General features: G+C 69.3%; 52 protein-coding genes and 2 tRNA genes (1 of these 54 cut by a window edge). 26 read left to right on the top strand and 28 right to left on the bottom strand.

The features are described from left to right. Positions 1-303: 303 nt before the first annotated feature. Both G3T37_RS10180 and G3T37_RS10175 read left to right on the top strand, forming a co-directional pair. Positions 304-903, top strand: a complete 600-nt coding sequence (locus G3T37_RS10180) for a vitamin K epoxide reductase family protein (protein ID WP_163473616.1) — start codon at positions 304-306, stop codon at positions 901-903. Between the two features lie 124 nt (positions 904-1,027). Beyond that, positions 1,028-1,900 carry a DsbA family protein gene (locus tag G3T37_RS10175; RefSeq protein WP_163473614.1) on the top strand — a complete coding sequence of 291 codons (873 nt, stop codon included), beginning with the start codon at positions 1,028-1,030 and terminating at the stop codon, positions 1,898-1,900. On the opposite strand, the gene G3T37_RS10170 is transcribed toward G3T37_RS10175, so the two are convergent. Beyond that, positions 1,897-4,833 carry a glycosyltransferase gene (locus G3T37_RS10170; protein ID WP_163473612.1) on the bottom strand — a complete coding sequence of 979 codons (2,937 nt, stop codon included), beginning with the start codon at positions 4,831-4,833 and terminating at the stop codon, positions 1,897-1,899. The two genes, G3T37_RS10175 and G3T37_RS10170, sit on opposite strands and share 4 nt — an antisense overlap. A 91-nt stretch (positions 4,834-4,924) precedes the next feature. After that, the gene (locus G3T37_RS10165) at positions 4,925-5,320 is read right to left on the bottom strand and encodes a hypothetical protein (RefSeq protein WP_163473611.1); all 396 of its coding nucleotides are present in this window, start codon (positions 5,318-5,320) and stop codon (positions 4,925-4,927) included. 270 nt (positions 5,321-5,590) lie between these two features. On the opposite strand from G3T37_RS10165, the gene G3T37_RS10160 reads away from it, so the two are divergent. Next, the gene (locus G3T37_RS10160; protein WP_163473609.1) at positions 5,591-6,409 is read left to right on the top strand and encodes an ABC transporter permease; all 819 of its coding nucleotides are present in this window, start codon (positions 5,591-5,593) and stop codon (positions 6,407-6,409) included. Continuing rightward, positions 6,406-7,149 carry an ATP-binding cassette domain-containing protein gene (locus G3T37_RS10155; RefSeq protein ID WP_163473607.1) on the top strand — a complete coding sequence of 248 codons (744 nt, stop codon included), beginning with the start codon at positions 6,406-6,408 and terminating at the stop codon, positions 7,147-7,149. Before G3T37_RS10160 ends, G3T37_RS10155 begins: the two co-directional genes overlap by 4 nt. A gap of 2 nt (positions 7,150-7,151) precedes the next feature. Here the strand turns inward: G3T37_RS10155 and G3T37_RS10150 are convergent, their stop codons facing one another. From G3T37_RS10150 to ileS, 6 genes are all read right to left on the bottom strand, one after another. Continuing rightward, on the bottom strand, positions 7,152-10,319 hold the full coding sequence (locus G3T37_RS10150; protein WP_163473605.1) for a glycosyltransferase: 3,168 nt from the start codon (positions 10,317-10,319) through the stop codon (positions 7,152-7,154). A gap of 128 nt (positions 10,320-10,447) precedes the next feature. Next, on the bottom strand, positions 10,448-11,653 hold the full coding sequence (locus G3T37_RS10145; protein ID WP_163473603.1) for an acyltransferase family protein: 1,206 nt from the start codon (positions 11,651-11,653) through the stop codon (positions 10,448-10,450). An 11-nt stretch (positions 11,654-11,664) separates the two neighbouring features. Beyond that, complete coding sequence (ndk, locus tag G3T37_RS10140; protein WP_163473601.1) at positions 11,665-12,081, bottom strand: nucleoside-diphosphate kinase; 417 nt, start codon at positions 12,079-12,081, stop codon at positions 11,665-11,667. Continuing rightward, positions 12,078-12,482: a DUF4233 domain-containing protein gene (locus G3T37_RS10135; RefSeq protein ID WP_163473599.1), complete on the bottom strand. Its 405-nt coding sequence runs from the start codon at positions 12,480-12,482 to the stop codon at positions 12,078-12,080. Before G3T37_RS10135 ends, ndk begins: the two co-directional genes overlap by 4 nt. Next, positions 12,479-13,879: a bifunctional folylpolyglutamate synthase/dihydrofolate synthase gene (locus G3T37_RS10130; protein ID WP_163473597.1), complete on the bottom strand. Its 1,401-nt coding sequence runs from the start codon at positions 13,877-13,879 to the stop codon at positions 12,479-12,481. The genes G3T37_RS10135 and G3T37_RS10130 overlap by 4 nt, the downstream gene beginning before the upstream one ends. Then, complete coding sequence (gene ileS / locus G3T37_RS10125) at positions 13,872-17,159, bottom strand: isoleucine--tRNA ligase (protein WP_163473773.1); 3,288 nt, start codon at positions 17,157-17,159, stop codon at positions 13,872-13,874. Before ileS ends, G3T37_RS10130 begins: the two co-directional genes overlap by 8 nt. 227 nt (positions 17,160-17,386) lie before the next feature. Here ileS and G3T37_RS10120 point away from each other — a divergent pair, with 227 nt between their 5' ends. From G3T37_RS10120 to G3T37_RS10110, 3 genes are all read left to right on the top strand, one after another. Beyond that, positions 17,387-18,328: a cation diffusion facilitator family transporter gene (locus tag G3T37_RS10120; RefSeq protein WP_163473596.1), complete on the top strand. Its 942-nt coding sequence runs from the start codon at positions 17,387-17,389 to the stop codon at positions 18,326-18,328. Positions 18,329-18,379: 51 nt separating this feature from the next. Further along, the gene (locus tag G3T37_RS10115; RefSeq protein WP_163473594.1) at positions 18,380-18,901 is read left to right on the top strand and encodes a hypothetical protein; all 522 of its coding nucleotides are present in this window, start codon (positions 18,380-18,382) and stop codon (positions 18,899-18,901) included. Positions 18,902-19,014: 113 nt separating this feature from the next. Then, positions 19,015-19,488 carry a hypothetical protein gene (locus G3T37_RS10110; protein WP_163473593.1) on the top strand — a complete coding sequence of 158 codons (474 nt, stop codon included), beginning with the start codon at positions 19,015-19,017 and terminating at the stop codon, positions 19,486-19,488. 81 nt (positions 19,489-19,569) lie between these two features. Here the strand turns inward: G3T37_RS10110 and G3T37_RS10105 are convergent, their stop codons facing one another. Beyond that, positions 19,570-20,226: a response regulator transcription factor gene (locus G3T37_RS10105; protein ID WP_163473591.1), complete on the bottom strand. Its 657-nt coding sequence runs from the start codon at positions 20,224-20,226 to the stop codon at positions 19,570-19,572. Next, positions 20,211-22,121 (bottom strand): sensor histidine kinase, encoded by a 1,911-nt coding sequence (locus G3T37_RS10100; RefSeq protein ID WP_163473589.1) that lies wholly within the window; start codon positions 22,119-22,121, stop codon positions 20,211-20,213. Before G3T37_RS10100 ends, G3T37_RS10105 begins: the two co-directional genes overlap by 16 nt. A gap of 429 nt (positions 22,122-22,550) precedes the next feature. On the opposite strand from G3T37_RS10100, the gene valS reads away from it, so the two are divergent. Together valS and G3T37_RS10090 are read left to right on the top strand one after the other, a co-directional pair. Further along, entirely contained in the window at positions 22,551-25,103 is a 2,553-nt protein-coding gene (valS, locus tag G3T37_RS10095; RefSeq protein ID WP_163473587.1) for a valine--tRNA ligase, read from the top strand. A 51-nt stretch (positions 25,104-25,154) separates the two neighbouring features. Then, positions 25,155-25,382 (top strand): hypothetical protein, encoded by a 228-nt coding sequence (locus tag G3T37_RS10090; RefSeq protein ID WP_163473586.1) that lies wholly within the window; start codon positions 25,155-25,157, stop codon positions 25,380-25,382. Between the two features lie 77 nt (positions 25,383-25,459). On the opposite strand, the gene G3T37_RS10085 is transcribed toward G3T37_RS10090, so the two are convergent. Continuing rightward, positions 25,460-25,669, bottom strand: coding sequence for a hypothetical protein (locus G3T37_RS10085; protein ID WP_163473584.1), 210 nt, complete (start codon positions 25,667-25,669; stop codon positions 25,460-25,462). Between the two features lie 86 nt (positions 25,670-25,755). Continuing rightward, positions 25,756-26,385 carry an ArsR/SmtB family transcription factor gene (locus G3T37_RS10080; RefSeq protein WP_163473582.1) on the bottom strand — a complete coding sequence of 210 codons (630 nt, stop codon included), beginning with the start codon at positions 26,383-26,385 and terminating at the stop codon, positions 25,756-25,758. 88 nt (positions 26,386-26,473) lie between these two features. Between G3T37_RS10080 and G3T37_RS10075 the strand changes: the two genes are divergently transcribed. Continuing rightward, the gene (locus G3T37_RS10075) at positions 26,474-28,501 is read left to right on the top strand and encodes a M3 family metallopeptidase (RefSeq protein WP_163473580.1); all 2,028 of its coding nucleotides are present in this window, start codon (positions 26,474-26,476) and stop codon (positions 28,499-28,501) included. Here G3T37_RS10075 and G3T37_RS10070 read toward each other — a convergent pair. The 3 genes from G3T37_RS10070 to clpX form a co-directional block, all read right to left on the bottom strand. Beyond that, entirely contained in the window at positions 28,494-29,504 is a 1,011-nt protein-coding gene (locus G3T37_RS10070) for an MsnO8 family LLM class oxidoreductase (protein WP_163473578.1), read from the bottom strand. The genes G3T37_RS10075 and G3T37_RS10070 overlap by 8 nt on opposite strands. 93 nt (positions 29,505-29,597) lie before the next feature. Then, positions 29,598-30,746 carry a benzoate/H(+) symporter BenE family transporter gene (locus G3T37_RS10065; RefSeq protein ID WP_338401238.1) on the bottom strand — a complete coding sequence of 383 codons (1,149 nt, stop codon included), beginning with the start codon at positions 30,744-30,746 and terminating at the stop codon, positions 29,598-29,600. Between the two features lie 20 nt (positions 30,747-30,766). After that, on the bottom strand, positions 30,767-32,047 hold the full coding sequence (gene clpX, locus G3T37_RS10060; RefSeq protein WP_163473576.1) for an ATP-dependent Clp protease ATP-binding subunit ClpX: 1,281 nt from the start codon (positions 32,045-32,047) through the stop codon (positions 30,767-30,769). Positions 32,048-32,277: 230 nt separating this feature from the next. Between clpX and G3T37_RS10055 the strand changes: the two genes are divergently transcribed. After that, entirely contained in the window at positions 32,278-32,898 is a 621-nt protein-coding gene (locus G3T37_RS10055) for a copper resistance CopC family protein (protein ID WP_163473574.1), read from the top strand. A 119-nt stretch (positions 32,899-33,017) separates the two neighbouring features. Here the strand turns inward: G3T37_RS10055 and G3T37_RS10050 are convergent, their stop codons facing one another. Beyond that, positions 33,018-33,680, bottom strand: coding sequence for an ATP-dependent Clp protease proteolytic subunit (locus G3T37_RS10050; RefSeq protein ID WP_163473572.1), 663 nt, complete (start codon positions 33,678-33,680; stop codon positions 33,018-33,020). A gap of 5 nt (positions 33,681-33,685) precedes the next feature. Further along, positions 33,686-34,306 carry an ATP-dependent Clp protease proteolytic subunit gene (locus G3T37_RS10045; protein WP_163473570.1) on the bottom strand — a complete coding sequence of 207 codons (621 nt, stop codon included), beginning with the start codon at positions 34,304-34,306 and terminating at the stop codon, positions 33,686-33,688. Positions 34,307-34,448: 142 nt separating this feature from the next. Between G3T37_RS10045 and G3T37_RS10040 the strand changes: the two genes are divergently transcribed. Further along, positions 34,449-34,997, top strand: coding sequence for a hypothetical protein (locus G3T37_RS10040; protein ID WP_163473568.1), 549 nt, complete (start codon positions 34,449-34,451; stop codon positions 34,995-34,997). Between the two features lie 45 nt (positions 34,998-35,042). Here the strand turns inward: G3T37_RS10040 and G3T37_RS10035 are convergent, their stop codons facing one another. The 3 genes from G3T37_RS10035 to G3T37_RS10025 all read right to left on the bottom strand — a co-directional run bounded on the left by G3T37_RS10035 (position 35,043) and on the right by G3T37_RS10025 (position 37,545). Next, a complete protein-coding gene (locus G3T37_RS10035) occupies positions 35,043-35,918 on the bottom strand; it encodes a hypothetical protein (RefSeq protein WP_163473566.1) in 876 nt (291 codons plus the stop codon). A gap of 116 nt (positions 35,919-36,034) precedes the next feature. Continuing rightward, positions 36,035-37,417 (bottom strand): trigger factor, encoded by a 1,383-nt coding sequence (gene tig / locus G3T37_RS10030; protein ID WP_163473564.1) that lies wholly within the window; start codon positions 37,415-37,417, stop codon positions 36,035-36,037. A 54-nt stretch (positions 37,418-37,471) separates the two neighbouring features. Then, positions 37,472-37,545: transfer RNA gene (locus G3T37_RS10025), tRNA-Pro, on the bottom strand. A 164-nt stretch (positions 37,546-37,709) separates the two neighbouring features. Between G3T37_RS10025 and G3T37_RS10020 the strand changes: the two genes are divergently transcribed. Together G3T37_RS10020 and G3T37_RS10015 are read left to right on the top strand one after the other, a co-directional pair. Beyond that, positions 37,710-37,910 (top strand): DUF2510 domain-containing protein, encoded by a 201-nt coding sequence (locus G3T37_RS10020; protein ID WP_163473562.1) that lies wholly within the window; start codon positions 37,710-37,712, stop codon positions 37,908-37,910. A gap of 116 nt (positions 37,911-38,026) precedes the next feature. Further along, positions 38,027-38,100 (top strand) — tRNA-Gly (locus G3T37_RS10015). Between the two features lie 17 nt (positions 38,101-38,117). Here G3T37_RS10015 and G3T37_RS10010 read toward each other — a convergent pair. After that, positions 38,118-38,519: a VOC family protein gene (locus tag G3T37_RS10010; protein WP_163473560.1), complete on the bottom strand. Its 402-nt coding sequence runs from the start codon at positions 38,517-38,519 to the stop codon at positions 38,118-38,120. Positions 38,520-38,828: 309 nt separating this feature from the next. Here G3T37_RS10010 and G3T37_RS10005 point away from each other — a divergent pair, with 309 nt between their 5' ends. The 5 genes from G3T37_RS10005 to G3T37_RS09985 all read left to right on the top strand — a co-directional run bounded on the left by G3T37_RS10005 (position 38,829) and on the right by G3T37_RS09985 (position 43,345). Next, entirely contained in the window at positions 38,829-39,164 is a 336-nt protein-coding gene (locus G3T37_RS10005; RefSeq protein WP_163473558.1) for a hypothetical protein, read from the top strand. A 128-nt stretch (positions 39,165-39,292) separates the two neighbouring features. Beyond that, entirely contained in the window at positions 39,293-41,191 is a 1,899-nt protein-coding gene (locus G3T37_RS10000) for a heavy metal translocating P-type ATPase (RefSeq protein WP_163473556.1), read from the top strand. Positions 41,192-41,221: 30 nt separating this feature from the next. Continuing rightward, entirely contained in the window at positions 41,222-42,655 is a 1,434-nt protein-coding gene (locus G3T37_RS09995) for an MBL fold metallo-hydrolase RNA specificity domain-containing protein (protein WP_163473555.1), read from the top strand. Between the two features lie 186 nt (positions 42,656-42,841). Next, a complete protein-coding gene (locus G3T37_RS09990; RefSeq protein WP_163473553.1) occupies positions 42,842-43,027 on the top strand; it encodes a DUF2510 domain-containing protein in 186 nt (61 codons plus the stop codon). 141 nt (positions 43,028-43,168) lie between these two features. Further along, positions 43,169-43,345, top strand: a complete 177-nt coding sequence (locus G3T37_RS09985) for a DUF2510 domain-containing protein (RefSeq protein WP_163473551.1) — start codon at positions 43,169-43,171, stop codon at positions 43,343-43,345. A gap of 105 nt (positions 43,346-43,450) precedes the next feature. On the opposite strand, the gene G3T37_RS09980 is transcribed toward G3T37_RS09985, so the two are convergent. Genes G3T37_RS09980 through G3T37_RS09960 form a run of 5 tightly spaced genes read right to left on the bottom strand, consistent with a single transcriptional unit; the run spans position 43,451 to position 48,306 of the window. Further along, complete coding sequence (locus G3T37_RS09980; RefSeq protein ID WP_163473549.1) at positions 43,451-44,875, bottom strand: amidohydrolase; 1,425 nt, start codon at positions 44,873-44,875, stop codon at positions 43,451-43,453. Next, complete coding sequence (locus G3T37_RS09975; RefSeq protein ID WP_163473547.1) at positions 44,862-45,482, bottom strand: FMN-binding negative transcriptional regulator; 621 nt, start codon at positions 45,480-45,482, stop codon at positions 44,862-44,864. The genes G3T37_RS09980 and G3T37_RS09975 overlap by 14 nt, the downstream gene beginning before the upstream one ends. A gap of 3 nt (positions 45,483-45,485) precedes the next feature. Next, a complete protein-coding gene (locus tag G3T37_RS09970) occupies positions 45,486-46,376 on the bottom strand; it encodes a DNA-formamidopyrimidine glycosylase family protein (RefSeq protein ID WP_163473545.1) in 891 nt (296 codons plus the stop codon). A 2-nt stretch (positions 46,377-46,378) separates the two neighbouring features. Next, a complete protein-coding gene (locus G3T37_RS09965; RefSeq protein WP_163473544.1) occupies positions 46,379-46,864 on the bottom strand; it encodes a ribose-5-phosphate isomerase in 486 nt (161 codons plus the stop codon). A gap of 26 nt (positions 46,865-46,890) precedes the next feature. After that, the gene (locus G3T37_RS09960; protein ID WP_163473542.1) at positions 46,891-48,306 is read right to left on the bottom strand and encodes an NAD(P)/FAD-dependent oxidoreductase; all 1,416 of its coding nucleotides are present in this window, start codon (positions 48,304-48,306) and stop codon (positions 46,891-46,893) included. A gap of 100 nt (positions 48,307-48,406) precedes the next feature. On the opposite strand from G3T37_RS09960, the gene G3T37_RS09955 reads away from it, so the two are divergent. The 4 genes from G3T37_RS09955 to G3T37_RS15150 all read left to right on the top strand — a co-directional run bounded on the left by G3T37_RS09955 (position 48,407) and on the right by G3T37_RS15150 (position 53,262). Further along, a complete protein-coding gene (locus tag G3T37_RS09955; RefSeq protein WP_163473540.1) occupies positions 48,407-49,081 on the top strand; it encodes a hypothetical protein in 675 nt (224 codons plus the stop codon). A gap of 75 nt (positions 49,082-49,156) precedes the next feature. Continuing rightward, entirely contained in the window at positions 49,157-51,694 is a 2,538-nt protein-coding gene (gene pepN, locus G3T37_RS09950; RefSeq protein ID WP_163473538.1) for an aminopeptidase N, read from the top strand. 6 nt (positions 51,695-51,700) lie between these two features. Further along, positions 51,701-52,744 (top strand): mechanosensitive ion channel family protein, encoded by a 1,044-nt coding sequence (locus G3T37_RS09945; RefSeq protein WP_163473536.1) that lies wholly within the window; start codon positions 51,701-51,703, stop codon positions 52,742-52,744. Between the two features lie 161 nt (positions 52,745-52,905). Continuing rightward, positions 52,906-53,262: a globin gene (locus G3T37_RS15150; RefSeq protein ID WP_422110979.1), complete on the top strand. Its 357-nt coding sequence runs from the start codon at positions 52,906-52,908 to the stop codon at positions 53,260-53,262. Positions 53,263-53,301: 39 nt separating this feature from the next. Here G3T37_RS15150 and G3T37_RS09935 read toward each other — a convergent pair whose 3' ends face one another. Further along, a complete protein-coding gene (locus G3T37_RS09935) occupies positions 53,302-54,159 on the bottom strand; it encodes an SDR family oxidoreductase (protein WP_163473532.1) in 858 nt (285 codons plus the stop codon). A 93-nt stretch (positions 54,160-54,252) separates the two neighbouring features. Between G3T37_RS09935 and G3T37_RS09930 the strand changes: the two genes are divergently transcribed. The 3 genes from G3T37_RS09930 to G3T37_RS09920 are packed head-to-tail and all read left to right on the top strand — an operon-like array spanning position 54,253 to position 56,799. Continuing rightward, the gene (locus G3T37_RS09930) at positions 54,253-54,621 is read left to right on the top strand and encodes a winged helix-turn-helix transcriptional regulator (RefSeq protein WP_422110977.1); all 369 of its coding nucleotides are present in this window, start codon (positions 54,253-54,255) and stop codon (positions 54,619-54,621) included. A gap of 57 nt (positions 54,622-54,678) precedes the next feature. Continuing rightward, on the top strand, positions 54,679-56,325 hold the full coding sequence (locus tag G3T37_RS09925; RefSeq protein ID WP_163473528.1) for an FAD-binding dehydrogenase: 1,647 nt from the start codon (positions 54,679-54,681) through the stop codon (positions 56,323-56,325). A gap of 42 nt (positions 56,326-56,367) precedes the next feature. Further along, positions 56,368-56,799, top strand: coding sequence for a nitroreductase family deazaflavin-dependent oxidoreductase (locus tag G3T37_RS09920; RefSeq protein ID WP_163473527.1), 432 nt, complete (start codon positions 56,368-56,370; stop codon positions 56,797-56,799). A 24-nt stretch (positions 56,800-56,823) separates the two neighbouring features. On the opposite strand, the gene G3T37_RS09915 is transcribed toward G3T37_RS09920, so the two are convergent. Next, positions 56,824-57,004 carry the final stretch of a DUF8185 domain-containing protein gene (locus G3T37_RS09915; protein ID WP_163473525.1) on the bottom strand. It continues 503 nt past the right edge of the window, so 181 of the gene's 684 nt are visible here — the last part of the coding sequence; the start codon falls outside the window, past its right edge; it ends in the stop codon at positions 56,824-56,826.

Genomic DNA, 57,004 nt, shown 5'->3' with positions numbered 1-57,004 from the left:
GCGCTGCTAATCCTTCATGTCTGCAATCCGTGTTCCCCCGCTCGTCGGGAGCGGAGGCATTCGGTGCCCATGTATGTTTCTCGGTTCGGAACTGGCTATCCGACATCCCAGCGGTCCCGGTGTCTCTCAACACCCTGTGTCTTACGACACCCGGTGTCTCTCAACACCCCGCCGGTTCGATGGCCCGGTTTCATGCCCGGGAAGCCTTCTTTGGCGCCAGTGCGAGCGCGGCTCGGCTGACTATGTGAAATTATCGCATGCATTGCCGGGAAGCCGTCATTTCGGCCATGCAATAATCCGAGGGTGACCGACACCCTCCCGCAGAAGCGGCCGCTGGCCCTGGCGATCTTCCTCATCGTGGCCGGTGCGATCGGGTGGATCGCCGCCTTCGCCCTCACGCTCGACAAGTTCCAGACGCTCGAGCACCCGTCGTCGTCGCTCAACTGCAATTTCAGCGTCATCGTGCAGTGCGGCAAGAATCTGGCCTCGGCTCAGGGCTCGGCGTTCGGCTTTCCCAATCCCATCATCGGGCTGGCCGGCTTCATCGCGCCGATCGCCGTCGGTGCGGGTCTTCTCGCCGGTGCCCGCTTCGCCCGCTGGTACTGGATCGCCTTCAATCTCGGCGTGGCCTTCGCCCTCGGCTTCGTGATCTGGCTGATCTCGGTGAGCATCTTCATCCTCGGCACGCTCTGCCCCTGGTGCATGATCGTCTGGACGGTGACGATTCCGATGTTCTTCGCCGTCACCCTGCACAATCTGGGCACCGGCGTGATCCCCAGCCCGCCCCGCGCCCGCGCGTTCTTCGCCGCCGCGCGCAGCTGGGTGCCGCTCATCAGCCTCGGCTGCTACCTCATCGTGGCGATCATCGCGCAGCTCCGGCTGAATCTGCTCTCGTTCCTCTAGGCGGGATGATCGGCGAATCCCTGTCGATTCACAGCCGATCCACACCTCCGCCTTGTCAATCGCTCGGCGCGCTCCCCTACTTTGCCGATCGTTACAATCGAAGCAATCAACCGGATGAGGGCGGATGTCTGTACCTGAGCGCCAGAGCAAGAACCAGCGACGAGAGCACGCACGGGAGCAGGCTCGCCTGCTCCGCGAGAAGGAGAAGGCGCGTCAGCGCCGCAACCGCTTCTTCCTGCAGGGCGGCATCGGCCTGGCGGTGATCGCGATCATCGCGATCGTCGCCGTCGTGATCGTGAACTCGAATCGCCCGCTCGTGACGACCGCGTCCGGTCCCGCGAACATGCTCAGCGATGGCATCCTGCTCACAGGCAGCGCCGGGGCGACGACCGCCGTGACCACGGCCGCGATCAAGCCCAAGGCACAGCCGGTCGCGACCGACGCATCGAAGTACAGCAAGACGGCCAACATCGTCGAGTACATCGACTACCAGTGCCCCTACTGCAACGAGTTCGAGACCACCAACCAGGACCAGATCGCGCAGATGGTCGCGAACGGCACCGCGACGCTCGAGATCCACCCCATCGCGATCCTCGACCAGAGCTCGCAGGGCACGCGCTACTCCTCGCGCGCGGCGAACGCCGCCGCCTGCGTGGCCGCGCTCGACCCGAACGCCTTCCTCGCGGTCAACAAGGCGCTGTTCGCCAATCAACCGGCGGAGGGCACGACGGGCCTCAGCAATCAGAAGATCATCTCGATCATCAACGGCGCGGGGGCGACGGGCGACGCGCTCTCCACCTGCATCAACGACGAGACCTACAAGTCATGGGTGACCGCGGCGACGGCGCGCGCCCTCGCGGGTCCGCTGCCCAACTCCTCGGTCGCCAAGGTGAGCGGAACCCCCACCGTGATCGTCAGCGGCAAGCAATACCCCGGCTCGCTCACGGATGCGGCGACCTTCGCGGCCTTCGTCGCCGCGCAGACACCGAAGAGCTAGCTCCCGGCGCTCCGGGGCGACAGGACGAGCTCGCCCCAGCTCCGAGATGCGGCGCCGAACGCCGCGCTGTGATCTCGCAGCGCGGCGCGCGCGGTCGTCACCATGTCGTGCCGTCTCGACGAATCATCGATCAGGGAGACGATGAGCCGACGGGCGTCGTCGATATCGGTCGACAGACCGAGCGGTGGGGTGGCGAGAGCGGTATCGGCGCCGCCGAGCTGGACAACGGGGAGCCCCGCTGCCGTGGCCGCAAAGAAGTCCACCGGTGTCGACGCCGCGCTCAGGATCGCGGCTGACCAGCGCCTGCGGCGCGACCAGAGGGCGGTCTCCGGCGCGTCATCCTGCACCATCCGATCGAGGATGATCCGCTCTCCGTCGCCGCTGCGGAGCCCATCGAAGACCCGCGCGAGGTACTGGTCCTCGGTGGGGTCGACCGAGGATCCGAGGAGGACGACCCGCGCGCCGCGTCGCTTGCCCGCTCGCTCGCGGCGCGAGGTTGAGGGGAACCGGGCCCACTCGCGGGGATCGATGTCGTCGCCGATGACGACCGCGTCGATTCCCGCAGTCGCGAGCGTGGACGCCTGCTCCGATCCCGAGCTGACCACGACACACCGACGCGCGAGCGACACCGACGCCGTCGACTCGGCCCACCGCGTCTCCGCACCGGCGTCCAGAATGACGGGGATGCCCCGCTCTGCCGCTCGGTCCAGCACAGCGGACAGAATCTCCGTCGTGAGCGCAGCCGGCGGGACGACGATCGAGCGGTAGTCGGTTTTGTCCAACCCGTCCGCGAAGTCCCATCCGCTCACCCGGCGGAAGTGGACCCCCGTGAGTTGCGGGCTGTGCAGACGACGCTGAAGCCGACTCGGGAGCGGCTCGCTCGCGACGAGATAGCCCACGACGGGCTTCGGGATGCGCTCCCGCGTCGAGTCGTAGAGCTGGGAGTAGTCCTCCGCCATCGCGACGATGGAACGCACCGCGTGTCGCGGCACCTCGATCGAGACGCCCTCGCCCTCACGCTGCGCATCGGCCATGGCGAGCAGGAATTCGGCCGCCGCACCCGGGTCGTCGACCGGGAACAGCCGCCCACCGCCGAACTCGGTGATCCGATCGGCGACGGCTCCCAGGTCGGTGGCGACCACGGGCACGCCGAGCCGCCACGCCTCGCTGAGGGTGTGCGAATAGGTCTCCGGCCACACCGAGAAGAGCCCGATGAAGTCTGGATCGATCTCCGCAAGAACATCTCGCAGTTCGGATCGCTCGTAACGCCCGTGATCCACCGCGGCGTCGGCCAGGAAGTGCGAATTGTTGCCGAGCACGTGGAATTCGACTCGCCCACCCGTGAGTTCGACGATCTCTCGGAGGTACTCGGTGCCCTTGGGATACGACCACATCGCCGGACAGGCGACGCGCAGGGGCCCCGGTCGCCGCGCGCCCTCGGCTCGGAGTCGGCTCCAGCCCGCGCCCCAGTCCCGGCCGTGCTCCACCGTGATGAGCCGGTCCGCGTGCCGGGGATAGTTGGCCGCGTAGATCGACGCGGCACTTCGTGTCGTCGCGATCACGTGCGCCGCGCTCTCGAGCACGCTGCTCGACCGCCGCTTCCACTCCTCGATCCACTGGTGTTTGAGGGTGGGCGCACCCTTGAGGAAGTGCATGGGCAGGTCGCACACGCCCTCCCCTGGCGTGCACACTCCGCCGCAGTAGGTGCCGTGGTTGTCGAGCAGGTGAATGGTGGGGCAGATGTAGTAGAAATCGTGCGTCGAGAGAATCATGGGGATGCCCAGGAGGCGGCAGACCTCCGGGATGGTCGTGAGGGGCTGGCGCACGAGGTGGCGCACGTGCACCAGCTCGATCGATTCGTCGACCAGGAATTGGGCGACCACTGCGGCGTAGTCGGACCGCCAGGCGTCGGTCAGCAGGAATCGCCGCTCGGGGCGCCAGTCACTCAGGGCCCGATAGCGACCCGACTCCACCGCATAGAAGGCGACGACCTCCTCGTGCACGAGGAGGACGAACGCGTCCTGCACACCCTCGAGCGCCTGCATCAGATCGTTGTTCGTCTCCGGTGTTCCGCCCGCGCTCGAGTGGACGACGTAGAGACTGCGCGGCACGACCCGCGCGCCCGCGACCTCGTCACGCAGCACGACGCTCTGCGAACGGATGTGCTGGAACTCATCGGACTGCACCCACTCGGAGGCGAGAGCCTGGAAGGACGGGTGGAGCTCGTCGAGCACTCCGCGCGCCACATCGATGAGTCGAGCACGGTCCGCGCCGAACGAGGCGCCCTGCTCGTGCCGAACGAACACCCGTGGAGTCACAAGGTTGACGAAACCCGCTTCGACCGCGCGCATCCCCCAGTCGTTCTCTTCCCCGTACCCACGCGGGAAGGAGAATTCGTCGAAGTCGCCCAACGCGTCGAGCGCCTCGCGGCGGAGGAACATGCAGAATCCATGCGGCGTCGGGGCCTCCAGCGAGAAGACATCCGCTCGCTGGCCCATGAATCGCGCGATGTCCGTCCAGGGCACGTGCTCCGGCCAGTCATTGGGCCGCGAGCGCTCGGGGAGCGAGAGCGCCCCGGCGCTGTTCGAGAACCCGGAGACGGCCGAGACGCCGTTGAGCGAGTACGCGGTCCACCGCAGTCGCTGCAGCCAGAGCGGCCCGACGACCGTGTCGCTGTTCAACAGGACGAGATCGTCGCGGCCGCTGATCTGGATCGCACGATTGACCGTGCGCGTGTATCCCAGATTCTCCGGATTTCGGAGCAGCTCGATCACGCCCTCCCCGGCCAGACGATCGAGCATCGCGCGGGTCGCCGGATCGGTGCTGGCATCGTCGAGTGCGACGATCCGAGCGTCGCGGCTGTGATTCACGACCGACAGCAGGCATCGCTCGACCACGTCGCCGCCATTGAACACCGGGACCACGACGGTCACGCCCGGCGCGTCCCGCAGCCGATCGATCAGCTCTGCGGCGTCGACCTCAGAGCGACTGGCGAACCGGAGTTGAAGGAACCCTGTGCCAGCGCTACGCACGCGGTCCCTTGCGGAGAGCCCTTCGCATGCCGCCCTTGAGCGTCTGATAGGGCTTCTCGATCGGCGTGAGGATGGAGACGACGATCCGCACGGCCTTGCGCTGGGACAGCTTGCGCAGTTGCTCCAACTCCTGCGAGCTCGCGGGAGAACCCAGCATGGTCGTCATCGCGGCGCTCACCGGCGCGGGCGGAAGCGCGGGGCGGGCGGGCGTTGGCTTGGGTGCGCCGGCCTTGGGGGCGGATTTGAGTGCCTTCACGAGCCGGGTGATCTCCTCAGACCGCTCCTTCGCGATCATCCGATACTCCTCGGCGAGCGCCTGGCTCTTGCGAAGTTCATCCCGAAGCGTCTCGACCTCTGCCGCCAACTCTGCCGACTTGATAGATGCCACGATTCACCCATGCCCTTCAGTGCTCTGCCCCCACCGGGTGATGCGCGGGTCGGGAGTGACTCCGGCAGCGGGATCGCAGGTGAAACCAGTATGCCAGCGGGAGCGCCCCCTCCCGCGGACGCGGGGGCGTCGCGCTAGAATTCAGTCTTCTGCCGCTGCACGGCGAACTGCCAGCCCGGCGCGCGCCCGCGGGATAAACTCGACGAGGCTCTATTGCGGCACTCCCGTCTTGCCCCGCCCGATCCATAGTGAGCTTGGAGAACCACGACCGTGACCTATCTACAAGAGCTGTTCGCGTCGCGAGAGCTCCTGAGCAATCTCGTGATGCGGGAGGTGAAGGGCAAGTACCGACGAACGTTTTTCGGTCAGGTGTGGTCGTTGATCAACCCGCTGGCGACCATGTTGATCTACACGATCGTCTTCTCGTTGATCTTCAAGGCACGCATCGAGGTCGGGCACCCGAGCGGCCTCAACATCTATCCGGTGTGGCTCATGTGCGGTCTGCTGCCCTGGCTCTTCTTCACTCGCGTCGTCAATCACGGCCTGTCGTCGATCACCTCGAACGCGAGTTTGGTCAAGAAGGTCTACTTCCCGCGGATGAACCTGCCCTTCGCGGTCACCGGTTCGACCGGCTACACCTGGCTCATCGAGATGGGGCTCTTGTCGTTCATCATCCTGCTGTGCGGCGGCATGGTCCTTCCGTGGCTGCCGCTCATTCTGGTGTTCATGGTGCTCCTGGCCCTCTTCGCCACCGGTATCGCAATGGCGCTCGCCATCTTCACCGTGCACTTCCGCGACACGAGCCACTTCATGAGCATCGCGCTCCAGATGTGGATGTATCTCACCCCGATCGTGTATCCGCTGTCGCTCGTGAAGGACGCCGCCGTCACCCACGGTCAGTGGATCTACAACCTCTTCCGGCTCAACCCGATGGAGCACTTCGTCAACGTGTTCCGGTACCTGATGTACGACAACACCTGGCCCGACATCTACGACGTCTTGTGGTGCATCGGCTGGGCCGTTCTCTCCTTCGTCCTGGGTTTCATCATCTTCCGCCGCGGTGAGAAGAGATTGGTAGTTCTTCTGTGAGTAACGAGCCAGCGGTCGTCGTCGACGATGTCGCTCTCAAATTCCGTCTGTACAGCGAGCGGAACGACTCGCTCAAGGCCGCCTTCATGCGACGCCGAAAGGCGAGATACGAAGACTTCTGGGCTCTGAACGGAATCTCCTTCGAGGTTCCGACGGGGTCGACCTTCGGGCTGGTCGGTCGCAATGGAAGCGGCAAATCGACGCTGCTCAAGGTCCTCTCGCGCATCCTGTACCCCGACCGCGGCAGCATCACGGCGCGCGGCACCGTCGCATCCCTGCTCGAGGTGGGGTCCGGCTTCCACCCGGAGTTGACGGGGCGCGAGAACATCTACCTCAACGGGTCGATCCTCGGCATGTCGAAGAAAGAAGTCACCCGCCGCTTCGACGAGATCGTCGACTTCTCGGGCGTGCGCAAATTCATCGATCAGCCCGTGAAGAACTACTCCTCAGGCATGTACGTGCGTCTCGGATTCTCTGTCGCGATCAACGTCGACCCGGACGTTCTCATCGTCGACGAGGTGCTCGCGGTCGGTGACGCGGCCTTCAAAGCCAAGTGCGCGAACAAGTTCCAGGAATTGAAGAATCAGGGCAAGACCATCGTTCTGGTCACGCACTCGATGGGAACGCTCGAGGAGATGTGCGATCAGGCCGCGTGGATCGACCAAGGCAAGCTCGTGACGATCGGCGACGCGGCGACGGTCATCAGTGATTACGAAGCGGCCATCGCGAGCGAGGCCTGAGCTCAGCCTCCCAGCAACTGCCGGAGCCACACGGTCATGCCGATTCCGGAGGAGAAGGTGCGCTCGCGCACGAGGTAATCGGCCGACTGCTCCAGATGCTCGCGCGCGGTCACGGGATTGTCGACGAGCTCACGAATCGCGGTGCGCCATGCCTCGACGGAGTTCTCGGTGAGCACCGCTCCGTACTGGTCGAGACCCCGATAGGGGCCCACATCAGACGCAATCGTGGGCAATCCGATGGCGGTGTACTCGAGGAATTTGAGGTCGCTCTTGGCGCCATTGAACTCCTCCTCGACGAGCGGCGCGACACCGAGAGTCCAACGCCCGCCGTTCGCACGAAGCCAATCGACGAAGTTCGGGTACTGGGTACTGCCGGCCGGAATGGCGACACGATTCATCCCCTCGACCGTGTCCGTCGTCACTCCGACGAGGTCGAGAACGATCTTTCGGCCGTCTGACGCCTTCAGCCGTTGGAAGACCGGCTCGAGAAGTTTGAGATCGTCGGTGTGGGTCACCGAGCCCATGTACAAGACATGAATCGCCTTGGTCTTGGGCGGTTCGACGGCGCTCACGGGCCGCGAATCCGTCCATAGCGCGTCATCGAGTTCGTTGGGAACGATGACGATCTTGCTCTGGAACTCGGAGAGACGACGGGCGAGTTCCGGCGTGCTCACACTCAGCCCGGAGGCGCTCCTGAGCAGGCGCGTCAAGGCGGCGAGCGCAGCCTCCTCGTACCCCATCTTCACGAGGCGGCGCACGGAGGACTCGGAGATGAGGTCGTCGTCCATCTCGACGAAGTACGGCAGGCCGCGCGCCGCGGTCACCGCGATGAATTCGTCGACGAGCGTGGCGTCCATGGCATCACGTTGAATCACGATCGAGGTGTACTCGGTGGAATCCCGGCCACTCACGAAGTCGGAGGTGTTGATCGCCTTGAAGTGCACGCTGGACGCCTCGGCGCTCAGCACTCGACGGATCATCCGCACGTGCGTCGAGCCCGTGTGTCGACCGCCCGCTCCCTTCACCACGTAGCCGATGACGGGCTTGGTGATCGGTTCGCGAACCCGTTCGAATAGGAGCGCGTAGTCCTCCGCCATCGTGAGGCGTGACTTGATGGAGTGGCGGGGAACGTCGATGTGATCGAGCGGTCCTTCAGTGAGCTTGGCCGCCTCGTCGAGAAGATACGCGGCCACCGACTCCGGGTTCTCCACGTCGAAGAGGATCCCGCCGCCGAAGTCGCGCACACGGTCGGCGACGGCGCCGAGGTCGGTCGCGAGCACCGGGATTCCGAGCGCCCACGCCTCGGTGAGCGTGTGGGAGTAGGTCTCGGGCCAGATCGAGAACAGGCCCATGAAGTCGGGATCGATCGTGTCCATCACGTCGCGGAAGCTTTCGCGATGATAGGTGCCGTGGTCGACCGCCGCCTCACCGAGGAAGTCGGATCCCTGGCCGAGGATGTGCCACTCGACCTGTCCCTGTGTGGCGGCGACGATTCGGGCGATGTACTCGGTGCCCTTGTGCAGCGCCCAGTTCGCCGCGCACGCCACTCGAACGGGGCCGGGTCGCCGCTCGCGGCCCTTCCTGAGGGTCGACCAGTTGCCGGCCAGATCGCGTCCGTGCTCGATCAAGGTCATCTTGTCGGCATATCGCGGATAGTTCGCGTTGTAGATGGAGGCCGCGCTGCGAGTAGTCGCGATGACGCGGGTGGCCGCATCGAGGACGGTCGACGACCGCCTGCGCCACTCGTTGATCCAGTCGTGTTTGAGCGTGGGTGCGCCGCGCACGAACTCCGTGGGGAGGGTGCACGGCCCCTCGCCGGGCGTGCACACCCCACCGCAGAAGTGCGCGTTCTGGTCGAGGAGATGCACGCTCGGACAGATGTAGTAGAAGTCGTGTGTGGAGAGGATCATCGGAACGCCGAGCATCCGGCACACTTCCGGAACCGTCGTGAGTGGCTGATCGATGAGGTGCCGCACGTGCACCACCTCGATCGCGTACTTCACGATGATCTCGGTGACGAGCGCTGCGTAATCGTCGCGCCAGGTGTCCGTGAGGATGAACGGCGACGCGGGCATCCAGCGCGCGATCTCGATCGCGTGCCCGTTGTCCCAGTGCACGAGTCGAATCATGTTGCGCCGCGCCATGAGCAGGAAGCTGTCTTGGAGATGCGCCAACCCGTTCATGAGATCGCGGTTGGTCTCCGGCGTGCCGCCGTTCGCGTCGTGGAGAACGTACAGAGTGCGCGGCCGCACGGGATCGGTACCGAGGATGCTCCGCATCCGGGCACTGTCGGCGCTCACCGTCGCGTACTGCTTCGAGGAGAACCACTGCCCCACGAACGGCGAGTACGAGGGGTGCAACTCGTCGACGATGGCGCGAGCGTTCGCGATCAGTTCGGTGCGGGAGTCGCCGAATGACGCGCCCTGCGCGTGCTGCACGAAGACGTGGGGAGCCCCGACGGTGGTGAATCCGGCCGAGATGGCCCGCATGCTCCACTCGTTCTCTTCGCCGTAGCCGCGCGGGAACGATTCCTCGTCGAACAGGCCGACGGCGTCCAAGGCGGCGCGACGGATGTACATGCAGAAGCCGTGCGCGGTGGGCGCCTCGAGCGCCCAGTTGCGCGACTCCTGCGCGATGAACCGTGCGACATTTGCCCACCCCAGGTGCTCGGGCCAATCGTTCTTGATTCCGCGCTCGGGCAGCGCGAAGCCGCCGGCATAGTCGGAGAACGCCGAAACGGCGGCGACGCCGTTCATCGAGTACGCGGTCCAGCGAAGACGTTCGACCCACAGCGGCCCGACGATGGCGTCACTGTTCACGAGTACGACGTCGGCGGCGGGATCGAGCTGCGTCGCCTTGTTCGCGGTCCGGGTGTAGCCGAGGTTCACCTCGTTGCGGATGACCTCGATCCGGCCCTCGCTCCGAATCCCGTCGAGCATCCCCAGCGTCCACTCGTCGGTCGAGTGGTCGTCGATGACGACGATCCGACGGCGGCCGCTGTGCCGCTCCAGCGCCCGCAGGCAGTCGAGAACGATCTCGCCCCCGTTGTGGACGGGGACGACGATCACGAGGTCTGGCGCGGTCTTCAGCTGATTGACGAGGGTGATCGGGTCGACGGACTCATGGCGTCGGAACCCCCGTCGGAGTTCCCCGGACCGCGGCTCACGCATCGATCGCCACGCAATGGTCACGGGCAGGGGCGTGGTGGAGAGTGCCGGAAAGTCGCATGGTGAACCTCATTATCGCAGGCGGGTCGACGGCGAAGCTGTGGAGCGAGCCGCCGACGCGGGCATCGCGCTCAGCGGGCGAGCGGAGGCGCGCTCGTCGAGCGGCGCACCCACCCCGCCACGCGCCCTCGCCAGTGGTCAAGACCGCGACCAGGTCCCCAGTGCCGCAGCTTCATCGCGTTCTTCTCGACGATGTGCCAACTGAGCCACGCGCATCCCCCGGTGATCGCAAGGCAGGCCAGCAACCACGGAACGAGCCCCCAGGAGTTCCAGCCCAGTGCGACCGTCGTCTGTTGAACGACGAATCCGTAGACGTACACGCCGTAGGAGTAGTCGTTCTTGGCATTGATCGTGCGAAAGACGCCGGGGAGAGCCGCGGAGGTCCACATGAGCGCGTAGGCGAAGGCGGGAATCCCGATGACCAGCCAGCCCCCGCCGAGCAGGGTCGCGATCACGGCGACCCAGGCGAGCACGCCGTACCGGCGCTCGAGGGTCAGTCGGTCGGAGTAGGCGTAGAGCGCGGAGCCGCAGGCGAAGGCGTACGCGAGCTTCACGAACTTGGCGTCCATGAAGGGGAGCAGGTTCGAACTGGACCCCGCCGGAAACGCACCCGACAGCAGAGCGAGTGCCAGAACGGCCGCGATCGCGACGATGGCGATGCGAAGTCGCTTGACCACTCCGAACACGCAGAGAACGGCGAGGAACAGGTAGCACCGCCACTCGTAGACGAGCGTCCACAGCGAGGCGTTCACCGAGTCGACGTGGCTGCGCCCCGCGAAGCCGGGCACACTCGGCGAGAACAGGTGACCGATCTCGGTCTGGCGCATCACCAGGTCGAGATTGTGCGTGATGTATGTGAAGGGGCCCTGCCCGGTCTGAGTGAAGTAGTCCCAGAACGGGAGGATGCCGCGCAGATGCCACACGAACGGCCCGACGACGAGCGCCGAGACGATGAGCACGGTCCAGAATCCTGGAAAGATTCGAAGCACCCGGTGCCACAGGAACTGCAGAATGTCGTTCTGATCGGCGCTCTTCGCGACGAGGTAGCCGCTGATCGTGAAGAAACCGACGACGGCGAGCCCGCCGAAGCTCTCCTGCACCCGTGTCGCGCGACCGATCGGGTCGTCTCCCCATCCCCCCACGATCCAGGCGTGCGAATAGATCACCAGCGCGGCCATGGTGAGCCGCAGGAAGCCGAAGGAATTCGTTCGACCCCGCAGTCCCTCCTTGAGGGTGAGCGGGGCGCCCGTGGTGGACGCGACTGTCGACGACGACACGGGGAGGCCGATCAGTCGAACCAGAGAGCGAGCTCGCGGGCGGCCGACTCGGGCGAGTCGCTGCCGTGCACGAGGTTCTGCTGCACCTTGAGGCCCCAGTCTCGGCCGAGGTCGCCGCGGATCGTGCCCGGCGCCGCGGTCGTCGGGTCGGTCGTGCCGGCCAGGGAGCGGAATCCCTCGATCACGCGATTGCCGGCGACCCGGATCGCGACGATGGGGCCGCTCTCCATGAACTCGACGAGCGGCTCGTAGAAGGGCTTGCCCTCGTGCTCGGCGTAGTGACGGCCGAGCAGCTCGCGGTCGGCCTCGACGAGCTTGATGTCGACGAGCTGGTAGCCCTTGGCCTCGATGCGGGCGAGGATCTCGCCGGTCAGGTTGCGGGCGACGCCGTCGGGCTTCACCAGGACGAGGGTCTCTTCAACGGTCATGATCCTGTGCTTTCGTTCGGTGTGGTCAGGGTTCGGTTGTATCGGTCGATGCGCACGCCGCGCACGATGCAGTAGACCCACATCGCGATGAAGACGACGGCGACGATGTAGAGGGCGGCCAGCACGACACCGGTGGCGAGGATGACCAGCTGCAGGATGCTCCCGAGCCAGATGCCCCACCGATAGCGTGTCACGCGCGTGGCCAGAACGAGAACCACGGCGAGCGCCGCGCCGCCGCCGAACGCCACCTCGGGTGGGACCGCATGGAGGCCGTAGACCGTCAGAGCGATGAAGAACACGAGGATCGCCTCGAGCGTGAGAACGATGGTCGCGAGGGACTCGGTGAGGCTGCGCTCCCGGCGCGGCCTGCGCCGGGTCGCGGCCACGGGGGCCTCGCTCACTGCTTCCACCCCTGGTCGGTCGCGATCGACATGGCCTCGCCCACGAGGGTGATCGACCCCGCGACGACCACGCCGCCCTTCTCCGTGCGGCCGGCGATGTCGCGGGCGGTCTCGAGCGCCCCCTCGAGGGAGGGCTCGACGATCACCCGGTCAGGGCCGAAGATGGGCACCGCGATCGCGGCGAGATCGTCGGCGTCCACCGCGCGATCGGAGGTCGACTGGGTGAGCACGATCTCGTCGACGACACCGTCGAGGGCGCGCAGGATCCCCTGAGCATCCTTGTCGGCGAGCACGCCGAGCACCGCGACGGTGTGGTCGAAGGTGAAGTACTGGCCGAGGGCCTGGGCGAGGGCGACCGCACCGTGCGGGTTGTGTGCGGCATCCACCAGGACGGTCGGCTCGGTGCCCACGACCTGGAGTCGCCCCGGTGAGGTGGCGGTGGCGAAGCCCTCGGCGAGCACGTCGGGGTTCAACGGCACCGTTCCGCCGCCGATGAACGACTCCACGGCGGCGACCGCGAGGGCCGCGTTCTGCGCCTGGTGGTCGCCGAAGAGCGGCAGGAAGAGCTCGGAATAGGTGCCCGCGAGTCCGGTGATGGTCACGACCTGGCCGCCCACGGCGACCGTGTCGCTCACGAGCGCGAAGGCGTCCCCCTCGACCGCGATCGTCGACTCAGTGAGCTCGGCCGCGCGGCTGAGCTCGGCGAGCGCCTCGGGCTGCTGCCGCGCGGTGACGATCGCCGCCGCGGGCTTGATGATGCCCGACTTGGTCTTCGCGATCTCGGCGACCGTTCGGCCGAGTCGCGCCGTGTGGTCGAGTGCGATCGGGGTGAAGACGGCGACCTGCCCGTCGGCCACGTTGGTCGAGTCCCACTCGCCCCCCATGCCGACCTCGAGCACGACGACGTCGACGGGGGCGTCGGCGAAGGCCGCGAAACCCAGCACCGTGAGGGCCTCGAAGTAGCTCAGCGGAGGGTCGCCCGCGGCGACCAGCTCGGCGTCGGTCAGCTCCAGGAACGGCGTGATGTCTCTCCAGTTGCTGACGAGGGCCGTGTTCGAGATCGGTTCGCCGTCGATGACGATGCGCTCGTTGACGCGCTCGAGGTGCGGGCTCGTGAGCATGCCGGTGCGCAGACCGTGGGCGCGGAGGATGCTCTCGATCAGTCGACTCGTCGAGGTCTTGCCGTTCGTCCCCGTGATGTGGATGATCGGGTACGCCCGCTGCGGATCCCCCAGCAGCTCGACCGCGCGCCGCGTGGCCGCCAGTCGCGGCTGCGGTGCCGCCTCCCCGACGCGCTCGAGCAGTTGCTCGTACACCTCGCGCGCGGCGCGCTCCTGCAGCGCGTCGTCGTAGTCGCCCGGCTCGCGGTCGTCGTCGGAGTTCTCGTTCTTAGACATCTATTGCTGCGCACTTCCACACATCGAGAACCAGGTCTCCCCGGTTCGAGTACTTGCCGGCCGCGAGCGTCGTGCGCTGCGACCCGGCCGCGGAGCCGAGAGCCGCCGCGGTCCCGGGGTCCGCGGTGTGCTCGATGGTGACCGTGGTCGCGAGGGTCTCGTCTGCAATCGTCTCACTGAACGCCCTGAGCGCGTCGATATCCGACGCGTCGGCGCCCCGCACGGCGAGCGTGATCCGGTCGCTCACGGCGAGCCCCGCCGCCTTGCGGGTGTCCTGGATGGCGCGGATCGCGTCGCGGGCGAGCCCCTCCGCCTCCAGCTCGGGCGTGAGCTCGGTGTCGAGCAGCACGAAGCCGCCGCCCGCGAGGAACGCGATCGCGGTCGACTCGTCGGCCGCACGGAGCTCAAGCTCGTACTCACCGGGCACGAGCGGCACCCCGCCCGCGACGACGTCGTCGCCGTCGAGCGCCCAGTCCCCCGCCTTGGCCGCCTGGATGACCGCCTGCACCTGCTTCCCGATCCGCGGTCCCGCAGCGCGGGCGTTCACGCTCAGCGTGCGGGTGATCCCGTAGCGCGCGAGGCTGCCCTCGTCGACGCCGGCGAGCTCCACGGCCTTGAGGTTGAGCTCTTCGCGCAGGATCCCGGTGAACGGCTCCAGCGCCGCAGGATCGTCGGTGACGACCGTGAGCGCGGCGAGCGGAAGACGTACCCGCAGACCCCGGGACTTGCGCAGCGCGAGCCCGGCCGAGGCGACCTCGCGCACACGGTCCATCGCGGCCACGAGGGCGTCGTCGGCGGGGAACTCGTCGGCCTCCGGCCAGTCAGTGAGGTGCACCGAGCGGCCGCCCGTGAGCCCCTGCCAGATCTCCTCGGCGACGAGCGGGATCAGCGGGGCGGCGACGCGGGTCACCGTCTCGAGCACCGTGTACAGGGTGTCGAAGGCGTCGCGGTCATCCCCCGACCAGAAGCGGTCGCGACTGCGCCGCACGTACCAGTTGGTGAGCACGTCGGCGAAGTCGCGCAGTCGACTCGTGGCGAGCGGGCTGTCGAGGGCCTCGAGATCGGCGGTCACCTCCTCGATGAGGCGACGCGTCTTGGCGAGCAGGTACCGGTCGAGCACGTTGCCCGAGTCGGTGCGTCGCTGGGCGCGGTAGTCGGCGGCGTTCGCGTACAGGGTGAAGAAGTAGTACGTGCTCCACACCGGCAGCAGGAACTGGCGTACCGATTCCCGGATGCCCTCCTCGGTGACGACGAGGTTGCCACCCCGGATCACCGACGACGACATGAGGAACCAGCGCATCGCATCCGCGCCGTCGCGGTCGAACACCTCGGAGACGTCTGGGTAGTTGCGCAGGCTCTTCGACATCTTCTGACCGTCGGAGCCGAGCACGATGCCGTGACTGATCACGGTCGAGAAGGCGATGCGGTCGAACAGCGCGGTGGAGAGCACGTGCATGACGTAGAACCAGCCGCGCGTCTGCCCGATGTACTCGACGATGAAGTCGGCCGGGTTGTGGCTGTCGAACCACTCGCGGTTCTCGAAGGGGTAGTGCACCTGGGCGAAGGGCATCGATCCCGAGTCGAACCAGACGTCGAACACGTCATCGATGCGCCGCATGGTCGACCGACCGCTCGGGTCGTCGGGGTTGGGACGAGTGAGTTCGTCGATGTAGGGCCGGTGCAGGTCATCCGGGCGCACCCCGAAGTCGGCGGCCAGTTCGTCGAGGGAGCCGTAGACGTCGATGCGCGGATACGCGGGGTCGTCGCTCTTCCAGACCGGGATGGGCGAACCCCAGTAGCGGTTGCGCGAGATCGACCAGTCGCGCGCGTTCGCGACCCACTTGCCGAACTGGCCGTCCTTGACGTTCTCGGGCACCCAGGTGATCTCCTGGTTGAGCTCGCCCATGCGATCGCGGATCTCGGGCACACGGATGAACCAGCTGGAGACGGCCTTGTAGATGAGCGGGTTCTTGCAGCGCCAGCAGTGCGGGTAGCTGTGGTCGTAGCTCGCGACGCGCAGGAGCCGGCCATCCGCCCGCAGTTTCTGGGTGAGAGGCTTGTTGGCCTCGAAGACCTGGAGTCCGGCGACGTCGGAGACGATGGGAAGGAAGCGCCCGCCGTCGTCGATCGAGATGATGACCGGGATGCCCGCCTTGGCCGTCACGATCTGGTCGTCCTCGCCGTAGGCCGGGGCCTGGTGCACGATGCCCGTGCCCTCGCCCGTCGCGACGTACTCGGCGACCAGGATCTGCCAGGCGTTCTGCAGCCCCCAGCGCTCCACCTCGGCGTAGTAGTCCCAGAGCCGGGCGTACTCGACCCCGTCGAGCTCCGCACCGCGGACCCGCCGGGAGATCGCGGCGACGGCCGCCTCCGCCGAGCCGTACCCCAGCTCCTTCGCGTAGCCGCCGACGGTGTCCGCGGCGAGCAGGTAATCCGCCGCGCCCTCGGCCGCGCCGTCACCGGCACCGAGCGGTCCGCTCGGGACGACCGCGTACTCGATCTCGGGGCCCACCGCGAGGGCGAAGTTGGTGGGCAGCGTCCACGGCGTGGTCGTCCACGCGAGCGCGCGCACCGCGGTGAGGCCGAGCGCCTCGGCCTTCGGCCCGTCGAGCGGGAAGGTGACGGTCACCGACTGGTCCTGGCGCGGTTTGTAGACGTCGTCGTCCATGCGGAGCTCGTGATTGGAGAGCGGCGTCTCGTCGTGCCAGCAGTACGGCAGCACGCGGAAACCCTCGTAGGCGAGACCCTTGTCGTACAGCTGCTTGAACGCCCAGATCACCGACTCCATGAAGGTGATGTCGAGGGTCTTGTAGTCGTTCTCGAAGTCCACCCAGCGCGCCATGCGGGTGACGTAGTTCTCCCACTCCTCGGTGTACTCGAGCACCGACTCGCGCGCCTTGCGGTTGAAGACGTCGATTCCCATGTCTTCGATCTCGTGCTTCTCGGTGATGCCCAGCTGGCGCATCGCCTCGAGTTCCGCCGGCAGGCCGTGGGTGTCCCAGCCGAAGCGGCGGTGCACCTGCTTGCCGCGCATCGTCTGGAACCGCGGGAAGAGATCCTTCGCGTAGCCGGTGAGGAGGTGGCCGTAATGCGGCAGACCGTTCGCGAACGGCGGACCGTCGTAGAACACCCACTCGGCGCACCCCTCGCGCTGGTCGATGGAGGCCTGGAAGGTCTTGTCGGCCTTCCAGAAGGCGAGGATGTCCTGCTCGATGCCCGGGAAGTTCGGCGACGCGGGCACGGTCGAGGCGCCGGAGGCGGAGCGGAGCGGGTAGGGCATATGGGTCTCCTGTGTCGTGCGGGTCATGACCTGCACGAGGACGACTCACGCCGCGGTACCACCTCGCTTGCGCCACCCCGCGCCCGGGGTGACACCGCTCATTGCCGGCTGTGACGGGCTCCCCGGTCGGTTCTACTGAGGCGACGGCCGAAGCCGGCGCCCGTTCTTCCGACGACTCCCCGGTGATGGCCGGATCGCTGTCGTTCCCTCCAGTTTACGCTGTCGTCATGCCCACGGTGTCACTGACGGTCGTTCTCGCGTTCTTCGCCAACCTTGCCGTCGCGGTCGCGAAGACGGTCGCCGCAGTCCTCACCGGCTCCGCCTCGATCACGGCGGAAGCCGCTCACTCCTGGGCCGACGCCGGCAACGAGGTGTTCCTGCTGATCGCGGACCGGCGCGGGGCCGCGAAACGGGATGCCGAGCATCCGCTCGGATACGGGCGCGAGACCTACTTCTGGTCGACGATCGCCGCGTTCGGTTTGTTCACGGCGGGCGCGGTCGTGTCGGTTTGGCACGGGATCCAGGAGCTGCTGGTGCCCGAGCGCTCGGGCCAGTTCTGGATCGCCTACCTCGTGCTGGGCATATCGACGATCTTCGAGGGGGTCTCGTTCACGCAGGCCCTGCGCGAGGCGCGCGGAGCGGCGAAAGAACGCGGCACCCCCACGCTGGAGCACGTGCTCCGCACCTCGAACCCGACCCTGCGCGCCGTGTTCGCGGAGGACTCCGCCGCGCTCGCCGGCCTCGCGATCGCCTTCCTCGGCGTCCTCCTGCACCAGCTCACCGGCAACGCCGCCTTCGACGCGATCGGGTCGATCCTCGTCGGCGTGCTCCTCGGCGTCGTCGCCGTCGTGCTGATCGAGCGCAATCGTCGCTTCCTGGTGGGCCAGGAGACGAGCCAGGGCCTCACGGATGCCGTGGTCGCCTCGCTGCTGGAGCACCCCGACATCGAGCGGGTCACCTACCTGCACCTCGAGTTCGTCGGGCCGTCGCGCTTGTTCCTCGTCGCGGCCGTCGATCTGACGGGCGACGACCCCGAGTCGCGGCTCGCCGTGCGGCTGCGGCGGGTGGAGCGGCAGATCGAGTCGCGCGAGGTCATCGAGGAGGCAGTGCTGACGCTCTCGATTCCCGAGGAACCCGCCCTCACGACGGATCGCGCACCGCTGCGATGAGATGTCTCTCACAATGCACCGCGGCGGCGGCGCGCACGCGAAGATAGTGGGGTGAATCGCCGTCTCGCCGTCGCCGCTGTCGCGGGCATCGTCTGCCTGTCGGCGGTGGGCGGGGCGGCCGTCTCCTCCGCGATGGCGCCGGTCGCCCACGGCGAGGCCCTCACGGTCGCGCCGATCCGCATCGGGACGGGCTCCGAGCCGACCGGCCGACCCACCCCCACCCCCACGCCATCCACCGGTGCCGACGACGGCACGGGGTCGACGCCCTCGCCCTCCCCCACGCGCACCGCGACGCCCGACCCCACGACGACGCCCACCCCGACCCCCACGCGCCCGTGGGACGGCAAGACCGGCGCGATCGCGGTCATCCCCGTCGAGCCGCACGAGGTCGGCGACGACAACGGCAAAGGTCACCACAAGCCGCACCCGGGTCACGACGCGGGCACGAGCGGTGGCGGCCAGACGAGTGGATCGACGGGCCCCTCGGGCTCCTCGGGCACGAGCGGTGGCAGCAATGGCAGCCCCGGCGCGGGAAACGGGTCCTCCTCGGGCGACAGCTCCAACGGCGGCTGACCTGCCGGGTGAGACATCTCTCATCTGCTGCTCGCAGTCGTCTCATCGAGACTTCGCAGAGTAGGGGCACGGTTCCACTTCCGGGCCGTTGCTAGACGAATGGATCTCTCTCCATGAAACTGACTCCTCCGCAGATCGCCGGCGTCGTCGGGGCCTCCGTACTCGGGCTCGGCCTCACCTTCGGTGCCGCCTACTCCGCGAGCGCGACCGGCGCCGCCTTCTTCGGCCACAGCTCGGCCGCGAGCGACGTGCAGCCGCTCGTCGTGACTCCCACGTCGACGCCGACGAACGGTGACGACGACGGCACCGAGACCCCGGAGCCGACCCCGACGGGCGTGCCGACCGGCATCCCGACTTGGCTGCACACGCCGGCCTCGGGTGAGGACGAGCAGACCGAGACCGACCACAGCGGTGCCGAGGAGAAGGCCGAGCACGCGCGCGACCACAGCATCGACCCCGCGGCCCCGCACCGCAACAACATCGCGCACCACCACAACGGCGACGGCTACTGGAAGCACGGCGGCGGCTCCACGCCGACCCCGGCTCCCACCACGGTTCCGACCGGCACGCCCACCCCGGCGCAGTAGAGCCTCGCGGACACGTCCGCGACACGATCGAACGGCGGCCCCGCTCAGGGGGGCCGCCGTTCTGTCGTTCAAGGGTGCGGCTCAGCGCAGGCGGTACCCCATGCCGCGCACCGTCTCGATGCGTTCCGGCCCGAACTTGGCGCGCAGATACCGGACGTACACGTCGACCACGTTCGACCCCGGATCGAAGTCGAAGCCCCACACCCGGCTGAGCAGTTGCTCGCGACTCAGCACCTGGTCGGGATTCCGCAGGAACTCCTCCGCGAGAGCGAACTCGCGCGCGGAGAGGTCGACGGTGCGCTCCCCGATGGTGGCGCGGCGGGTGCGCAGGTCGAGCTCGAGCTCACCATGCGACAGGGTGGGCGACGAGCTCTGGCCCGTGTCACGAAGGCGCAAGCGGATGCGCGCGAGCAGTTCATCCACCTTGAAGGGCTTCGGCATGTAGTCGTTGGCGCCCGCGTCGAGCCCCGCGACGGTGTCGCTGACCTGGGTGCGGGCGGTCAGCATGATGATCGGAACGGTGACGTTCTCGGCCCGCAGCTGCCGCAGCACAGAGAAGCCGTCGAGCCCGGGCAGCCCCACGTCGAGGAGCACGAGGTCGATCTCGGGCCGGCGGGCGCCCTCGAGGGCACTCGGCCCGTCGCTCACGACGGTGGTGACGTACCCCGCCGAGGTGAGCCCCTTCTCGACGAAACTCGAGATGCGCTGCTCGTCTTCGGCGATCAGGATGCGAGCCATGGTGTGTCCCCCTGTGGTGCGATCGAATCGGTGGTGCGGGGCACGACGATACCGAAGCGCGATCCATGCCGGCTGGACAGCAGCGACACGCGACCGCCGTGGGCGAGGGCGATCGCCCGCACGATCGGGAGGCCGAGGCCCGACCCCTGAATGCCGCGCCCCGCATCCACCCGACCGAACCGCTCGAAGATGCGCTCGCGCGCCTCCTCAGGGATGCCCGGCCCCCGGTCGGCGACCCAGAACTCGACCCCGTCGCGCACCTCCGACGAGCCGACGACGATCCGCGAGCCGCTCGGCGAGTACTTCGCCGCGTTGTCGGCGAGCTGCAGCCACGCCTGCGTGATCTTGGCCGCATCGACGTCGACCGTGACGAAGACCGAGCCGCCGAAGACCCACTCGTGGTCGGGCAGCACAGAGGCCTTCGCGAAGACGTCATCGGTGAGATCGGCGACATCGGTGGGAGCGGCGACGATCGTCGTCTGCTGCGTGGTGGCGAGCGCCTCGATGTCGTTGATGAGCGCGCTCATGCGGTCGAGCTCGTCGATCGCGAGGGCCCGGGTGGCCTCCACGTCGGCGGGCTTCGAGGCGTCGAGCAGCTCGAGGTGGCCGCGCAGGATGGTCACCGGCGTCTTGAGCTCGTGGCGCACGTCGTCGAGCAGCTGGCGCTGACTCGTCATCGCGGTGTCGAGTCGGCCAAGCATGTCGTTGATCGTGACGGTGAGATCGGAGATGTCGTCGCGGCCGACGACCGGGATCCGCTCGTGGAGGGCGGTGGCGGTCATCCGGGAGGCGGTGACGCGCAGCCGACGGATGGGACGCAGCAGCCGGCCGGCGACCACCCAGCCGACCAGGCCGATCGCGATGAGGGCGATCCCCGCCACGATCGCGTAAGTGACGAAGGCGGCCGCGAGGTCGGAGAGCTCGGCGCCCGTGTCGATGGCGGCGATGTAGACGCCGGAGTCGGCGGTGCCTGCGACGGAGATGGGGGCGGCGATGTAGCGGATGTCGCGCCCGCCGAGCCGCGTCGACCCCAGCCAGACGGAGCCGGAGGAGGTCTCTGACACGACCGTCGCGATGAAGGAGCTGTCGTTCTGAAGGCTGAACGGGGTCTGGATCGCCGGGTAGAAGCGGGCCTTGCCGTTCACGATGCCGAGCGAGGTCTCGTTGCGGTCGGGGATGACCCGCTGAACGACGAGGAAGAGGGCGTCGCTCGTGGTCGTCGGCAGCGGCTTGGTCTGGGTCGTGACCGCCCGCGCCGCGTCGACGCGAGAGATGAGGCGGGCGTCGACCGCCTGCAGGATGCGACTGCGCTGCACGAGGAAGGTGGTGGCCCCGGCCCCGACGACACCGATCGCCGCGACGAGCAGGATCGAGGCCAGGATGCGCGACCGCACCGACCAGCGCGGCCGCGGGAGGCGGAGGGCGGGGCGGTCGGTGGGGGCGGGATCGGGTTCGGGGGTAGGGGTGGGTGCGGGGCCGGGTTCGGCGGGGGCGGGCGCAGGGGTGGGTGCGGGTGCGGGTTCGGTGGGGGCGGGCGCGTCGAGGGTGCGGGTGCGGGGAGCCGGGGGCGCGGTTGGGGGCTCGGGCTCCGGCTCGCGCTCGCGCTCGGGCTCGGGCTCGGGCTCCGGCTCGCGCTCGCGCTCGGGCTCGGGCTCCGGCTCGCGCTCGCGCTCGGGCTCGGGCTCCGGCTCGCGCTCGCGCTCGGGCTCGGGCTCGGGCTCGGGCTCGGGCTCGGGGGTGAGCGGGCCGAACAACTCCTCAAGCGTCAAGCGGCCGGGCGGCGAGGTCGCGGAACCTGGCTCCAGCTCGGAGCGCGGCGCGTTGCGCGCAAATCTGCCGCCGCGACCGTGACGGGCGCTGCCACCGTCGTCGGGGTCGCTCGGGTCGCCGCTCATGCCTCCAGTATGACGAAGGGCCCCGAGGCCGGTCATCCACATGAGAGACCTCTCACCGGGTGCCGACGGCTCGACCGTCTGTTCGGGCGCCCGGGCCGCCCGGAGGGGTGTCGCCCGGCCGCCGCCCCGCCAGCACCCTCGTTTTGCTGCACAAAATTGTGCAACGGCGCGGCCGTTGCGCCGTCAGTTGTCGATCTGGCGCGCCAGATCCACGTTGTTGCACAAAAAGTGCCAACTCGAGTGGGGTGGGCCAACTCGAGTGGGGTGAGGCAACTCGAGTGGGTTCGGGCAACTCGAGTGGGGTGGCCAACTCGCGCGGGTTCGGCCAACTCGGGCGCGGCCGCCCGACGCGGGTAGAATCGGTGGCGATCCCCACACTCAGGCACCCCACTACTGACACGGTGCCGCACATATCGAACCGGAGTACTCATGGCCGCCGCCATCCCAGAAAAGCCCGCCCTCGAGGGTCTCGAAGCCAAGTGGGGTCCCGAGTGGGAGGCCCGCGGCACCTACCGGTTCCTCCGCGAGGGCGCCACCCGCGAGACCGTCTTCTCGATCGACACTCCCCCGCCCACGGCCTCGGGGAGCCTGCACATCGGGCACGTGTTCAGCTACACGCACATGGATCTCATCGCCCGATACCAGCGGATGCGCGGCAAGACCCTGTTCTACCCGATGGGCTGGGACGACAACGGGCTCCCCACCGAGCGCCGGGTGCAGAACTACTACGGCGTGCGCTGCGACCCCTCCCTCCCCTACGACGCCGACTTCGTGCCCCCGCTCGAGGGCGGGGAGAACGCGAGCAGCAAGGCCGCAGACCAGGTGCCCATCTCGCGCCGCAACTTCATCGAGCTCTGCGAGCGCCTCACCGTCGAAGACGAGAAGCAGTTCGAGGATGTCTGGCGCACGCTCGGGCTCTCCGTCGACTGGGCGCAGACGTATCGCACCATCGGCGACGAGGCGCAGACCGCGGCGCAGAGGGCGTTCCTGCGCAACCTCGCCCGCGGCGAGGCGTACCAGGCCGACGCGCCCACGCTGTGGGACATCACCTTCCGCACGGCCGTCGCCCAGGCCGAGCTGGAAGACAAGGAGCAGTCGGCCGCGTACCACGCGATCACCTTCCACACGGCCGACGGCGAGCCGCTCATCATCGAGACGACCCGCCCCGAACTGCTGGCCGCCTGCGTGGCGGTCGTCGCGCATCCGGATGACGAGCGCTACCAGTCGCTCTTCGGCACGACGGTGACCACGCCGCTCTTCGGCGTGCCGGTTCCGGTCGTCTCGCACCACCTCGCGCAGAAGGACAAGGGCTCCGGAATCGCGATGATCTGCACCTTCGGCGACGTGACCGACGTGGTGTGGTGGCGCGAGCTCGACCTGCCCAACCGCACGATCATCGGCGCTGATGGCCGACTCATCGCCGAGGCCCCGGAAGCCCTCACCACCGAGACCGCGCGGGCGCGCTACGCCGAGCTGGCCGGCAAGACCGTGTTCAGCGCGAAGGCGAGGGTCTTCGAACTGCTGCGCGAGACGGGCGAGCTCATCGGCGAGCCGAAGCCGATCACCCACCAGGTGAAGTTCTTCGAGAAGGGCGACCGACCGCTGGAGATCATCTCCACCCGCCAGTGGTACATCAGCAACGGCGCCCGCGACGCGGGACTGCGCGACCGCCTCGTCGCCGACGGCCGAGCCATCGCGTTCACTCCCGAGCACATGCGCGTGCGCTACGAGAACTGGGTCGGCGGCCTCACCGGCGACTGGCTCATCTCGCGCCAGCGCTTCTTCGGCGTGCCGCTGCCGGTCTGGTACGAGCTCGACGCGGAGGGCAACCGCGGTGCCGTCATCGTGCCGTCGGAGGATGCCCTCCCGGTCGACCCCGCCTCCGACACCGCCCCCGGCTACGACGAGTCGCAGCGCGGCGTTCCCGGCGGGTTCGTCGGCGAGATCGACATCATGGACACCTGGGCCACCTCCAGCCTCACCCCGCAGATCGCGGGCGGTTGGGAGCGCGACCCCGAGCTGTTCGACCTCGTGTTCCCGTATTCCCTGCGCAGCCAGGGCCAGGACATCATCCGCACCTGGCTGTTCTCGACGGTGCTGCGCTCCGAGCTCGAGCACGGCCGGGTGCCGTGGGCCAACGCCGGCATCTCGGGCTTCATCGTCGACCCCGACCGCAAGAAGATGTCGAAGTCGAAGGGCAACGTCGTCACCCCGGCGGCGATGCTCGACGAGCACGGCTCGGATGCGGTGCGCTACTGGGCGGCGTCGAGCCGACTCGGCACCGACGCAGCGTTCGACCCGCAGAACCCCAAGCAGATCAAGATCGGCCGACGGCTCGCCATCAAGGTGCTCAACGCCGCGAAGTTCGTCTACAGCTTCCCGGAGCCGCAGACAGACAGCGGCGCGACCACCCCGCTCGACCTCGACCTCACGGCGGAGCTCGATCGCGTGATCGCGACGGCGACCGCCGCCTTCGACGCCTTCGATCATGCCCGCGCCCTCGAGACGGCCGAGCAGTTCTTCTGGACCTTCTGCGACGACTACCTCGAACTCGTCAAGGAGCGCGCCTACGGTGCGGGCACCCCCGAGGGCCAGGCGAGTGCGGCGAGCACGCTGCGCGGCGCCGTGGATGTCCTGCTCCGGTTGTTCGCCCCGTTCATCCCCTTCGCCACCGAGGAGGTCTGGAGCTGGACCCACGAGAGCTCGGTCCACACCGCCCCGTGGCCCACGGTCACCGGTGCACCCGAGCCCTCCGGTCTGCTCCCGCTTGTCAGCGAGGCGCTCATCGGGATCCGCCGGGCGAAGACCGACGCCAAGGCCTCGCAGAAGACCGAGGTGGTGTCGGCCACGATCAGCGGCCCGGCCGCTCTGCGTCAGGCGGAGGAGGACCTCAAGGCGGTCGGGCGGATCGCCCGCATCGACTGGGTGGAGTCGGCGGAGGTGTCGGTCTCCGACATCGTGCTGGCCGAGCAGCCCGCCTGACCGAGCCGTCGGCGAGACCGACCGCACGCGAGACCGAGAGAAGGAGAGACCATGCAGCTGGGCACCCGATGGAACGTCGGAGGCGAACCCCCGGCCCGCCTCCCCGAGCAGGTCGTCGCCGCGGTCGCCGAGGTGGAGGCCGAGCTGGAGGGTGTCGACACCGCGAACTGGCGGTGGACGCTCACCTGGCTGGAGGGGCGGCCCGTCGTGGAGCTGGACGACGGCACGGTCATCCGCGTCGACTACGAGGGGAACGTCGTCACCACGCGCGAGGACTGACCGCCCGCCGCGAGCGACGGCACGGCACGGCACGGCACGAGCGACACGGCGGCGCGAGCGACGGCGCGGCGCTGGGCCTAGTGCCCCAGCGGCAGGGTCACCGCCGCGAGCCGCGCCCGCTCGTTCGCGCGCAGGAGGGCCATGCGCTCGTGGTCGACCCCGCCGCGCCGACTGCGCCGACGCGACCAGCGGAGCAGGTGCAGCGCGATCGCCGCGACCGTTCGGTCGAGCGCGGACGGGCGGTGGCGGGCGGCCCGCGGGAGGGTGGTGAGTGCTGGTGCAGACATGGCGTTCGCCTTTCGTGTAGCTCTGAGATTAGGGGTGACCACCGACATTCCGGGGGTCTCGCCGAGCGCAGCAAATGCCGCCCGGATCAGGGATTCTGTGGTGTCGCCGTCTCGGTTCCGTCGACGACCGGGAAGGCGTTGAAGTGCACCTGGACGGGCCTCGCGCCGGGCTCATCGAGGTCGCGATAGCGCTCGAGAGCCGCGTGGAAGGTGCCCTCCAACTCGCCGACCAGCGCGGCGAGCTGCTCGGCGGTAAGCCGGAGGTTGGCGCTGCTGACGGTAGCGGCGGTCATCCACTCGGGGCTCAGCGTGGAGTAGCCGTTCACGATGAAGTCCTGCAGGGCCGACTCGCGAGATCGCTGGAACTCGCGCGTGACGAGCTCGGCCGCAGAACGCGCCGCCGGCGAGTCGCCGATCTGCTCGACCATGACCGCAATGCCGCCCGGCACGCGTTCCCACCAGCGCTCACGCTCGGTGCCCTTGCCCTCGACCTCGCGGACGAAGCCGTGCTTCTCCAGCTGCCGCAGGTGATAGCTCGTGGCACCGCTCGACTCGCGAAGCCGCTCGGCCAGACCGCTCGCCGTGCTCGCACCGTAGGTGGAGAGCGCGTCGATGATCTGCACGCGCAGCGGGTGCGCGAGGGCCTTCAACCCCGCGAGGTCGAGGGCGCGCGGGCCGGTCGGCTGGGCGGGGTGCACATCGTCGAAATCGGACATAGTGCAAAGATACCTTTGCAACATTCTCTTTGCAAGAGTTTCTTTGCAAATGATTGTTTGCAACTTGGATGACCGTAGGGTGGAAGGCATGACGAACCCGTTCTTCGAGCCCTCCCCCCTCCCCTACGGACTGCCGCCTTTCGCCGACATCCGCGACGAGCACTACCGCCCGGCCTTCGACCGGGGGTTCGAGGAGCACCTCGCCGAGATCGCCGCGATCGCCGAGAACCCCGAGCCCGCGACCTTCGAGAACACGATGATCCCGCTCGAGAAGAGCGGGCAGATCCTGGAGCGCGTGGCCACCGTCTTCTTCAACAAGTCCTCCTCCGACAGCTCCGACTTCACCAACGAGCTCGAGGAGGTCATGGCGCCGCTCCTCGCCGCCCATGCGGACGCGATCACCCTCAACCCTCGGCTGTACGCCCGCATCACCGCGCTGTTCGAGACGCGGGCCGAGCTCGGACTCGACCCGGAATCGGTCTACCTCGTCGAGCGCTACCACGCGGAGTTCACGCAGGCGGGTGCCGGCCTCGACGACGCGGCGAAGGAGCGGCTGCGCGAGTACAACCAGCAGCTCGCGGCGCTCACCACCCGCTTCGAGAAGAACCTCCTGGCCGACACCAACGACCTCGCGGTCGTGATCGACGACGTCGAGGAGCTTGCGGGGCTCGACGAGGGCGAGATCTCGGCAGCGGCCGAGGCCGCGCGCGAGCGCGGGCTGGAGGGGAAGTACCTCATCACGCTCGTGCTGCCGACCGGGCATCCGTATCTCGCCTCGCTCAGCAATCGCGCCGTTCGCGAGCGCATCATGACTGCCTCGCGATCGCGCGGCAGCCGCGGCGGCGAGCACGACAACCGGCAGCTCGTGCTCGACATCACCCGGCTGCGCGCCGAGCGCGCGCGGCTGCTCGGGTTCGCCACGCACGCGGCCCTCATCACCTCCGACGAGACCGCGAAGACGCCCGAGGCGGTCGACGAGATGCTCCGCCGGCTGGCCCCGGCCGCGGCGCGCAACGCCCACGCCGAGCAGGCCGACCTTCAGGCGCTCGTCGGCGACGAGTATTCCGTCGCGGCGTGGGACTGGGCCTTCCTCACCGAGAAGGTGCGCAAGGCGAAGTACGACGTCGACACGGCGGAGATGCGCCCCTACTTCGAGGCGGAGCGGGTGCTGCACGACGGCGTCTTCTGGGCCGCGACTCAGGTCTACGGCATCACCTTCACCGAGCGCACCGACCTCGTCGCCTACCACCCCGAGGCCCGGGTGTTCGAGGTGCGGGACTCCGACGGCGAGCCCGTCGGCCTCTACGTGTACGACCTCTACACGCGCGACTCCAAGCGCGGCGGCGCGTGGATGAACCCGCTCATCTCGCAGAACAGCTTGCTCGGGCATCCGGTCGTCGTCGTCAACAACCTCAACGTGCCGAAGCCGGCCGCCGGCTCGCCGACACTGCTCAGCTACGACGAGGTGAACACGCTGTTCCACGAGTTCGGCCACGCGCTGCACGGGCTCTTCGCGCGCGTGACGTACCCCAAGTTCGCGGGCACCAACGTGTTCCGCGACTTCGTCGAGTTCCCCAGCCAGGTGAACGAGATGTGGATGCTCTGGCCCGAGGTGCTCGCGAACTACGCGCGCCACCACCTCACGGGCGAGCCCATGCCCGCCGAGCTGGTCGAGAAGGTGAAGGCCTCCTCGACCTTCAACGAGGGCTTCGCGACCTCCGAGTACCTGACGGCGGCGCTGCTCGACCAGGCCTGGCACCGCATCACGGCCGACGACCGGGTCACCGACGTGGCCGAGTTCGAGGCGAGCGCGATCGCGAGCTTCGGCCTCGACAACCCCGCCGTGCCGACGCGGTACTCGAGCACCTACTTCGCGCACACCTTCTCGGGCGGCTACGACGCCGGGTACTACTCCTACATCTGGAGCGAGGTGCTCGATGCCGACACCGTGGAGTGGTTCAAGGAGAACGGTGGGATGCTGCGCGCGAACGGCGACCGCTTCCGGCAGCGGCTGCTCGGAGTGGGCGGGTCGAAGGACCCGCTCGAGGCCTTCCGCGACTTCCGCGGTCGCGACGCCGAGATTCAGCCGCTGCTCGACCGCCGCGGACTCAACTGATCAGAGCGCGCAGGGTCGCGAGCTTCGTCTCGAGGTCGGGGCCCTGCGGCGCGACGATCACCTCGTCGGCACCGGTGCGCCCGACGAGGTCGCGGATGCTCGCCGTCGCGTGCGCGAGGTCGCCGATCGCCTGCTGCGCGTTGCGCTGCTGCACGAAGGCGCGCTCCGCGGGCGTCCACGGATGCGCCTCGGCCTCGGCCAGCGTCGGCAGCCGACCCGGTCGCTGACCCGTCCGCAAGCGGGTGAAGTAGAGCCCGTTCGGCAGGGCGAGACGCTCCGCCTCCTCGACCGACTCCGCCACGATCGTTGCCACGGCGACCATGGAGTGCGGCTCGGCCAGCTGCTCGGAGGGGCGGAACGCGGCCCGATAGGCGTCGAAGGCGAGGGGTGTCGTGTCGCCGCCCGCGAAGTGGTGAGCGAAGGCGAAGGGGAGGCCGAGCATCCCCGCCAGCTGGGCGCTGAAGGTGCTCGATCCCAGGAGCCACAGCTCCGGGGCGTCACCGCGGCCGGGATAGGCGGCGACGCGGTCGCCCAGGCCGTTCTCCAGCGGCTCCGTGATGCCGAAGAGGGCGAGCAACTCGATGACCTGCTGCGGGAAGTCGTCGACCGTCTCGGTCTGCAGGTTTCGGCGGAGCACCTGCGCGGTGAGGCCGTCGGTGCCCGGAGCGCGCCCGAGACCGAGGTCGATTCGCGCACCGTTGAGGGCCACGAGGGTGCCGAACTGCTCGGCGATGACGAGCGAGGAGTGGTTCGGCAGCATCACGCCACCGGAGCCGACCCGGATGCGCTGCGTGGCGGCGGCGATCGCCGCGATGAGCACCGCGGGCGCCGAGCTCGCCACAGCGGGCATTCCGTGGTGCTCGGCGACCCAGAACCGCCGGTAACCCAGCGCCTCCGCCTCCTGCGCGGTGCGGATGGTCTGCGCGAGCGAGTCGGCGTGGCTCATGCCGCTGTACACGGAGGCCAGGTCGAGCACGGAGAGGGGACGATCGAGAACGGTCACCCTGAGGTCAACCGGTCGCGGCGGGATGTCATTCCACGCGTCGCGGCGCCGTCGCCGCCCCCGGGTGCCGGGTTGGCTGCGAGGGCGTGAAGCTCAGGCCGTGCGACGGCGGCGGGTCTCGAGCCAGAGCATGACGACGCCGCCCACCACGAGGCCCCAGAACGCCGACCCGATGCCGGCGATCGCGATGCCCGAGACGACGACCAGGAAGGTGATCGCGGCGACCGGGCGGTGCTGCGGCGCCTCGAACGCCGAGGTCAGGCCCGCGATGAACGCCCCGAGCATCGCGAGGCCCGCGACGGTCTGGATGATCAGCGGCGGGCTCGCCGAGACGAGAGAGGTCGCGAGCCCGGCGCAGACGCCGAGCGCGAGGTACACGACTCCCCCGGTCACGGCGGCGATCCAGCGCTTCGATCGCTCCGGGTGCGCGTCGGGGCCGGCCATGAGCGCGGCGGAGAGCGCGGCGAGATTCACGGCGTGGCCGCCGAAGAGCCCGGCGACGACGCTCATCCCGCCGACGCCCACGAGCACCGTTCGGGCCGGCGGCGGCGGGTAGTCGAGTGTGCGCAGCACCGCGAAGCCGGGAACGTTCTGGCCCGCCATGGTCACGAAGTACAGGGGGATGCCCAGGCTCACGATCACGAGCGGGTCGAAGCTCGGCGCCACGAACACGACGCGCGGGGCGACGACCGCCGCACCCAGCCACGAGGTGCCGGCGCTCATGCCGATCACCACGATGGTCACGACGAGCGCGGCCGGAACCGCCCAACGCGGAGCGAGCCGGTAGAGCACGAGCCACACCACGATGATCGGCAGCGCGAGGAGCGGCGAGCGCACGGAGGCGAGCACCGGCGAGAGGCAGATCGGGAACAGGATGCCGGCGAGCATCGCCGCGGCGATCGGGGTGGGGATTCCCGTGACCGCGCGCGTGAGAGCCGGCCACAGGCCCGTCAGCAGCGTGAGCACGCCCGCGACGACGAAGGCGCCGACCGCGGCGGCGAAGTGCTCCGTGGTCGAGTGCGCGGCGATCAGGAGCGCCGCGCCCGGCGATGACCAGGCGAAGGAGAGCGGCGTGCGGAAGCGGAGCGACAGGATGACCGCGAGCAGCCCCTGCGTGATGCACAGGGCGAGCAACCCCGAGGCCGCCTCCGCGGGTGAGGCCCCGACGGCGGTCAGACCCGCGATGACGAGGGCGAAGGTGCTCGCGAAACCGGTGACTGCGCCGACGATGCCGGCGACGATGGGCTGGACGATGGTGCTGGCTAGGCGGACTTCTCGCCGGCGGCGCGCACCGGCTTGCGCGGTACGAGCGTGGGTGCCGCGTTGTCGAGGACCGCCTGGCGGGTGACGATGACGCGCCCGACATCGTCGGAGGACGGGACGTCGAACATGATGGGCCCGAGCACCTCCTCCATGATGGCGCGAAGGCCGCGAGCGCCCGTCTTGCGGAGCACGGCGAGATCGGCGATGGCCTCGAGCGCGTCCTGGTCGAAGTCGAGCTGCACACCGTCGATCTCGAACATGCGCTGGTACTGGCGCACGAGCGCGTTCTTCGGCTGGGTCAGGATGTCCATGAGGGCGACCTGGTCGAGCTGGGTCACGGTCGTGACGACGGGGAGGCGGCCGATGAACTCGGGGATGAGCCCGAACTTGTGCAGGTCTTCGGGCAGGACCTCGCCGAAGAGGTTCACGTCGTCGCCCTTGCTGTGCAGCGGGGCACCGAAGCCGATGCCCTTCTTGCCCGCGCGCTGGCTGATGATCTCCTCGAGGCCCGCGAAGGCGCCGGCGACGATGAAGAGCACGTTGGTGGTGTCGACCTGGATGAACTCCTGGTGCGGATGCTTGCGACCGCCCTGCGGCGGCACCGAGGCGACCGTGCCCTCGAGGATCTTGAGCAGTGCCTGCTGCACGCCCTCGCCCGAGACATCGCGGGTGATCGACGGGTTCTCTGCCTTCCGCGCGATCTTGTCGATCTCGTCGATGTAGATGATGCCGGTCTCGGCGCGCTTCACGTCGTAGTCGGCGGCCTGAATGAGCTTCAGGAGGATGTTCTCCACGTCTTCGCCCACGTAGCCGGCCTCGGTGAGGGCGGTCGCGTCGGCGACCGCGAACGGCACGTTGAGCCGCTTCGCCAGGGTCTGCGCGAGGTAGGTCTTGCCGCACCCGGTGGGGCCGATGAGCAGGATGTTGGACTTGGCGATCTCGACATCGTCGATGATGTCGGCCGAAGTGATCTGGTTGCGGGCGCGGATGCGCTTGTAGTGGTTGTAGACGGCGACCGAGAGCGCGCGCTTCGCGGGCTCCTGCCCGATGACGTACTCCTCCAGGAACGCGTAGATCTCGCGCGGCTTCGGGAGGTCGAACTCGCTCGACGCCTCCTCGCCCGCCTCGGCGAGTCGCTCCTCGATGATCTCGTTGCAGAGTTCGACGCACTCGTCGCAGATGTACACGCCAGGGCCGGCGATGAGCTGCTGAACCTGCTTCTGGCTCTTCCCGCAGAAAGAACACTTCAGCAGGTCGGCGCTTTCCCCGATGCGGGCCACTGTCGCTCTCCCTCTTCACGCGTGACTGGTTCATCCGAGCCTAGCCCGTGGCGGTGACAGCGGTCGTCACGTGACAGAAACTACTCTCCCGGCGTGCCGCGGCAGCGGCCTCCCCCGTGGTTCGGTGCGGCGGCGCGGATGGGTGGGATCCTGCGCCCAGCAGACCCTCGGGCAAGCGCCGCTAGCGTGGGTGACGAATCACCGGTGCCGAGCAGGGCAGGGAGGACGACATGACGACACGACGGAACCCGGTGCGGGGCATCCTGACCGCCGCAGCCACCCTCGCCCTCGTCGCGGGCTCGGTGCTGGGGCTCGCGGAGTCGGCCTCGGCCCACAACTACCTCATCTCGTCGACGCCCGCCGCGGGGTCCACCCTCACGACCCTGCCCGCCTCCTTCGAGCTCACGACCAACGAGCCGCTGCTCGACCTCACCGGCCACGGCGCCGGCTTCGCCTTCCAGGTGAAGGATGCCCACGGCAGCTACTACGGCGACGGCTGCCTCACCGTCCGCGGGCCCACCCTCTCGACCGAGGCGGCACTCGGTGCCCCCGGCGCCTACACGGTGGTGTGGCAGATCATCTCCGCCGACGGTCACACCGTCTCGGGCAGCATCCCCTTCACCTGGGCGCCCACCGGGACCGTGGCGCCCGCCGCCGGCCACGCGACCCCGCAGAACTGCGGCGGCAGGTCGGGCGGGCAGGTGCCGGTCACGCAACAGCTGCCGTCCGGGGGCTCGGCGGCCCCGACGGCGAATCTGGGGATCGTGCTCGGGGTGGGCGGGGGCGTCCTGGGGCTCGGGCTCGTGGTGACGGTCATCCTGCTCGTCGCGGGTCGACGCCGCACTCCGTGAGGCCACGCGCCGCGCCAGCCCACGCACCGCCGACGACACCGCACGACACCGGCCGCACCCCGTGAGACGCACGAAGGGCCGCACCCCGTGTCGGAGTGCGGCCCTTCGGTGTCTGCGCGCTACTTGACGAGCGCCGGGACGTTCTTGCGGCTGGTCAGGACCTGGTCGATGAGACCGTACTCGAGCGCGTCCTGCGCGTTGAGGATCTTGTCGCGGTCGATGTCCTTGTTGACCTGCTCGGGCGTGCGGTTGGAGTGCGCGGAGAGCGTCTCCTCCAGCCAGAGCCGCATGCGGTTGATCTCACGGGCCTGGATCTCGATGTCGGAGGCCTGGCTCGAGCCCTCCGAACCGGCGGCCGGCTGGTGGATGAGGATTCGCGCGTTCGGCAGGGCCAGTCGCTTGCCGGGGGTGCCGGCCGCGAGCAGCACGGCGGCCGCGGAGGCGGCCTGGCCGAGGCAGACGGTCTGGATCTGCGGGCGGATGTACTGCATCGTGTCGTAGATCGCGGTCATCGCGGTGAACGATCCACCGGGCGAGTTGATGTACATGACGATGTCGCGGTCCGGGTCCTGGCTCTCGAGCACGAGGAGCTGAGCCATGACGTCGTCGGCCGAGGCGTCGTCGATCTGCACGCCGAGGAAGATGATGCGGTCCTCGAAGAGCTTGGCGTACGGGTCCTGGCGCTTGTAGCCGTAGGCGGTGCGCTCCTCGAAGGTGGGGAGGATGTAGCGCGCTTCGCCGGTCGGGCGGGCGAGACCGCTGCCGAGGGTGACGTTGTTCATGGTGATCAGTCCTGCTTCCCAGTCGCATCAGCGTTCGACACGCTGTCATCGGTTCCGCCGCCGCCGACCACGTCGCTGGCGTACTCACGGAGGTGGTCGACGAACCCGTACTCCAGCGCTTCCTGCGCGGTGAACCAGTTGTCGCGGTCGTTGTCGATCAGGATCTGCTCGACGGTCTTGCCGGTCTGCTCGGCGGTGAGCTCGGCCATCCGCTTCTTCATGTCGAGGATGACCCCGGCCTGAGTCTGGATGTCGGCCGCGGTGCCACCGAAGCCGCCCGAGGGCTGGTGCAGCAGCACACGCGCGTTCGGCGTGATGTAGCGCTTGCCCTTGGTGCCCGAGGAGAGCAGGAACTGGCCCATCGACGCGGCGAGCCCGATGCCGACGGTGACGATGTCGTTCGGCACGAACTTCATGGTGTCGTAGATCGCCATGCCCGCGGTGATCGAACCACCGGGTGAGTTGATGTAGAGGAAGATGTCTCGCTTAGGATCCTCTGCCGCGAGCAGGAGGATCTTCGCGCAAATCTCGTTGGCGTTCGAGTCGCGCACCTCTGAACCAAGCCAGATGATGCGGTCGGCGAGGAGTTGGTCGAAAATGCTCGAGACCAATGCCGGTTGGGCCATTGTTGCGCTCCGTTTCAGTTATCGCTTGGGTTCGAATCTATCGGAGCGCGTCAGGCGCCACGGTCGTGTTCGCCGTGGGCAGAGCGCGCGTCGGGGCGCGGCGCACCCGGGGATCCGCGCCGCCCCGACTTAGGGTGTGGGCATGACGCAATGGACGCCCGCCGAGATCCGCTCCCGACTGCCGCGCCTGGGCTATCGGGCGCTGACGCCGGGGCTCGCGCTGCCCGTGCTCGCCGGGGCGGTCATCCTCACCCACGGCCGGGTGTCCGACGCTCAGCTCTACGCCACGCAGGGCGACCGCCACCTCTCGGGCAACGGGATCGCCGCCTCCTTCGCGCTCGCCTTCCTCATCCCGGTGCTGGGGTGGATGATCGTGCTCGCCCGCCGCGCCCTGCGCTCCCCCGCCACTCAGCACCCCCGCACCCTCGACCCGCGCCTCGCGTCGATCTACGCGGGGGTCTATGCGGCGCTCGTGCTCTGGACCGTTCTCGCGGCGGCCCTGCCCGACCTGCTGTCGGCCACCTCGATCGCGCTCTTCGCACTGCTCGACATCGCCGTCGTCGTGCTGCTCGTGATGGCGACGGTCGATCTGTTCGCGCTGCGGCTCCCCGGCGAGGCCGCGGCCGCGGTTGACGACGAGGGCGCGGTGGACGCGCTCAGCGCGCTGTTCGCGCCCGCGGAGCCTCGCTAGCGCGCGAGGTCGCCGTCACCGCATCGCAGCGGGCCGCGCCGACGATCAGCCGAGCAGCGTGCGCACCCAGTGCCGCAGGAAGGCGGCGCCCGCCTCGTCGTGGATGAGGTCGCCCTCGGTGATCACGCGATAGGGGCGGTCGAGGATCCCGTCGGCGGGCCGCACGTCGACGTGCGCCACCTCGTACCCCGCCTGATGCAGGTGGTCGGCCATCTTGTAGTCGCTGCGCGAGTCGCCGACCGACCGCCAGAGGCGGGGCAGCGGTCCGAGTGCGGCGAAGTACTCCAGTGCGCGCTCCGCCCCGCGGTCCTTGTCGAGCACGACCGACTCGATGTCGGTGGAGATGATGGTGGGGTCGAGGCGGAAGGGCACGTCGCCGCACGGGTTGGCGATCGATCGATCGCCCAGACGCACCCCGACGCCGTGCGCGGCGAGGATATCGAAGGCGGCCGCGTCGAAGTCGCGCTGCGCGGCGAGGTAGTCCGCGGAGGAGACGTCGGTGCGCTGCTCGACCGAGATCATCGCGCGCTTCGTCTCGTCGAAGAACATGTGATCCGCGAAGCGGGTCGCGACCAGCTCCCGCACCCCCGCGACGACGTCGGCGGGCAGCGCGACCGTGTGGTCGACCTCCACCGCTCCCATTCCGTCGGCGGTGATGGATGCCCAGACGGCGCCCTTCTCGAACACGCCGAACATGCGCGCCCCGGGCTGCGCGAGCGCGTCATCCAGCCCCGCCGCGCGCAGCGGTGCGACGACCTGCTCGGCGATGAAAGCGTCGGATCGCCCGGTGATGAAGGCGATGGGGACGCCGGCGGCGGCGAGCGCGACGAGGTCGTCGACGATGCTGGGGATGGCGATGGTTCGCGTGACAGGGCTCGCGATGGGGCCGTCGACGTCGAAGAGGAGTCCGAGCTCGGTCATGGCGCGCCTTTCGATCGGTGTGCGCTCACCGTCGAGGCGCGAGGGGGGTATGCGCACGGCCCCGGACCCGGATTCGGGGCGGGGCCGCGCGCGATGGTGGCTGGGGACCGCGGTGACTAGTGGGAGTGGCCCGCGTGGTCGTCGTGGTCGTGGTCGTGACCGGCGTTGGCCTGCTGAAGCAGGTCGGTGGCCGCGGTCGTGTCGATCTCGTCGTCGGAGCCCTTGGCGAGGGCGACGAACTCGGAGATGTCGACCTTCTTGCCCTTGGTGTCGACCACCTTCGCCTTGTCGAGCACGATCGCGAGCGCCTTCGCGCGGGCGACCTCGCCGATCATGGCCGGGATCTGGCCGTTCTCGTCGAGCACCTTGATGAACTCGCCCGGCTCCATGCCGTACTGCGCGGCGCCCTGGATGAGGTACTGGGTGAGCTCGTCCTGGCTGACCTTCACCTCTTCCTTCTCGGCGATCGCGTCGAGGAGGATCTGGCTGCGGAAGGTCTTCTCGCTCGACTCGGCGACCTCGGCGCGGTGCACCTCGTCGTCCAGGCGGTTCTCGTTCTCGAGGTGGCGGTGCACCTCGTCGTCGATGAGCGCCTGCGGCACCGGGATCTCGACGAGCGCGGTGAGCTTGTCGACGATCTGGTCACGCGCCTGCGCGCCCTGACCGAAGGTCTTCGACTTCTCGACCTGCTTCTTGAGGTCGGCCTTCAGCTCCTTGATGGTGTCGAACTGGCTGGCGATCTGAGCGAAGTCGTCGTCGGCCTCGGGCAGCTCGCGCTCCTTGACCGCGAGCAGGGTGACGGAGATGAGGGCGGTCTCGCCCTCCTTGTCACCGCCGAGCAGCGTGGACTCGAAGGTGGTCGACTCGCCCGCGGTGAGCGAGTCGAGCGCCTCGTCGATGCCCTCGATGAGCTCGCCCGAGCCGATCTCGTAGCTGATGTTGTTGGCCGTGTCGACCTCCTCGTCGCCGATGGTGGCGACCAGGTCGAGCTGCGCGAAGTCGCCGGTCTTGGCGGGACGGTTCACCGTGACGAGGGTGCCGAAGCGGCTGCGCAGGGCATCCAGCTCGTCTTTGACGTCGTCGGCGGAGACGGTGACGGCCTCGACCTCGAGGGTCAGGCCCTCGTAGGCGGGGAGCTCGAACTCGGGGCGGACATCCACCTCGACCGTGATCTGCAGGTCGCCGGAGAAGTCCTTGAGGTTGGGCCACTCGGCGATGTCGGCCTCGGGGCGACCCAGCGTGCGGATCTTCTCCTCCTGCACCGCCTGGCGGTAGAACTTGTCGAGTCCGTCGCTGACGGCGTGGTTGAGCACCTCCTCGCGACCGACGCGCTGGTCGATGAGCTGAGCCGGCACCTTGCCCTTGCGGAAGCCGGGAATGTTGACCGACTCGGCGATGTGCTTGTAGGCGTGGTCGATGCTGGGCTTGAGCTCGTCAGGCGTCACAGCGATGTTGAGCTTGACGCGAGTGGGGCTGAGCTTCTCAACCGTGGTCTTCACGATGTGGTTCTCCTGGTGTTTTTGCGAACTAAAACTGCGAATCTGGCGGTGATGTCGGGGCGACAGGATTCGAACCTGCGGCCTCTCGGTCCCAAACCGAGCGCTCTACCAAGCTGAGCTACGCCCCGTTAGGTCGTCGGCTTTCTCTCAGCGGGAACACGAGTGTCACCGAAAATTGGCCTCGGCAAGTCTAGCCGATTGAATTGCACCCGTTGTGGGGCGATGCCAAAGCGGGGGGAACGGACGTACCGTTGGGTATCCGCCGGACAATGGACACAGAAGGGGATGTCAGTTGAGCGACGCCACAGACGACCTGCCCCCCATGGGCTGGTACGCCGACCCGCGGGTGCCCCGTCAGCTGCGCTGGTGGGACGGCCAGGGCTGGACCAACAACGTCTACATGCCCGACTCGAACGCGCCGCAGTGGAACGCCGACGGCGACGCCGCCGGGCGCGACTCCGGCTCGAAGTGGGACTTCCCGCAGCCTGCCTGAGCGGCCCGAAGCCTGGGCACGGAACGCATTGCGTTGCCCCGACCGAGCGCGACCGCCCGGCGACATCGGGTACAGTATCTTCCGCACGCATGGTTCACGGGCTTCGCTCGTGCCACGGGGATGTAGCTCAATGGTAGAGCCTCAGTCTTCCAAACTGATGGTGCGGGTTCGATTCCCGTCATCCCCTCCAACGCGATGCGCATCGCCTCAGATCGGGCTCGCGACCTCCCAGACGTGCCCGCCCGGGTCGCGGAAGGTCGCCGTGCGCACTCCCCACGGCCGGTCGATCGGACCGCCGAGCAGTTCGACGCCCAGCTGCGCGAGCGACCGGCACACCGCATCCGTGTCGTCGACGTTGATGGTGAGCTGCAGCCGCACCCCTGCGGTCGCGGGCGCGACCGGTTCCGGCGCGACGAGCCCCGGTGCCTCCGCCGAGTCGAGCAGGTTGATGAGGATGTTCGGGAACGCGAAGACCGCCGACTGCGGGTCCTCGTACTGCACCTCGAGGCCGAAGACGCGGCGGTAGAACTCGATCGAGGCCGCGAGATCGTCGGTGAACAGGGTGATCGCGAAGATCGGGCCCGGCCACGTCGCTGCTCGCTCGGTCATGCCGCTCCCCTCGTCCGGCCCGCGGGCCGCTCCGCACACCCGGCGTCTGCAGCGCGCGCTCCCGCCAGAGTAGGAGGGCGGGCGGAGCGGGGCAAGGGGGTGGAGGAGCGCACCCTTCCGGGGCAAGCGGTCGACGGGCGGGCGGAGCGGGGCAAGGGGTGGAGGAGCGCGCTCGTCCGGGGCAAGCGGTAGACGGGCGGGCGGAGCTCGGCACGGGGTGGAGGACGTGCCGCTGAAGGAACCTTCGGGATGGTGGCCGCGCCCGCTCCCGCCCTGAGATACTGGGGCAACGCTCGGAAAGGCAGTCACGTGGGTCTCGTTGTTGCGATCGCGGCAGTGCTCGGCGCGGTCATCCTGTTCGCCGGGCTGGTTCTCGCGACGCGCTCCATCACCACCATCGGGGCGAGCGAGGGCTACGGCGCGTTCCTGCAGCGGGCGTTCGGGATGATCTCCCACGCCACCGTCGCCACCGTGAAGTCGCTCGACCGCTCGCACCGCGTCGTGATGGCGCCGGTTCCGGCCGATGAGGCACCGACCGCGCGCAACGCGATCGTGGGGATCTGGATGATCCTCTTCGGCGGACTCGTGTTCGTGATCTCGGTGCTGATCGCGATCGTGCTCGCGGTCATCCTCGCGATGTTCTAGGCGCGACAGCCCGGCGCCCACCTCCGCCGAACCCGCGACACCCGGGTCGCGCGCCACGACGGAGTGCCGACCGCCGCGCGGGTCGTTCGGCCCTAGGCGCCCGCGCCCTCCGGGTGCAGGATTGCCCCATGCCCGCGCGCCCGAGCCGACCCCCGCGCACGAGCGCCCCGCCGCGCGCCATCCGCCTGCTGCTTCGCTACCCGATCCTTGACCTCGCCGCGGTCGTCGCCCTCGTGGCGGGCGTGCTCGCGCTGTCGGGCAACGGGGGCGCGACGCGCTGGGTCGTGAGCGGCTTCGCCGTGATCGTGGCGGCATACCTCTCGATCGGCATGGTGCGCGGCCTGCTGCGCCGGCACTGGGGCATCGACATCCTCGCGGTGATCGCGATCGTGGCCACGATCGTCGTGGGCGAGTACTGGGCGGGGCTCGTCATCGTGGTCATGCTGGCCGGTGGTCGGGCGCTCGAAGACTACGCGGGCCGCCGGGCCCGCGCCGAACTGACCGCGCTGCTCGCCCGTGCCCCGCAGTTCGCCCACGTGCTGGTGGACGGCACCCCGCGCGATCTCGCGATCGAGGAGGTGCGCATCGGCGACTCGCTCGTGGTGCGGCCGGGCGAGGTCGTGCCGGTCGACTGCGTGCTGCTCTCGGCGGAGGCGACGGTGGATGCCTCACAATTGACCGGCGAGAGCGTGCCCGTGGAGCACGCCGCGGGCGCGCAGATCCCCAGCGGAGTCGTCAACCTCGACGGCGCGATCTCGGTGCGCGCGACCCAGCTCGCGGCCGACAGCCAGTATCAGCGCGTCGTCGAGCTCGTGCGCGCGGCCTCCGAGAGCCGCGCACCGCTCGTGCGCCTCGCCGACCGCTACTCGGTGCCCTTCACGGCGATCTCGCTCGGCCTCGCGGGCATCGCCTGGTGGATCAGCGGCGACCCGGTCCGCTTCGCGGAGGTGCTCGTGGTGGCCACGCCCTGCCCGCTGCTCATCGCCGCACCGATCGCCTTCGTCGCCGGGGTCAGCCGGGCGGCGCGCTCGGGCATCATCGTGAAGGGCGGCGTCACCCTCGAGGTGCTGTCCCGCGTGCGCACCGCGGCCTTCGACAAGACGGGCACGCTCACCTTCGGCTCGCCGGAGGTGGTCGACACCGTCGTCGAGGGCGCGGGCCGGTCGCCGGATGACCTGCTCCGCCTCATCGCGAGCGTCGAGCAGTACTCCGGCCACGTGCTGGCGGGCTCGATCGTGCGCGCCGCCGCGGAGCGCGGTCTGGGCCTCCTCGCCGCGACGGAGGCGGCGGAGCTCACCGGACGCGGGGTCACCGCCCGCGTGGACGGCCACGAGGTCGCCGTCGGCAAGCGCGCGTTCATCGAGGGACTGGGCGCCCACGTCGACTCGCCGCCGCCCACCGACGGCTCGATGGCGGTCTACGCCGCCGTCGACGGGCGCTCCGCCGGCCACGTCGTGCTCGCCGACCGGGTGCGCCCGAACACCGCCGAGACGCTCCGCGCCCTCGCCGCGCAGGGGGTGGGCCGCACGATCATGCTCACGGGCGACCTCGCCGCCACCGCCTCGGCGATCGCGGCGCAGGCCGGAATCGGCGAGACCCGCGCGGAGTGCCTGCCCGAGGACAAGGTGCGGGCGGTCGCCTCCGAGCCGATGCGGCCGGTCATGATGGTCGGCGACGGCGTCAACGACGCACCCGTGCTCGCGGCCTCCGACGTCGGCGTGGCCATGGGCTCGCGAGGCGCGACCGCGGCGAGCGAGTCCGCCGATGTCGTGATCATGGTGGATGACCTCTCCCGCCTCGTGCGCGCCGTGACGATCGGCAGCCAGAGCACGGCGATCGCCACGCAGGCGATCTGGATGGGCATCGTCATCAGCATCGCGCTCATGCTCGTGGCGATGACCGGCGTGCTCCCCGCCATCGTCGGAGCCCTCCTGCAGGAGGGGGTGGACGTGCTCACGATCCTGTACGCGCTGCGGGCCGTCGCCGACCGTCCCGACCGCCGGCTCGCGGGACTTTCGACCCTGTGAGCCCGCCGCGCGGAGGCGCACGCTGACGGCATGACCCACGCGACTCCGACGCTCACCTTCCTCGGCGCCACCGACACCGTCACCGGCTCCCGCTACCTGCTGCAGGCGGGCGGCCGGCGCATCATGATCGACTGCGGGCTGTTCCAGGGCTACAAGCAGTTGCGCGAGCGCAACCGGCTCCCGCTGCCGGTGGATCCGGGCAGCATCGACGCGGTCATCCTCACCCATGCCCACCTCGACCACAGCGGCTACCTGCCGGCGCTCGTGCGCGAGGGCTTCCGGGGGCGCATCCACTCGACGCCCGAGACCGCGCAGCTGTGCGGGCTGATCCTGCCCGACAGCGCGCGACTGCTGGAGGAGGCGGCCCAGTTCTCCCGCCGGCACGGCTCGCGCCACGCGGAGCCCAAGCCGCTCTACACCGAGGCCGACGCCGAGGCGGCGCTCGCGCGCTTCACGACGCACGAGTTCGATGTGCCGGTCGAGCTCGGCGGCGGGGTCACCGTCACCTTCGTTCGCGCGGGCCACATTCTCGGCGCGGCCCAGCTGATGCTGCGCGTCGGCGAGACGACGCTCTGGTTCACCGGCGACCTCGGGCGACAGGATGACCCGCTCATGCGCGCCCCCGAGCCGCCCCGCGCGATCGACGTGCTCGTCACCGAATCGACGTACGGCAACCGCTCGCACGCCCACACCGACCCGGAGGCGGAGCTCGGCGAGATCGTGCGGCGCGTGATCGGGCGCGGCGGAGTGCTGCTGCTGCCGGCCTTCGCGGTGGGGCGCACCGAGTCGCTGCTGCTGCACCTGTCGCGGCTCAAGGAGAAGGGTCTCATCCCGCCGGTGCCGGTCTACATCAACAGCCCGATGGCGGCGTCGGCGACCGAGATCTACGGCGAGCACCCCGAGGAGTTCCGGGTCTCCCCCGGCGACTTCGAGCGGATGTCGACGCTCGCGAAGGTCGTGCACACGGTGGACGAGTCGAAGCTGCTGAATCTGCGCGGCGGGCCCATGATCATCCTCTCGGCGAGCGGGATGCTCGAGGGCGGCCGGATCCTGCATCACCTCATGGCCTACGGCTCCGACCCGCGGAACGGCATCGCGCTCACCGGTTTTCAGGCGGGCGGCACACGCGGGGCGGCGCTGCAGCGCGGGGAGCGCACCCTGCGCATCTACGGCCGCGACATTCCCATCGAGGCGGAGGTCGTCTCGATCGAGAGCCTCTCCGCGCACGCCGATGCCGACGGGATCCTGGCCTGGATGCGCGGCGCCCCCCGCCCGCCCCGTCAGGTGTACATCACCCACGGCGAGCCCGACGCCGCGGACACCCTCCGCGCCCGCATCAAGCGCGAGCTCGGTTGGGAGGCGCGCGTGCCGGGCTACCTGGAGGAGGTCTCGCTCGACCGGATTCCCTCGCGGCACCACCGCCGCGTGCAATCGGACGGGAGGGCGATCGTGAGCACGGGATGAGCGACCATCGTGCACGCCGGATGAGAGACGAGCTGCACGCCGCATAAAAGACCTGATAATTCTCTCTTTTCAAAGAGGTTTCCGTGCCCTACGATTACCTCAACCGTTCCCCCCGAACTGCCCCGCGGTTGGCACAGGCCGTACCCGAACCGCCCCCCACGGCAGGGGCACCCAAGCAGGTTTCTCATGTCTCTTGCCCTGACAGACACCGTCGCCCCTTTCGGCTGGTACCCCGACCCCGCCGGCAGCGGAATGCTCCGCTGGTGGGATGGCGCCCAGTGGACTGACCACCTCGAATACCCGCGTCCTGAGATCCACAGCGCCGCCGGTATCGCGAAGCGCGAGCCGGCCCTCCGCATCGCGCGACGCTGACTTCACTGGCCCCTCTACGGGGGCATAGGGGGACACTGTTGTGTCCTCTAAAATGAGGACACCACTCCCGAACGGCCACCAGTGGTTGGCCAACCCGCCGCACCCGAAGCGCCCGCGCGGCCGGGCAGATTAGTCAACCCGATGACTCTCGAAATTCAGGCTGCGTCGACCCCACGCGGCTGGTACACCGACCCCGCCGGCACCGGCATGCTCCGCTGGTGGAACGGATCGTTCTGGACGACCGACGTCAAGTCGGCGTACCGCATGAACCCGGCGACCGCCTACGCCCTGCACCGGCTCCCCAAGCCGCGCGGCTGAGCCGGGCGCGATTCGGGCGTTCCGCGCGCGACGCTAGAGCGCCACGCTTCGGGCGCTCGGCACGCGACGCTACAGCGCCACGCTTCGGGCGTTCCGTGCGCGCTGCTACAGCGCGCGGTGCGTGAATCGCCCCGCGACGAGCGTCGCGCCGACCGCGGTCGCGCGCAGCTCGGTCGGCGACGCGAAAGGGTCGTCGTCGAGGATCGCCAGGTCGGCGACCTGCCCGACGGCGAGGGATGACCGCGTGGACGCGTGGATCGCCTCGTCGAGCGTGATCGCCTGCTCGGGATGCCAGGGCTCACGCGCGCCGCGCGTGCGGGTGACGGCCGCCGCGATCGCGAGCCAGGGATCCAGCGGCGAGACCGGGGCATCCGAACCGAAGAGCAGCCGCGCGCCGGCATCGAGCAGGGCGCGCAGGGGGAAGGCTCGCGCCGTGCGACCGGGCCAGTAGCGCTCGGCGACATCGCGGTCATCCATGGCGTGATCGGGTTGCACGCTCGCGGCGACACCCAGTCGGGCGAACCGGGCGATATCGCCCTCGGTCAGCAGTTGGGCGTGCTCGATGCGCCCGCCGCATCCCAGCTCCTCGAAGGCGTCCAGCGCGAGGGAATTGGCCTGGTCGCCGATCGCGTGCACGGCCGGCAGGATCCCCGCGGCGGTGGCCCGCCGCAGGAGCGGCAGCAGTTCAGACGGCGGCACCGTGAGGAGGCCGTGCGGTCGCTCCGTGTGCTCGAGGCCCGGATAGTCGTCGAAGGTGTACGCGGTGCGGGTGTTGAGCGAGCCGTCGGTCAGCACCTTCAACCCGCCGACCGTGACGAGCTCGTCGACCGCCGCGCCCGTGCGCAGTCCGCGGGCGATCGCGTCATCGAGGTGCTCGGCGTAGATGCCGAACTCCACCCGCAGCGCGCCGAAGCCGCTGGCGCGACGCCGCAGCCAGGCCGCGTGGTTGTCACTCATCTCGTAGTCGACGATGCCCACGACGCCGCGGGCTGCGGCCGCCCGGGCGGTGTGCTCGACCCAGCCGTCGAGCCGGGTATCCGCCACCGTGTCGATGAGGGCGATCACGCGGAAGGCCTCGTCTTCGCGCACGACGCCGTCGGGCGCGTCGCGCACCCCGTAGAGGGCGACGGCGGCGGTGTTGAGCCAGACGGCGTGCAGGTCACCGCTCACGACGGCGACCGGCCCCGGTCCGATGCCGTCGAGCAGGGCCGTCGAGGGGCGGTCGGGCCAGAGTGCGTCGCGGAACCCTACCGCCACGAGCGGGCTCTCGGTGCGGCCCGAGTCGCGGATCACCGCCGCCACCTGCGCCGCAGAGGTGCAGCCCGAGACGTCGAGTCGCGAGGCGGTGAGGGCCCACTGCCCGATGTGCACGTGGTTGTCCCACAGCCCCGGGATGACCCGCCGCCCGTCGAGCGCGACGAGCTCCTGCCCCGAGCGATCGCTGCCCGCCGGCAGGATCGCGGCGATCGCGCCGCCCTCGATCGCGAGGTCAACGAGTGCCTCGCCCACGCGGGCGTCAGTCAGCAGCATCGCGAACCCGTCGCATCTCGGCGGCGAGCGCCGGGGAGGCGTAGGGACCGTCGCCCTCCAGGGCGTCGAGGATGCGCTCGAGCACCTCGGGCGACTTGTTCTGGCTGAGTTTGGCGCGGGCGTCGAAGCGGGTCACGCGCACGCGGATGCCGACCGTTCCGGTGGCGATGTGCCGGGCATCCTGCTCGTCGATGCTGAGGCTCATCGGCTCGGGCATTCGCCGCTCGAAGTGGTCGACGAGCTCGCCGAGCACGCGGAAGTTCTCCTCGTCGTCGAGGATCTCCGGGGTGCCCCAGAGGTGGGCGGTGACGTGGTTCCAGGTCGGCACGAACTCGCCGTTGTCGTACCACCCGGGTGAGACGTAGCCGTGCGGCCCCTGGATGATCAGCAGCACCTCGTGCGCGCCGAGCTCGTGAGCCCGCTCATCCGGTCGCCCCACGTGGCTCACGATGCTGATGCCCTCCGCATCCTCCTCGAGCACCACGGGGTAGTGCGAGGCGACGAGGCCGGCTGCCGTGCTGGAGACGATCGTGGCCCAGGGGTTCTCGCGGATCAGCCGCTTGACCTCCTCGGGGTCGGTCATCAGGTAGTGCGGGGTGTAACGCATCGGTCACCTCTGGTCGGTGGGGCAGTAATAGAGTTTGCGGCCCGCGGCGAGCTCCATCACGATCGGCGTGCCGCAGACCCGGCACGGCAGGCCGGCTCGGTGATAGACCCAGTGACGGTCGGCCCGGTCGGCGAGGGCGGCGCGGTAGGCCTCCTCGTCGAGTCCGTCCATCGTCATCATCTGGCCGAGACGCACGCCCTCGCGGAGCAGCACGGTCCAGTCCCGCCACAGCTCGCGGAGCACCTCCTCGGGCACGTTCCGGCCGGGGGTGTGCGGGTCGAGCCGGGCACGGAAGAGCAGCTCCGCACGATAGACGTTGCCGATGCCGCTCACCACGGACTGGTCCATGAGGAGCACGCCGATCGGGGTGGACTTGGTGCGCACGGCCGCGACGAACCGGGCCTCCCCCGCCTCCGGGTCGTCGACGAGCGGGTCTGGGCCCAGGCGATCGATGACGGCCTGCACCTCATCGGGCGTCAGCACCTCGCACGCGGTGGGCCCGCGCAGATCGGCGACCGTGCGCTCGGTGAGCAGTCGCACGCGCACCGCCCCCACGGGAGGCGGCGGGAACTGGCCGGCGTCCGGCTCGGGCTTCTCCTGCTCCGACATGCGGAGGCGGGTGACCCGGGGCGCCCCGATGCTGGCGTCGGCGGTCAGCTCGCCGGCGAAATCCCAGGCACCGTAGATTCCGAGGTGCACCCTCAGCCAGCGGTCGTCGCTGAACTCGAGGAACAGCTGCTTACCGATCGCGCGCGAGTCGGTCATCCGGCGGCCGTCGAGGCGTTTCGCCCCCTCGGCGAAGCGGCCCTGGGGCGAGGAGACCGCGACCTCGTGGCCGACGAAGTGGAGCGCGAACTGCCGGGCGATGCGATGGACGGAGTGACCCTCGGGCACGGTCAGTCGATCTCGTGCCCGGCGATCGCACCCGTCGATTCGTACTCGGCGAGCTGTGCGATGCGGCGGGCGTGCCGCTCCTCGTTGCTGAAGGGCGTGGCGATGAAGGTGTCGATGAAGAGGATCACCTCGTCGATGCTGTGCTGGCGCGCGCCGATCGAGATGACGTTGGCGTCGTTGTGCTGGCGGGCGAGCTCGGCGGTCGAGACATTCCAGACGAGGGCCGCGCGGGCACCCGTCACCTTGTTCGCCGCGATCTGCTCGCCGTTGCCGGAGCCGCCGAAGACGATGCCGAGGGTTTCGATGCCCGCCGCCTGGTCGGCCACGACCGCGTGGGCCGCGTTGATGCAGAAGCTCGGGTAGTCGTCGAGCGGGTCGTAGCTCGTGGGGCCGTGGTCGACGACCTCGTGCCCGGCATCCCGGAGGTGTGACTGGAGGTCTTTGGAGAACTCGAGGCCGGCGTGGTCGGTCGCGATGTGGATGCGCATTGCTCCAGTTTAGAAGCGCGCGCGAGTCACGAGTCGAACCCCAGCCCCACGGCGTCGAGCGTTCGCAGCAGGAGATTGCGGCGTCCGTCGTTGTGGTCGGCCCGGTCGAGCGCCCACCGGGTCGCCTGCACGCCGAGGTAGGCCGCGGGCTCGGGCGGGAAGGGCAGCGGGATGCTCGACACCATGTCGAGCTCGGTGCGCTCCGTTCGCTCCCCCGCCAGCTGATCGAGCATCACATTGGCCGCGAAACGGGTCGCCGCGACGCCGAGCCCGGTGAAGCCCGCCGCATAGGAGACGCGACCGCCGTGCGCCTGGGCGAAGAAGGCGCAGAACCGGGTGCTCGTGTCGATGACTCCCGCCCAGCGATTGGTGAAACGAAGGCCGGCGAGTTGCGGGAAGGTCGTGAAGAAGTGGGCCGCGAGCCGCTCGAAGCTCGCGGTGCGGTCTTCGTAGGAGGTGCGAATGCGTCCCCCGTAGTGGTAAATCGCGTCGTAGCCGCCCCACAGAATGCGGTTGTCGGCGCTGAGCCGGTAGTAGTGGAACTGGTTGCCCAGATCGGCCACGCCCTGCCGGTTCTCCCACCCGATCGACTCCAACTGCTCCGCGCTGAGCGGCTCGGTCATGAGCACGTAGTCGTAGACGGGCACGGTGTGCAGGCGGAAGCGACGCAGCAGCGAGGGGAACGCGTTCGTCGCGAGCGCGACACGGCGACCGGCGAGGGTTCCGTGCGGGGTGCGCAGCTCCATGCCCTCGAGGGTCTCGCCGAGGCCGGTGACGGGAGACTTCTCGAACAGCTCGACGCCGGCGGCCGCGCAGGCGAGCGCGAGTTCGCGAGCGAGCTTCCCGGGGTGCACGAGCGCGGTCGCCCGGGTGCTCCACAGGCCGGCGAGGTAGGTGGGCGAGCCGAGTTCGGCCCGGATCTCCGCACCCTCGAAGAAGTACTCGGTGACCCCGTCGTGCGCCGCGCGCAGCTCCTCGACCTGGTACTCCTCGGTCGCGACGGCGAGCGAGCCGGTGCGCTGGAAGTCGCAGTCCCAGCCGAGCTCCGCGACCGTCGCCTCGATCTCATCGAGGTTCTCCATGCCCAGGCGGTCCAGCTGCTCGAGTTCCCCGGGGAACCTCGTCGAGCCGTTGGACTCGCCGTGGGTCAGCGAGGCCTCGACGAAACCGCCATTGCGCCCGGAGGCCGCCCAGCCGATCGTCTTGCCCTCCACGAGCGCGACCCGGCGGCCGGGGTCGCGCTGCTTCGCCTGCAGTGCGGTCCAGAGGCCGGTGTACCCGCCGCCCACGACCACGAGGTCGTAGACGCCGCGCCCCGAGAACCTCGGGAACGTCGGCGAGTCGAGTCCCTCGAGCCAGAACGGGTGCAGCCGGGAGCCGGCGAGCGAGTCGGCCACGAGGCCGGGGTGGGGAGCGTTGCGGTCGAACACGGTGGATCCCATGGCCCCAGACTACCCAGCGAAGTGCTGCCCACCACTGGTTTCCCGCGGCCCGCGGGAGCAGACTGTTAACCACCGGTCTAACGTGCCCAGGAGGCCACTCATGTCCGAGAACCGCTTCGAAGCGATCATGCCCGTGCTCTCTGCCGGACGCCACCGCAGCCCGCGTCGCGGGGCCTGCTTCATGGAGTACGCGTCGTACCTGGCGGGTCTCCGGTGGAGCGACCGACCCGCGTGCACGCACCCGTCGCTCGCCGCGCTCGCGCGGCTGGTGAACGATCTGACCTCCGACGACGCGCGCTCGCGGCTGGTCATCCACGTGCCGTCGGTCGTCGGCCTCACCGGCGACGACCCGCGCGTGCCCGTGGTGGTGTCGGCCCTCGCGGCCGCCGCGGCCCTGCCGGTCGCCTGCGAGAGCCGCCAGCACGCGCTCGCCACGGCGTTGCTGCGCTGCGAGACCCTCATGGCCGGGATGACCGGCCCCTCCGTCGAGCTGGCGCGGGCCCGCACACGGCGCGCCTTCGAGCAGGCGCCGGGCATGGAGGCCTGGGCCCGCCGCTTCCTGGGTGCCGAGGGGGTGCGCACGGCGGTTCCGCTCACCGCGCACGATGAGGCGATTCTGCGCACGGCCGCGATCGGAATCGCCGACGCCTGTACCGACGATCGGGACGCCCGGCTGGGCCGGCTGCTCGCCGACGCGATCGCCGAGACCTCGCGGATCCTCCGGCCCGAGAGCGTGTCGGCACCCGCCCGGGAGAGGATGCCCGTCCCCGCGTGACGCCCTCGGGGCCACCTCAGACGACGCAACTAGACTCCTTTTCGGACACAATCCGAGAAGCAGAAGGAGCGCGCGTTGCCTGGAGAGAACCTCACCCGAGTCGAAGCACAGCAGAGGAAGGCACTGGTCGATGTCGCGAGTTACGCGATCGACCTCGACCTCACGACCGGTGACGAGGTGTTCCGGTCGACCACGACCGTCACCTTCACCGCCGAGCCGGGGGCCTCCACCTTCATCGACGCTCTCACCCGCACGGTTCACTCCGTCACCCTCAACGGCGCCGCGCTCGACCCGGCCGTCGTGAGCGATGGCGTGCGCATCCAGCTCGACGGGCTCGCCGCAGAGAACACGCTGACCGTCGTCGCCGACGCCGAATACACGAACACGGGCGAGGGCCTGCACCGCTTCGTCGACCCGGTCGACGGCGAGGTCTACCTCTACTCGCAGTTCGAGGTGCCCGACAGCCGCCGCGTCTTCGCGGTGTTCGAGCAGCCCGACCTCAAGGCCACCTTCCAGTTCACCGTGACCGCCCCCGCCGGCTGGCAGGTGGTCAGCAACAGCACGACGCCCGAGCCAGTGATCACTGGGGACACCGGCACCTGGCGCTTCGCACCGACCCCGGTGCTGTCGAGCTACGTGACCGCGCTCATCGCGGGTCCCTATGCCGTCGTCACCGACACCCTCACCTCGCGCGACGGCCGCGTGATCCCGCTCGGCATCTTCAGCCGCAAGTCGCTCAGCCAGTACCTCGACGCGGACTACATCTTCGAGAAGACGCGTCAGGGCTTCGCCTACTTCGAGGAGAAGTTCAACTACCCCTACCCCTTCGACAAGTACGACCAGCTCTTCGTGCCCGAGTTCAACGCGGGCGCCATGGAGAACGCGGGCGCCGTCACCTTCACCGAGACCTACGTCTTCCGCTCCAAGGTGACCGACGCGATCAAGGAGCGCCGGGTCGTCACCATCCTGCACGAGCTCGCGCACATGTGGTTCGGCGACCTCGTGACCATGAAGTGGTGGAACGACCTCTGGCTCAACGAGTCCTTCGCGGAGTGGGCGTCCACCATCGCCACCGCAGAGGCCACCGAGTGGACCGAGGCGTGGGCCACCTTCCAGGCCATGGAGAAGAGCTGGGCGTACCGCCAGGACCAGCTGCCCTCGACCCACCCCGTGGTCGCGACGATCAACGACCTCGAAGACGTGCAGGTCAACTTCGACGGCATCACCTATGCCAAGGGCGGATCGGTGCTCAAGCAGCTCGCGGCCTGGGTCGGCATCGACGCCTTCTTCGCGGGCGTGGGCGCCTACTTCGCGAAGAACGCCTACGGCAACACCGAGCTCGCCGACCTCCTCGGCGAGCTGGAGACGACGAGCGGGCGCGACCTCGGCGAGTGGTCGAAGCTATGGCTGGAGACCGCGGGCGTCAACACGCTGCGACCCGAGATCGAGACGGATGCCGAGGGGCGCATCACCTCCTTCGCGGTGCTCCAGTCCGCAGCGTCGGACTACCCCACGATCCGCCCGCACCGCCTCGCGATCGGCTTCTACGAGCTGGACGGCGGGGCGCTCCGCCGCGTGCACCGGCTCGAGCTCGACATCGCGGGCGAGCGCACCGAGGTCGCCGAGCTGGTCGGGCTCCGCAAGCCCGCGCTCGTGCTCCTCAACGACGACGACCTCGCCTACGCGAAGATCCGCCTCGACGACGACTCCCTCGCGGTGGCGATCGAGCACCTCGCCGACATCGCCGACCCGCTGGCCCGCGCCATCGTGTGGGGCGCGGTCTGGGATGCGACGCGCGACGCCGAGGCGAGCGCGAGCGACTATGTGGCACTGGTGCTGGGTAACATCGCGCGCGAGACCGAGAGCACGACCATCCGGCTGTCTCTCACCCAGCTCGCGACGACCGCCCGGATGTACGTCGCCCCCGCGCGGCGCGACGAGACGATCCGCGAGGTCGGCGACGCGCTGTGGGCCCTCGCCCAGGGTGCGGAGTCCGGCTCCGACGCGCAGTTCCAGTTCGTCAAGTTCTTCGCGGGGCTCGCCTCGACGCCCGAGCACGGGGCCATCCTCGCGGCGCTCCGCGACGGCTCCACCTCGCTTCCGGGGCTCGAGATCGACACCGACCTCGACTGGGAGCTGCTGGAGGGCATGGTCCTCACCGGGCTCGCCGGCGAGACCGAGATCGAGGCCGCGCTCGCGAAGGACAACACCGCGAACGGCCAGCAGGCCGCCGCCCGTGCGCGCGCGACGATCCCGACCGTGGAGAGCAAGCTCGCCGCCTTCGCCTCGCTCGTCGACAGCGACAAGCTGCCCAACCTGATAGTGCGCGCGACCACCATGGGCTTCCTGCACACGAACGACCCGTCGGTGCTGCAGGCCACCGTGGAGCCGTACTTCGCGAGCCTCACGACGCTGTGGACGACGCGCAGCTACGCGATCGCGTCCTCGGTGATCGGCGGACTCTACGCGGCACCCCTCGCCTCGCCCGAGCTCGTCGCCGCATCCCGCGCCTGGCTCGACGCCAACCCCGAGCCGCCGGCCCTGCGCCGCATGGTCATCGAGAGTCTTGCCGGGGTCGAGCGGGCGCTTCGAGTGCAGGCGCGCGACGCATAGGACGCCATGAAGCTGAGTAATGCGTGGACCGCGGTGACGACGTTCTTCTCGATGGAGCCGTGGAAGACGATCGTCGGGATCCTCGTCATCATCGTCATCGCGATCGTGCTGAAGGTGGTGTTGCGCTTCGTGGTCGATCAGGCGGTCAACCGGATCGTGAGCGGCGTGAAGCGGCGGCAGAACGTCGACGACACCCAGTCGCTGCTCGCCTCGCCGCTGAGCGCGGTCCGGGTCGTGCAGCGCACCCGCACCCTCGGCAGCGTGCTCAACAACATCGTGAGCGTGGTCGTGGTGATCGTGACCGTGCTGGCGGTCATCCAGCTGGCGGCCCCCAGCATCACCGGCGCGTTCTCGCTCATTACGGCGGCGCTCGGTGCGGGTCTCGGTTTCGGCGCGCAGAACATCGTCAAGGACGTCTTCAACGGCCTGTTCATGGTGGCTGAGGACCAGCTCGGTGTGGGCGACGTCGTGGATGTCGGCTTCGCGACGGGTGTCGTCGAGGCGGTCGGTATTCGCGTCACCCAGATCCGCGACGTGAACGGCACGGTGTGGTTCGTGCGCAACGGCGAGATCATCCGCGTCGGCAACATGTCACAGGGCTGGTCGCGGGTCATCATCGACCTCGCGGTGCCCTACGACTCCGATGTTCAGGCCGTGCAGGAGCGGATGCTCGGGGTCGCGACCGAGCTCGCCACCAACACGAAGTGGCGCAGCCGCATCATCGACAAGCCGGAGATCTGGGGTATCGAGTCCATCTCGGCGGAGGCGGTCGTCATCCGGCTCGTCACCAAGACGCGCCCCGGCAGTAAAGACGACGTGGCCCGCGAACTGCGCGCCCGATTGAAGGAGAGCCTCGACGAAATGGGAGTTCGATTGCCCTCGCTCAACGCGGTCGTGCTCAGCGGATTCGAGGGAGCCGAGAGCATCTCGGGCGCCCGGCCCCCGCGCACCAAGCCGAACCCCGTCGTCACGACGGAGGACGCCGGCCCCCGCAAGCCCGCACGGCGCGCCCCGCGCGACCCGCGCGCGACCGATCTGCCGAAGCAATGAGCGCGCACGAGACAGGCCCCGACGAGACGAGCACGGACGAGACGGGCACCGACGAGACCAGCGGCGAGCGCGGCGGGCAGCCCGGCGGGGTGGGCCCGAGCCCGCTCACCCTCCGCGGCAGCGAGCGCGGCGAGGCGGTCACCGGCAACTTCTGGCGCGAGGTGGGCGGACGCCCCACCTTCGAGCGCCTGGTGCGGCGCTTCTATGTCGGAGTCGCCGACGACCCCGTGCTTCGCCCGATGTACCCGGAGGAGGATCTCGAGGGCGCCATCCAGCGTCTGACGGGGTTTCTGGAACAGTACTGGGGCGGCCCGGGCGCCTACAGCGAGGAGCGGGGGCACCCGCGACTGCGGATGCGGCACCAGCCCTTTAAGGTGAACCCGGATGCCCGCGACCGCTGGCTCGCCCACATGCGGGTCGCCGTCGATGAGCTCGGCCTGGCGCCCCTGCAGGAGGGCATGCTCTGGGGCTATCTGGAGCGAGCCGCGATGGCGATGGTCAACACCTTCGAGGAGTGAGCACGCGGGCGCCGAACCGTGTTCGGCGCCCGCGTCGGCTCAGAGGGCCGCGCGAATGCCGTCGACGAGCGGCGTGGTGGGCCGACCGATGAGGCGGGCGAGATCTCCGCTGGTCTCGGCGAGCAGGCCATCGCGGGTGTTGCCGTCGAGGGCGACCACGAACCCGGCGGTCCCCTCGTCGAGCCCGGCGCCGGTCAGGATCGCGAGGTGCTCCTCGGTGCTCACCGGCACGTACACGACCTCGCGGCCGAGCACCTCGGTGAAGGCGGCGGCGAGCTGGGTGAAGTCCCACGCGACGTCACCAGACAGCTCATAGACGGCACCGATGTGCGGCGCGCCACCGATCGCGACCGCTGCGGCAGCATCCGCGTAGTCGACACGGCTGGCGCTCGCGACCCGGCCGTCGCCCACGCTCGCGACCAGACGCCCGGTCGCGCGCAGCTGCTCGGCCTGGCCCGTGTAGTTCTCGGTGTACCAGCCGTTGCGGAGGATCGTCGCGGGGATTCCCGCGGCCGCGATGGCCTCCTCGGTCGCCTTGTGCTCCGGGGCGAGCACGAGCGGCGAGGTGGTGGCCTTCGGGGCGCTCGTGTAGATGAGGTGACCGACCCCGGCGCGCACCGCCGCGTCGATGACCGCCGCGTGCTGCGCGACGCGCTGCCCGACCTCCGACCCGGAGACGAGGACGACGGTGTCGGCTCCGGCGAGCGCGGCATCGAGAGAGGCCGGGTCGGCGTAGTCGATCCGTGCGGCGGTCACCCCGCGTGCGACGAGATCGTCGATCTTGTCGAGACTGCGCCCACCGGCGACGATGGTGGACGGCGTGACGCCGTCGCGGAGAAGGGCTTCGATGATGAGGCGGCCGAGGTGTCCGGTTGCGCCGGTGACGACGATGGTCATGGGGTTCCTTTCGAGGTTGTCAGGATGCCCAACCACCGGCCCCTTGCGATACTTCCCCAGCGAGGGTACCCACCTTTAAGTAAGCTACTTACCGTGGATTCACTGACCCTCCCCCGCGGCACTCACGGCTTCACCGACGGCGTGCTCCCCCGGGCCTGCAACTCCCGCACCGTGCTCGACCATGTCACGAGCAAGTGGGGCGTCCTCGTGATCGTCGCGCTGTCGGAAAGCACGCTGCGCTGGGGTGAGCTTCGCCGCGTGGTGGAGGGGGTGAGCGAGAAGATGCTGGCGCAGACGCTCAAGACGCTGGAGACGGACGGCTTCGTGGTGAGGGTGGCGAGGCCGGTGATCCCGCCGCATGTCGAGTACAGCCTCTCGGAGCGCGGGCGAGCGCTCGCCGACCGACTGCTGCCCCTGATGGACTGGATCGCCGACAACGCCGACGAGATCGTGGGCGCCTGAGCGCATCCGCGCGACCGCGCGCTACCCTGTGAGGGAAGAAACGAAGGAGTTTCACCCATGGCTGACGCAGACGCGATCATCGTGGGCGGCGGGCTCGCGGGCCTCGTGACCGCCGCCGAACTGCTCGAGCGTGGCAAGCGGGTCATCATCGTCGAGCAGGAGCCCTCCAGCGGGCTCGGCGGCCAGGCCTGGTGGTCGCTCGGCGGGCTGTTCCTCGTCGACTCGCCGGAGCAGCGACGGATGGGCGTTCGCGACAGTCTCGAACTCGCCCGTCAGGACTGGTTCGGTTCCGCCGGGTTCGACCGCCCGGAGGACGGCTGGCCTCGCCGCTGGGCCGAGGCCTATCTCGAGTTCGCAGCGGGCGAGAAGCGCGCCTGGCTGCGGCAGCGCGGCGTCTCGTTCTTCCCCGTCGTGGGCTGGGCCGAACGCGGGGGCGGTGCGGCGACCGGGCACGGCAACTCGGTGCCCCGCTTCCACATCGTCTGGGGCACCGGGCCGGGCGTCGTCGAGCCGTTCCTGCGCCGGGTGCGCGCGGGCGCCGCGTCGGGGCTCGTCTCGCTGCGATTCCGCCATCGCGTCGACCGACTCATCACCGAGGCGGGGGCCGTCGTCGGTGTCGCGGGTCACGTGCTCGCCGATGACCCGGCGGAGCGCGGTGCCCCGAGCAGCCGCGACGAGGTCGCGGAGTTCGAGCTGCGCGCCGCGAGCGTCGTCATGACCTCGGGCGGGATCGGCGGCAACCACGAGCTGGTGCGCGAGTTCTGGCCCGAGCGCCTGGGCACCCCGCCCTCGGAACTGCTCAGCGGAGTGCCCGCCCACGTGGATGGCCGCGGCCTCGCCATCGCGGCCGGCGCGGGTGCCCACCTCGTGAACCTCGACCGGATGTGGCACTACACGGAGGGCATCACGAACTACGCCCCGGTGTGGGAGAGGCACGGGATCAGGATCCTCCCGGGGCCGTCGAGCCTGTGGTTCGACGCGACCGGCCACCGCCTGCCCGCTCCACTGTTCCCGGGCTTCGACACCCTCGGCACTCTCGAACACATCGCCGCGACGGGCCACGCCCACAGCTGGTTCGTGCTCACACAGCGGATCATCGAGAAGGAGTTCGCGCTGTCGGGCAGCGAGCAGAATCCGGATCTGACGGGGAAGAGCATCCGCCTGCTCCTGAAGCGGGTGGGCCGCGGCGCACCCGCCCCCGTCGCGGCGTTCCTCGAGAAGGGCGCTGACTTCGTGGTCGCGAGCACCCTGCCCGAGCTGTTCGCCGGAATGCAGCGCCTCTCCCCCGGCCTCGAGATCGACACCGAGGGCATCCGCCGCGAGATCGAGGCACGCGACCGTGAGCTGGCCAACCCCTTCGCCAAGGATGCCCAGGTCACCGCCCTGCGCGGCGCGCGCCGGTACCGCGGCGACCGCCTCATCCGGGTCGCGGCACCCCACCGGATCCTCGACCCGGCCGCCGGCCCGCTCATCGCGGTCAAGCTGCACCTGATCACCCGGAAGAGCCTGGGCGGCATCGAGACCGACCTCGACGGGCGCGCCCTCGCGAGCGACGGGCGGCCGATCCCGGGGCTGTACGCGGCGGGCGAGGCGGCGGGCTTCGGCGGCGGCGGGATGCACGGCTACCGCGCCCTGGAGGGAACCTTCCTCGGCGGCTGCCTCTTCAGCGGTCGCGTGGCGGGACGGACGATCGCCGCGATCTGAGGGCGCGCTGTCTATGCTCGAAGAAAACGAAGGGATCATCGCATGAGCGATTGGAACGACCAGATCATCGCCGAGTTCCGGGGCAACGACGGCGTCGTCGGCGGCCCGTTCACGGGCTCGCACCTCGTACTGCTCACGACGACCGGCGCGAAGTCGGGCCAGCAGCGCACGAGCCCGATGATGTACTTCCCGCAGGACGCCCCCGCGGACGGCCCCATTCTCGTCGTGGCCTCGAAGGCGGGGGCCGACACGCATCCCGGGTGGTACCACAACCTCATCGCCAACCCCACCGTGCACGTGGAGGTGGCGACCGCCGAGGGCGTGGTCGAGTACGACGCGACCGCCGAGGAGCTGCCGCGGGCCGAGCGCGACGCGGCCTACGTGGAGATCGTGAAGGCGGCGCCGGGGTTCGGCGACTACGAGAAGAAGACGAGTCGGGTCATCCCGGTGATTCGCCTCACGCGAGTCGGCTGAGCCGGCACGAGCCTCGCCGGATGATCAGCGCGCGAGCCGCCACGGCTTGCGCTTGATCAGCACGTGCCCGCGCTCGGTGGTGAGCCGCGTCCACGGCCCGGTCTCGAAGATGCGCACGTCGTCGAAGCCGGAGTCGCCCAGAAAGCCGAGCGAGAGCGCCGCGAAGCCCGCGCCGGCGGGCACGTGCTCGAGCTCGTCGATGGGG

The sequence above is a fragment of the Galbitalea soli genome (assembly GCF_010686725.1).
GTDB lineage: Bacteria > Actinomycetota > Actinomycetes > Actinomycetales > Microbacteriaceae > Galbitalea > Galbitalea soli.
The sequence above is the reverse complement of the archived record's forward strand: the minus strand, read 5'-3'. Positions and strand labels throughout refer to the sequence as shown.

Coding starts and splice junctions, on each gene's coding strand:
- G3T37_RS10175 (WP_163473614.1), top strand. CDS start 1,028: ATGTCTGTACCTGAGCGCCAGAGCAAGAACCAGCGACGAGAGCACGCA.
- G3T37_RS10010 (WP_163473560.1), bottom strand. CDS start 38,519: ATGACCGAGCGAGCAGCGACGTGGCCGGGCCCGATCTTCGCGATCACC.
- valS (WP_163473587.1), top strand. CDS start 22,551: ATGGCCGCCGCCATCCCAGAAAAGCCCGCCCTCGAGGGTCTCGAAGCC.
- G3T37_RS10045 (WP_163473570.1), bottom strand. CDS start 34,306: ATGGCCCAACCGGCATTGGTCTCGAGCATTTTCGACCAACTCCTCGCC.
- G3T37_RS09975 (WP_163473547.1), bottom strand. CDS start 45,482: ATGCGTTACACCCCGCACTACCTGATGACCGACCCCGAGGAGGTCAAG.
- ndk (WP_163473601.1), bottom strand. CDS start 12,081: ATGACCGTTGAAGAGACCCTCGTCCTGGTGAAGCCCGACGGCGTCGCC.
- G3T37_RS09925 (WP_163473528.1), top strand. CDS start 54,679: ATGGCTGACGCAGACGCGATCATCGTGGGCGGCGGGCTCGCGGGCCTC.
- G3T37_RS10150 (WP_163473605.1), bottom strand. CDS start 10,319: ATGCGTGAGCCGCGGTCCGGGGAACTCCGACGGGGGTTCCGACGCCAT.
- G3T37_RS10000 (WP_163473556.1), top strand. CDS start 39,293: ATGCCCGCGCGCCCGAGCCGACCCCCGCGCACGAGCGCCCCGCCGCGC.
- G3T37_RS09945 (WP_163473536.1), top strand. CDS start 51,701: ATGAAGCTGAGTAATGCGTGGACCGCGGTGACGACGTTCTTCTCGATG.
- G3T37_RS10105 (WP_163473591.1), bottom strand. CDS start 20,226: ATGGCTCGCATCCTGATCGCCGAAGACGAGCAGCGCATCTCGAGTTTC.
- G3T37_RS10080 (WP_163473582.1), bottom strand. CDS start 26,385: ATGTCCGATTTCGACGATGTGCACCCCGCCCAGCCGACCGGCCCGCGC.
- G3T37_RS10090 (WP_163473586.1), top strand. CDS start 25,155: ATGCAGCTGGGCACCCGATGGAACGTCGGAGGCGAACCCCCGGCCCGC.
- G3T37_RS10050 (WP_163473572.1), bottom strand. CDS start 33,680: ATGAACAACGTCACCCTCGGCAGCGGTCTCGCCCGCCCGACCGGCGAA.
- G3T37_RS10120 (WP_163473596.1), top strand. CDS start 17,387: ATGCCCACGGTGTCACTGACGGTCGTTCTCGCGTTCTTCGCCAACCTT.
- G3T37_RS10075 (WP_163473580.1), top strand. CDS start 26,474: ATGACGAACCCGTTCTTCGAGCCCTCCCCCCTCCCCTACGGACTGCCG.
- ileS (WP_163473773.1), bottom strand. CDS start 17,159: ATGCCCTACCCGCTCCGCTCCGCCTCCGGCGCCTCGACCGTGCCCGCG.
- G3T37_RS09985 (WP_163473551.1), top strand. CDS start 43,169: ATGACTCTCGAAATTCAGGCTGCGTCGACCCCACGCGGCTGGTACACC.
- G3T37_RS09980 (WP_163473549.1), bottom strand. CDS start 44,875: ATGCTGCTGACTGACGCCCGCGTGGGCGAGGCACTCGTTGACCTCGCG.
- G3T37_RS09965 (WP_163473544.1), bottom strand. CDS start 46,864: ATGCGCATCCACATCGCGACCGACCACGCCGGCCTCGAGTTCTCCAAA.
- G3T37_RS09955 (WP_163473540.1), top strand. CDS start 48,407: ATGTCCGAGAACCGCTTCGAAGCGATCATGCCCGTGCTCTCTGCCGGA.
- G3T37_RS09990 (WP_163473553.1), top strand. CDS start 42,842: ATGTCTCTTGCCCTGACAGACACCGTCGCCCCTTTCGGCTGGTACCCC.
- G3T37_RS09920 (WP_163473527.1), top strand. CDS start 56,368: ATGAGCGATTGGAACGACCAGATCATCGCCGAGTTCCGGGGCAACGAC.
- G3T37_RS10100 (WP_163473589.1), bottom strand. CDS start 22,121: ATGAGCGGCGACCCGAGCGACCCCGACGACGGTGGCAGCGCCCGTCAC.
- G3T37_RS09995 (WP_163473555.1), top strand. CDS start 41,222: ATGACCCACGCGACTCCGACGCTCACCTTCCTCGGCGCCACCGACACC.
- G3T37_RS10130 (WP_163473597.1), bottom strand. CDS start 13,879: ATGTCTAAGAACGAGAACTCCGACGACGACCGCGAGCCGGGCGACTAC.
- G3T37_RS10055 (WP_163473574.1), top strand. CDS start 32,278: ATGACGACACGACGGAACCCGGTGCGGGGCATCCTGACCGCCGCAGCC.
- G3T37_RS10035 (WP_163473566.1), bottom strand. CDS start 35,918: ATGACCGAGCTCGGACTCCTCTTCGACGTCGACGGCCCCATCGCGAGC.
- G3T37_RS10085 (WP_163473584.1), bottom strand. CDS start 25,669: ATGTCTGCACCAGCACTCACCACCCTCCCGCGGGCCGCCCGCCACCGC.
- G3T37_RS10110 (WP_163473593.1), top strand. CDS start 19,015: ATGAAACTGACTCCTCCGCAGATCGCCGGCGTCGTCGGGGCCTCCGTA.
- G3T37_RS09935 (WP_163473532.1), bottom strand. CDS start 54,159: ATGACCATCGTCGTCACCGGCGCAACCGGACACCTCGGCCGCCTCATC.
- G3T37_RS09960 (WP_163473542.1), bottom strand. CDS start 48,306: ATGGGATCCACCGTGTTCGACCGCAACGCTCCCCACCCCGGCCTCGTG.
- G3T37_RS10040 (WP_163473568.1), top strand. CDS start 34,449: ATGACGCAATGGACGCCCGCCGAGATCCGCTCCCGACTGCCGCGCCTG.